The organism is Stenotrophomonas sp. STEN087 (genome assembly GCF_056759115.1).
Genome location: NZ_JBRRCR010000003.1, coordinates 56,972 through 106,255, shown reverse-complemented (window position 1 = coordinate 106,255; position 49,284 = coordinate 56,972). Strand labels below are relative to the sequence as shown.

49 protein-coding genes and 1 pseudogene (1 of these 50 running past the window's edge) are annotated in these 49,284 nt (G+C 68.5%); 28 read left to right on the top strand and 22 right to left on the bottom strand.

The window, feature by feature from the left end:
* Positions 1–271: 271 nt before the first annotated feature.
* Positions 272–931 (bottom strand): HTH-type transcriptional repressor FabR, encoded by a 660-nt coding sequence (gene fabR, locus ACVOK1_RS01850; RefSeq protein WP_108769077.1) that lies wholly within the window; start codon positions 929–931, stop codon positions 272–274.
* Positions 932–1,023: 92 nt separating this feature from the next.
* Between fabR and ACVOK1_RS01845 the strand changes: the two genes are divergently transcribed.
* Together ACVOK1_RS01845 and ACVOK1_RS01840 are read left to right on the top strand one after the other, a co-directional pair.
* Positions 1,024–2,094, top strand: coding sequence for a ferredoxin reductase (locus ACVOK1_RS01845; RefSeq protein WP_254051314.1), 1,071 nt, complete (start codon positions 1,024–1,026; stop codon positions 2,092–2,094).
* A 12-nt stretch (positions 2,095–2,106) separates the two neighbouring features.
* A complete protein-coding gene (locus ACVOK1_RS01840) occupies positions 2,107–3,255 on the top strand; it encodes a fatty acid desaturase family protein (RefSeq protein ID WP_108769075.1) in 1,149 nt (382 codons plus the stop codon).
* A 5-nt stretch (positions 3,256–3,260) separates the two neighbouring features.
* On the opposite strand, the gene ACVOK1_RS01835 is transcribed toward ACVOK1_RS01840, so the two are convergent.
* The 6 genes from ACVOK1_RS01835 to ACVOK1_RS01810 all read right to left on the bottom strand — a co-directional run bounded on the left by ACVOK1_RS01835 (position 3,261) and on the right by ACVOK1_RS01810 (position 7,998).
* Positions 3,261–3,614, bottom strand: coding sequence for a tetratricopeptide repeat protein (locus tag ACVOK1_RS01835; RefSeq protein ID WP_108769074.1), 354 nt, complete (start codon positions 3,612–3,614; stop codon positions 3,261–3,263).
* Positions 3,611–4,189 (bottom strand): flavin reductase family protein, encoded by a 579-nt coding sequence (locus ACVOK1_RS01830; protein WP_481560902.1) that lies wholly within the window; start codon positions 4,187–4,189, stop codon positions 3,611–3,613. The genes ACVOK1_RS01835 and ACVOK1_RS01830 overlap by 4 nt, the downstream gene beginning before the upstream one ends.
* Entirely contained in the window at positions 4,189–4,815 is a 627-nt protein-coding gene (locus tag ACVOK1_RS01825) for a superoxide dismutase (RefSeq protein WP_481560901.1), read from the bottom strand. Before ACVOK1_RS01825 ends, ACVOK1_RS01830 begins: the two co-directional genes overlap by 1 nt.
* Before the next feature lie 59 nt (positions 4,816–4,874).
* Positions 4,875–5,045, bottom strand: a complete 171-nt coding sequence (locus ACVOK1_RS01820) for a hypothetical protein (protein WP_481560900.1) — start codon at positions 5,043–5,045, stop codon at positions 4,875–4,877.
* 331 nt (positions 5,046–5,376) lie between these two features.
* On the bottom strand, positions 5,377–6,900 hold the full coding sequence (locus ACVOK1_RS01815; RefSeq protein ID WP_481560903.1) for a thioredoxin family protein: 1,524 nt from the start codon (positions 6,898–6,900) through the stop codon (positions 5,377–5,379).
* A gap of 132 nt (positions 6,901–7,032) precedes the next feature.
* A complete protein-coding gene (locus ACVOK1_RS01810) occupies positions 7,033–7,998 on the bottom strand; it encodes a LysR family transcriptional regulator (protein ID WP_234456082.1) in 966 nt (321 codons plus the stop codon).
* A gap of 37 nt (positions 7,999–8,035) precedes the next feature.
* Here ACVOK1_RS01810 and ACVOK1_RS01805 point away from each other — a divergent pair, with 37 nt between their 5' ends.
* A complete protein-coding gene (locus ACVOK1_RS01805; protein ID WP_481560899.1) occupies positions 8,036–8,797 on the top strand; it encodes an SDR family NAD(P)-dependent oxidoreductase in 762 nt (253 codons plus the stop codon).
* A gap of 19 nt (positions 8,798–8,816) precedes the next feature.
* On the opposite strand, the gene ACVOK1_RS01800 is transcribed toward ACVOK1_RS01805, so the two are convergent.
* A complete protein-coding gene (locus ACVOK1_RS01800) occupies positions 8,817–9,266 on the bottom strand; it encodes a GNAT family N-acetyltransferase (RefSeq protein ID WP_481560898.1) in 450 nt (149 codons plus the stop codon).
* Positions 9,267–9,321: 55 nt separating this feature from the next.
* Here ACVOK1_RS01800 and ACVOK1_RS01795 point away from each other — a divergent pair, with 55 nt between their 5' ends.
* The 11 genes from ACVOK1_RS01795 to ACVOK1_RS01745 all read left to right on the top strand — a co-directional run bounded on the left by ACVOK1_RS01795 (position 9,322) and on the right by ACVOK1_RS01745 (position 21,085).
* Positions 9,322–10,257 carry a TIGR03571 family LLM class oxidoreductase gene (locus tag ACVOK1_RS01795; RefSeq protein WP_481560897.1) on the top strand — a complete coding sequence of 312 codons (936 nt, stop codon included), beginning with the start codon at positions 9,322–9,324 and terminating at the stop codon, positions 10,255–10,257.
* A 108-nt stretch (positions 10,258–10,365) separates the two neighbouring features.
* Positions 10,366–10,677, top strand: a complete 312-nt coding sequence (locus tag ACVOK1_RS01790; protein ID WP_313205324.1) for a DUF3817 domain-containing protein — start codon at positions 10,366–10,368, stop codon at positions 10,675–10,677.
* A 121-nt stretch (positions 10,678–10,798) separates the two neighbouring features.
* Positions 10,799–11,995 carry an MFS transporter gene (locus ACVOK1_RS01785; RefSeq protein ID WP_481560896.1) on the top strand — a complete coding sequence of 399 codons (1,197 nt, stop codon included), beginning with the start codon at positions 10,799–10,801 and terminating at the stop codon, positions 11,993–11,995.
* Positions 11,992–13,185, top strand: a complete 1,194-nt coding sequence (locus ACVOK1_RS01780; RefSeq protein ID WP_481560895.1) for an isochorismate synthase — start codon at positions 11,992–11,994, stop codon at positions 13,183–13,185. The genes ACVOK1_RS01785 and ACVOK1_RS01780 overlap by 4 nt, the downstream gene beginning before the upstream one ends.
* Positions 13,182–14,831 (top strand): (2,3-dihydroxybenzoyl)adenylate synthase, encoded by a 1,650-nt coding sequence (locus ACVOK1_RS01775; RefSeq protein ID WP_481560894.1) that lies wholly within the window; start codon positions 13,182–13,184, stop codon positions 14,829–14,831. Before ACVOK1_RS01780 ends, ACVOK1_RS01775 begins: the two co-directional genes overlap by 4 nt.
* The gene (locus ACVOK1_RS01770) at positions 14,831–15,463 is read left to right on the top strand and encodes an isochorismatase family protein (RefSeq protein ID WP_481560893.1); all 633 of its coding nucleotides are present in this window, start codon (positions 14,831–14,833) and stop codon (positions 15,461–15,463) included. Before ACVOK1_RS01775 ends, ACVOK1_RS01770 begins: the two co-directional genes overlap by 1 nt.
* A complete protein-coding gene (locus ACVOK1_RS01765) occupies positions 15,463–15,720 on the top strand; it encodes a phosphopantetheine-binding protein (RefSeq protein ID WP_108769061.1) in 258 nt (85 codons plus the stop codon). Before ACVOK1_RS01770 ends, ACVOK1_RS01765 begins: the two co-directional genes overlap by 1 nt.
* A complete protein-coding gene (locus ACVOK1_RS01760; protein WP_481560892.1) occupies positions 15,717–19,604 on the top strand; it encodes an amino acid adenylation domain-containing protein in 3,888 nt (1,295 codons plus the stop codon). Before ACVOK1_RS01765 ends, ACVOK1_RS01760 begins: the two co-directional genes overlap by 4 nt.
* Positions 19,595–20,353: a 2,3-dihydro-2,3-dihydroxybenzoate dehydrogenase gene (locus ACVOK1_RS01755; protein ID WP_481560891.1), complete on the top strand. Its 759-nt coding sequence runs from the start codon at positions 19,595–19,597 to the stop codon at positions 20,351–20,353. The genes ACVOK1_RS01760 and ACVOK1_RS01755 overlap by 10 nt, the downstream gene beginning before the upstream one ends.
* Positions 20,354–20,504: 151 nt before the next feature.
* Positions 20,505–20,951 (top strand): REP-associated tyrosine transposase, encoded by a 447-nt coding sequence (locus ACVOK1_RS01750; protein ID WP_481560890.1) that lies wholly within the window; start codon positions 20,505–20,507, stop codon positions 20,949–20,951.
* Positions 20,933–21,085: a hypothetical protein gene (locus ACVOK1_RS01745; protein WP_481560889.1), complete on the top strand. Its 153-nt coding sequence runs from the start codon at positions 20,933–20,935 to the stop codon at positions 21,083–21,085. Before ACVOK1_RS01750 ends, ACVOK1_RS01745 begins: the two co-directional genes overlap by 19 nt.
* Here ACVOK1_RS01745 and ACVOK1_RS01740 read toward each other — a convergent pair.
* From ACVOK1_RS01740 to ACVOK1_RS01715, 6 genes are all read right to left on the bottom strand, one after another.
* Complete coding sequence (locus tag ACVOK1_RS01740; RefSeq protein WP_481560888.1) at positions 21,082–22,533, bottom strand: esterase-like activity of phytase family protein; 1,452 nt, start codon at positions 22,531–22,533, stop codon at positions 21,082–21,084. The genes ACVOK1_RS01745 and ACVOK1_RS01740 overlap by 4 nt on opposite strands.
* A 35-nt stretch (positions 22,534–22,568) precedes the next feature.
* Positions 22,569–24,887, bottom strand: a complete 2,319-nt coding sequence (locus tag ACVOK1_RS01735; protein WP_481560887.1) for a TonB-dependent receptor — start codon at positions 24,885–24,887, stop codon at positions 22,569–22,571.
* A gap of 404 nt (positions 24,888–25,291) precedes the next feature.
* A complete protein-coding gene (locus ACVOK1_RS01730; RefSeq protein WP_164072576.1) occupies positions 25,292–25,672 on the bottom strand; it encodes a DUF2894 domain-containing protein in 381 nt (126 codons plus the stop codon).
* Positions 25,662–26,300, bottom strand: coding sequence for an OmpA family protein (locus ACVOK1_RS01725; protein WP_108769056.1), 639 nt, complete (start codon positions 26,298–26,300; stop codon positions 25,662–25,664). Before ACVOK1_RS01725 ends, ACVOK1_RS01730 begins: the two co-directional genes overlap by 11 nt.
* Positions 26,297–28,528, bottom strand: a complete 2,232-nt coding sequence (locus ACVOK1_RS01720) for a DUF802 domain-containing protein (protein WP_481560886.1) — start codon at positions 28,526–28,528, stop codon at positions 26,297–26,299. Before ACVOK1_RS01720 ends, ACVOK1_RS01725 begins: the two co-directional genes overlap by 4 nt.
* Positions 28,529–28,538: 10 nt before the next feature.
* Positions 28,539–29,192 carry a DUF3348 family protein gene (locus tag ACVOK1_RS01715; protein WP_481560885.1) on the bottom strand — a complete coding sequence of 218 codons (654 nt, stop codon included), beginning with the start codon at positions 29,190–29,192 and terminating at the stop codon, positions 28,539–28,541.
* Positions 29,193–29,362: 170 nt separating this feature from the next.
* Between ACVOK1_RS01715 and ACVOK1_RS01710 the strand changes: the two genes are divergently transcribed.
* Positions 29,363–30,280 carry a M14 family metallopeptidase gene (locus ACVOK1_RS01710; protein ID WP_481560884.1) on the top strand — a complete coding sequence of 306 codons (918 nt, stop codon included), beginning with the start codon at positions 29,363–29,365 and terminating at the stop codon, positions 30,278–30,280.
* 114 nt (positions 30,281–30,394) lie between these two features.
* Here ACVOK1_RS01710 and ACVOK1_RS01705 read toward each other — a convergent pair whose 3' ends face one another.
* On the bottom strand, positions 30,395–31,021 hold the full coding sequence (locus ACVOK1_RS01705; RefSeq protein ID WP_481560883.1) for a hypothetical protein: 627 nt from the start codon (positions 31,019–31,021) through the stop codon (positions 30,395–30,397).
* Between the two features lie 193 nt (positions 31,022–31,214).
* On the opposite strand from ACVOK1_RS01705, the gene ACVOK1_RS01700 reads away from it, so the two are divergent.
* Complete coding sequence (locus ACVOK1_RS01700) at positions 31,215–31,871, top strand: hypothetical protein (protein ID WP_481560882.1); 657 nt, start codon at positions 31,215–31,217, stop codon at positions 31,869–31,871.
* A gap of 42 nt (positions 31,872–31,913) precedes the next feature.
* On the opposite strand, the gene ACVOK1_RS01695 is transcribed toward ACVOK1_RS01700, so the two are convergent.
* Positions 31,914–32,495 (bottom strand): nuclear transport factor 2 family protein, encoded by a 582-nt coding sequence (locus ACVOK1_RS01695; protein WP_481560881.1) that lies wholly within the window; start codon positions 32,493–32,495, stop codon positions 31,914–31,916.
* Positions 32,496–32,704: 209 nt separating this feature from the next.
* Here ACVOK1_RS01695 and ACVOK1_RS01690 point away from each other — a divergent pair, with 209 nt between their 5' ends.
* The gene (locus ACVOK1_RS01690) at positions 32,705–33,238 is read left to right on the top strand and encodes a hypothetical protein (protein WP_481560880.1); all 534 of its coding nucleotides are present in this window, start codon (positions 32,705–32,707) and stop codon (positions 33,236–33,238) included.
* Positions 33,239–33,313: 75 nt separating this feature from the next.
* On the opposite strand, the gene ACVOK1_RS01685 is transcribed toward ACVOK1_RS01690, so the two are convergent.
* From ACVOK1_RS01685 to ACVOK1_RS01665, 5 genes and pseudogenes are all read right to left on the bottom strand, one after another.
* The gene (locus ACVOK1_RS01685) at positions 33,314–33,676 is read right to left on the bottom strand and encodes a hypothetical protein (RefSeq protein ID WP_481560879.1); all 363 of its coding nucleotides are present in this window, start codon (positions 33,674–33,676) and stop codon (positions 33,314–33,316) included.
* Positions 33,677–34,102: 426 nt separating this feature from the next.
* Positions 34,103–34,927 carry a trypsin-like serine protease gene (locus tag ACVOK1_RS01680; RefSeq protein ID WP_481560878.1) on the bottom strand — a complete coding sequence of 275 codons (825 nt, stop codon included), beginning with the start codon at positions 34,925–34,927 and terminating at the stop codon, positions 34,103–34,105.
* A gap of 93 nt (positions 34,928–35,020) precedes the next feature.
* Entirely contained in the window at positions 35,021–35,668 is a 648-nt protein-coding gene (locus ACVOK1_RS01675) for a hypothetical protein (RefSeq protein ID WP_481560877.1), read from the bottom strand.
* A gap of 87 nt (positions 35,669–35,755) precedes the next feature.
* Positions 35,756–36,858, bottom strand: a pseudogene (locus ACVOK1_RS01670) (alkaline phosphatase family protein).
* Between the two features lie 84 nt (positions 36,859–36,942).
* On the bottom strand, positions 36,943–37,560 hold the full coding sequence (locus ACVOK1_RS01665) for a hypothetical protein (protein WP_481560876.1): 618 nt from the start codon (positions 37,558–37,560) through the stop codon (positions 36,943–36,945).
* 184 nt (positions 37,561–37,744) lie between these two features.
* Between ACVOK1_RS01665 and ACVOK1_RS01660 the strand changes: the two genes are divergently transcribed.
* Positions 37,745–38,074, top strand: a complete 330-nt coding sequence (locus tag ACVOK1_RS01660) for a hypothetical protein (protein ID WP_481560875.1) — start codon at positions 37,745–37,747, stop codon at positions 38,072–38,074.
* Here ACVOK1_RS01660 and ACVOK1_RS01655 read toward each other — a convergent pair.
* On the bottom strand, positions 38,068–38,472 hold the full coding sequence (locus tag ACVOK1_RS01655; RefSeq protein WP_406236468.1) for a ribonucleotide reductase subunit alpha: 405 nt from the start codon (positions 38,470–38,472) through the stop codon (positions 38,068–38,070). The two genes, ACVOK1_RS01660 and ACVOK1_RS01655, sit on opposite strands and share 7 nt — an antisense overlap.
* A gap of 194 nt (positions 38,473–38,666) precedes the next feature.
* Between ACVOK1_RS01655 and moaA the strand changes: the two genes are divergently transcribed.
* From moaA to narH, 10 genes are all read left to right on the top strand, one after another.
* Entirely contained in the window at positions 38,667–39,647 is a 981-nt protein-coding gene (gene moaA / locus ACVOK1_RS01650; RefSeq protein ID WP_108769045.1) for a GTP 3',8-cyclase MoaA, read from the top strand.
* 8 nt (positions 39,648–39,655) lie between these two features.
* On the top strand, positions 39,656–40,663 hold the full coding sequence (gene moaCB, locus ACVOK1_RS01645) for a bifunctional molybdenum cofactor biosynthesis protein MoaC/MoaB (protein WP_200753034.1): 1,008 nt from the start codon (positions 39,656–39,658) through the stop codon (positions 40,661–40,663).
* Positions 40,660–41,913, top strand: a complete 1,254-nt coding sequence (locus ACVOK1_RS01640) for a molybdopterin molybdotransferase MoeA (RefSeq protein ID WP_481560874.1) — start codon at positions 40,660–40,662, stop codon at positions 41,911–41,913. Before moaCB ends, ACVOK1_RS01640 begins: the two co-directional genes overlap by 4 nt.
* On the top strand, positions 41,913–42,173 hold the full coding sequence (locus tag ACVOK1_RS01635) for a MoaD/ThiS family protein (RefSeq protein ID WP_108769042.1): 261 nt from the start codon (positions 41,913–41,915) through the stop codon (positions 42,171–42,173). The genes ACVOK1_RS01640 and ACVOK1_RS01635 overlap by 1 nt, the downstream gene beginning before the upstream one ends.
* A 1-nt stretch (position 42,174) precedes the next feature.
* On the top strand, positions 42,175–42,660 hold the full coding sequence (locus ACVOK1_RS01630) for a molybdenum cofactor biosynthesis protein MoaE (protein ID WP_108769041.1): 486 nt from the start codon (positions 42,175–42,177) through the stop codon (positions 42,658–42,660).
* 93 nt (positions 42,661–42,753) lie between these two features.
* On the top strand, positions 42,754–43,302 hold the full coding sequence (gene mobA, locus ACVOK1_RS01625; RefSeq protein WP_164072565.1) for a molybdenum cofactor guanylyltransferase: 549 nt from the start codon (positions 42,754–42,756) through the stop codon (positions 43,300–43,302).
* Positions 43,299–43,667, top strand: a complete 369-nt coding sequence (locus ACVOK1_RS01620; RefSeq protein WP_481560873.1) for a hypothetical protein — start codon at positions 43,299–43,301, stop codon at positions 43,665–43,667. Before mobA ends, ACVOK1_RS01620 begins: the two co-directional genes overlap by 4 nt.
* A gap of 145 nt (positions 43,668–43,812) precedes the next feature.
* Entirely contained in the window at positions 43,813–45,231 is a 1,419-nt protein-coding gene (locus ACVOK1_RS01615; protein WP_333628253.1) for a NarK family nitrate/nitrite MFS transporter, read from the top strand.
* A gap of 87 nt (positions 45,232–45,318) precedes the next feature.
* Positions 45,319–49,125 (top strand): nitrate reductase subunit alpha, encoded by a 3,807-nt coding sequence (locus ACVOK1_RS01610; RefSeq protein WP_481560872.1) that lies wholly within the window; start codon positions 45,319–45,321, stop codon positions 49,123–49,125.
* Positions 49,125–49,284 carry the beginning of a nitrate reductase subunit beta gene (narH, locus tag ACVOK1_RS01605; protein ID WP_333628251.1) on the top strand. Its footprint extends 1,391 nt past the window's final position, so the window shows 160 of its 1,551 coding nt (coding positions 1–160); its start codon is at positions 49,125–49,127; the stop codon falls past the right edge of the window. The genes ACVOK1_RS01610 and narH overlap by 1 nt, the downstream gene beginning before the upstream one ends.

Below are 49,284 nucleotides of genomic sequence, written 5' to 3'. Positions count from 1 at the left end.
GCGCCCCCCCCGCTAAAGCGGCCCCCACCCCGCCTTCGACAGTTTTCCGCTATCTGTCGCAACGGCATGAGGCTGCTGTTGGGGGGTGCCGACCGTTGGTCGGCACGGGGTCGGATCTGGTCGGTGTCGACCTTGGTCGACACAGTAGAGCCACGCCATGCGTGGATGAACTCATTCGCTATCTGACAGAGTTCATCCACGCATGGCGTGGATCTACCGGTCGGCATAGGGTCAGAGCCGTTTCCTGCGGAAACGGATCCGACCCCGGCCCTTACCTGCCGCGGCGGAACGCTGCGGGGGTGCGGGCGCCGACGATGATCATGCGGATCATCGTGGAAATCTGTTCGACCAGCTCCGGGTCTTTCTCCGGCGGCTGGTCCATGGCGGTGGCGCCCATGGCGAACACCAGGCGGGTGATGGCGGTGGCCACCAGTTCGGGCTTGTAGAGCTTGGCGCCGTCCAGTGCGGCCAGGCGCACCAGGTCGTGCTGCAGTTCTTCTTCGAAGTAGTGCAGTTCGCGTTCGACCGCGTGCTTGAAGTCATCCGAGCCCACCGCGCCTTCGCGCAGCAGCACGTGCAGCAGTTTGTCGTCTGCGCGCAGCTGCTCCATGAAGGTTTCCACCGACACGCGCACCACGCTGGTCGCGCTGGAGGTGGCGCGCTGGCGGGCCTCGCCGATGATCGTGCGCAGCGAGCGGCCGGCGACGTCGATCAGGGCCACGGCCAGTTCGTCCATGTCGCGGAACTGCCGGTAGAAACTGTTCGGGGCAATGCCGGCTTCGCGCGCGACTTCGCGCAGGCTCAGCGTGGACAGGCTGCGGTGCGGGCCGATCAGTTTCAGCGCGGCGGCCAGCAGGTCCTCGCGGCTCACCGTACGGCGGGCCGGGCTGTTGGCATCTTCGGGCGGCGTCAGGGCGGTGGCGGCGGCCATGGGACTTCCGGGGGGACGAGGCTGAATCATACCCAATCCGGTTCAATATACACATGTATACACAGGTGTATGTGCGGCCGTATAGTGCGCCCATGAGCGCTGTGATCCGTCCGTCCCTGTTTTCCCCATACCGCTGGCTGTCGCCGACGTTGTTCGATTTCTGGGCGGGCCAGCTGAATCCGTTGTGGACCCTGCGCGAGCCCCTGGCCCGCCTGGTCCGGCGCGAGCCGGCCGGCGAGGGCGCCGCCACCCTGGTCCTGCGCTGCAACCGGCACTGGGCCGGCATGCGCGCCGGCCAGCACATCACCCTGGGTGTGGAGCTTGAAGGGCGCGTATTTCGCCGCAGCTACAGCCCGACCGCGTTGGGCCGCCGCGAGCTGGCCATTACCGTCAAGGCGGTCGACGGCGGCACCATCAGCCAGCACCTGGTCCACCATGCCAGGCCGGGCGATCTGTTCCGGCTGGATGCGGCCTTTGGTGACTTCCACATGCCGGCCGCTGCACCGGTGCTGCTGCTGGCCGCCGGCAGCGGCATCACGCCCATGCGCAGCCTGCTGCGCGAGGCCTGCCAGCGCCCGCTGGCCGCGCCGGTGGACCTGTTCTACTGGGAACGCAACGCCGCCGCCTTCCAGTTCCGCGATGAACTGCTGGCCTTGGCTGCGGCCACCCCGAACCTGCGCGTGCACCTGCTGACCACCCGCGAGGGCGAGGTGCCGGCTGCGCGCATCGATACCCATTCGCTGGCCATGGCCGGCGACGATACCCCGCTGGCGCAGCGCCACGTGCTGGCCTGTGGCCCGGATGGCTTCGTCGCCGCCGCGCGGCAGCGCCTGGTGCACCAGGTCGCCGGCTTCCAGGCCGAGGCCTTCACCCCGCCGGCACCGCTCAGCGATGCCGACAGCGCCGGTGAGATCGCCCTGACCCTGGCGCGCAGCGGCCGCCAGCTGAAGGTCGCGCGCGGCCGCTCGCTGCTGGAAAGCCTGGAAGCCCAGGGCATCAAGCCCAAGCACGGCTGCCGCATGGGTATCTGCAACAGCTGCACCTGCGACCGCGTCAGTGGCACCACCCGCCACCTGCGCACCGGTGAAATGCAGTCCGAAACGGCACAGCCGGTGCGGATCTGCGTGAGCGCACCGACCACCGACCTGACTTTGGATCTCTGAGGACCTGCTGCCATGACCCGCGCTTCCGACCGTGCCCTGAGCCCCGCCGAGATGAACGCCTTCGGTGCCGAGCTCGACGCGATCCGTGACCGTATCCTGGGAAGCCTCGGCGCCTCCGACACCCGCTACATCCGCCGCGTGGCCGCCGCCGTGCGCTGGTCGGGCGTGCTGGGCCGTGGTTTGCTGTTCCTCGGTGCGTTCTCGCCGCTGTTCTGGGCGCCGCTGCTGTGGCCGGCCTGCATCGCCGGCACCCTGCTGTTGGCGCTGGCCAAGATCCTGGAAAACATGGAGCTGGGCCATAACGTGATGCACGGCCAGTACGACTGGACCGGCGACCCCAAGCTCAACGGCAACACCTACGAGTGGGACATCGTTGCCACCGGCGACAACTGGCGCAAGACCCACAATTTCCGCCACCATACCTACACCAACGTGCGTGGCATGGACGATGACATCGGCTACGGCCTGCTGCGCATCTTCCCGGAACAGCGCTGGTCGCCGTTCTACCTGATGCAGCCGATCATCGCGCCGATCTTCGCGCTGCTGTTCCAGTGGGGCGTGGCCGCGCAGGACCTGCGCCTGGGCCGCTGGTTCAAGGGGCGCATCAGCAGCCGTGCGATGTGGCTGCAGACCCGTCCGGTGGCGCGCAAGATGGTCCGCCAGGTGCTGAAGGATTACGTGTTCTTCCCGCTGCTGGCCGGCCCGTTCTTCCTGCCGGTGATGCTGGGCAACCTGGTTGCCAACGGTATGCGCAACGTCTGGACCTACGTGATCATCTTCTGCGGCCACTTCACCGCCGAGTCGGAAACCTTCCCGAAGGAATGCCTGCGCAATGAATCGCGCGGCCACTGGTACCTGCGCCAGCTGCGCGGTTCTTCGAACATCAGCGGCGGCTTCATCATCAACGTGCTGTCGGGCAACCTCAGCCACCAGATCGAGCACCACTTCTACCCGGACCTGCCGGCCAACCGCTATGCGGCCATCGCCAAGGAAGTGAAGGAAATCTGCCGCCGCTACGGCCAGCACTACAACAACGGCTCGCTGCCGCGCCAGTTCGCGCAGGTGGTCTGGCGCATCCTGCGCCATGCCTTCCCGAGCAAGCCGCGCCGCCTGCCGATGCCGGACATCATGCCGGCACCGGCGCCCGCCAACGCGGGCTGAGGGCTTCAGCTGGCTTTGGCCAGCACCGCCGGCGGATCGCCGTCCTGCGGGGCGCGGTCCAGCCGGCGCAGGAACACCTGCATCTCCTTGCGCGCCTGTTGGTCGCCCTTGCTGCCAGCCACGCTGAGCCCACGCTGCCATGCCGCGCGCGCCGCCTGCGGCTGGCCACCGGCCAGCCACGCCTTGCCGAGCAGCTTCCACGCCGCCGAATACTCCGGATCCAGCGCTACGCAGCGTGCCAGGTGGGTGGCGGCGTGCACGGGCTGGCCTGCGTCCAGCCAGCTCTTGCCCAGGCCGAAGCGCAGCAGCGCGCTGTCCTTGCCGCTGGCGAGCATGGCCTCCAATGCTTCGATGTTCATGGCTGTACCTCATGCAGCAGTTCAAGCGGCCCGGGCAGGAAGCGGCCGCGATGGAACATCAAGGGCGCGCCGCCGGTTTCGTGCACCTCGATGATGCGGCCGGCCAGCAGCAGGTGGTCGCCCACCGGCCACTGCGCGTGGCGGCTGCAGGTGAGGTGTGTGACCGCACCGGCGATACGCGGCGGTGTGTCTTCCTCGCCTTCCAGCAACGGCACGCCGTCGAAACGATCACGCACGCTCGGATCGGCGAAGCGTCTGGCCAGGGCTTCCTGCCCGGCACCCAGCACGCTGAGAGTGAAGCGGGTCGCATGCTGGAACACGCGCAGGCTCTTTGCGTGCAGGGCCAGGTTCCAGAGCACCAGCGGCGGCTGCAGGGAGACCGGCACGAACGAGTTGATGGTCAGCCCGTGCGGGTGTCCCTGCGCGTCGCGTGCAGTGACGATGGCCACGCCGGTCGGGTAGTGGCCGAGCAGCCGGCGCAGGGCGCGCGGCGACAGGTCCACCGAGGGTGCCGGCGCCGGGGCAGGGAAGACCCCCGCCCACGGCCCGGCATAGGCGCTGCCGCCGGCGTCCATCAGGCGCGCGCCTGGCGGTAGCGACGGCCGACTTCGGCCCAGTCGATGATGTTGAAGAACGCGCCGATGTAGTCGGGGCGACGGTTCTGGTAGTGCAGGTAGTAAGCGTGTTCCCAGACATCCAGGGCGAGGATCGGCGTATTGCCGGACAGGCCGGCCGCCGCGCCCATCAGCGGGCTGTCCTGGTTGGCGCTGCTTTCGACCTGCAGGCGTCCGTCGCGATCGCTGGTCAGCCACGCCCAGCCACTGCCGAAGCGGGTCTGCGCGGCCTTGCTGAAGGCGTCCTTGAAGGCCGCGAAACCGCCGAGATCGCGGTCGATGGCAGCGGCGAGTCGGGCATCCGGCGTGCCGCCGGTGGCGCTGAGCACGGTCCAGAACAAACTGTGGTTGGCGTGGCCGCCGCCATTGTTGCGCACCGCGCCGCGCACGGACTCGGGCAGCGCGTCGAGGTCGGCGATCAGGGTTTCGACCGGGGTGTCGGCGATGCCGGCCTGTTCCAGTGCGGCGTTGAGGTTGTTGATGTAGGTCTGGTGGTGCTTGCCGTGGTGGATCTCCATGGTGCGCGCATCGAAGTGCGGTTCCAGGGCGTCGTAGGCGTAGGGGAGGGCGGGAAGCGAGTAGGGCATTGCAACAGTCTCCGTGGGGAAGGCCAGGGGGTTGGCCTCGGGAGGACTGTTATCGCACCTCAACTTTGGTTGAGGTCAAGGGGGAATGGAAAGCGGGCGCTGATGGCGCTTTTGGATTTCCGTGATTGCGCGGGTGGGTGGACAGTTTCCTGCGCCGGCGCGGAGGTGGATTCAAAGGCAAATGCAGAAGCAGATTGGTAGCGCCAGCCGCTGGCCGGCATTTCGGACATTCGTGATTTCCGGCCAGCGGGCGGCACTACCCGAATCCCCACCGGCGCGGTGATGCGCTGCCCGCGCTCGCAGGAAACTGTCTGGAGGAGGCGGGAGGGGCTGGCCAGGACCGCAGGCGCCATGGGCCCAAGGCATGCCTTGGGCGGGTTGGGCAGGACGCCCAACCCCGGTCTTGCCGTGTGCGCAGGACAGCGCACACGAGCAAGGCGCCTACGAGCCCCCATGGATGGGTTCACGGCGTGCCCTGGACAGCCCCTCCCGCCTCCGCAAGCCCGTATCAACAAAAGCGCCGCGGCATCGCACCAACCCGCCAGAGCTTTCAAACAAAACTCAGCTCAACCAACCGCGGCACGCGCTGTCGATCTGCTCGCCACACGCCTGCTGCATCCGCTGCTGCAACCGCGCCAGCGTCTCCGCGCCCTGGTGCTTGCCACCCCAGGCCTTCAACTGCACCGCCAGTCGCTCGAAACGCTGTTTCGTGCGCTGGTGGTAGCCCGACGGCTGCGCCTGCAGCTCGGCAATCAAGGCATCGGTGGCCTGCTCGATGCGCGGGGCATCGTCCGGGGCCAGCCGCAGGAGACCTTCCACATACAGCACGCCCCACTGCACGCGCGTGGCCGGGCCCTGTGCGCCGTCGTAAGCGCGCTTCAGCCACTCCAGCGCACCGGCGGTGTCGCCACGCTTCTCGGCCAGTTCGGCCAGTTCGGGCATGTAGTAGTACGGCTGCTCGCTGCGCTTCAGCTCGGCCAGCAGCAGCGACTCGGCGCCGGCGTCATCGCCCACTTCGCGCAGGGCGTAGACCGCGCTGCTGATGGTGGCTTGGCGCGCATGCGCATCCGTGGCCGCGGAGTCGGCGGCGGTCACCCGCTGCTTCACCCGCTGCACCAGCGCAGCAGGCAGTGCACCCTCGGGCTGCTGCTGGCGGGCCAGCGAGACTTCGGTCAGTGCGCGCGACAACGCATCGTCGGCACGGTTGCCGCGCTCGGCGTCGGCGCGGTCCAGGGCCACCAGCAGCTGCTGGCCCAGCGGATTGCTGCTGGCCGGGCCCGCGCTGGCCTGCTTCACCAGGTTGGCACCGGCATAGCCCAGCAGCTCGCGGTTGCGACGCACTTCGGTGGGTTGCGCCAGCACCGCCTGCAGCAGCTCGCGGACTTCGGTCGGCGGCGTGGTCGGCTTCTCCGCGGTGGCCAGGGCCAGCAAGGCGAAGCGACGCTGCAGGGCGGCGTCCGGCGCGGCCTTGGCCAGCTGGCGCAGCACCTCGTCTGCCTTGCGCTGGCCGGCCAGGCGGTTCGCATCGACTTCCCAGCCATAGTCGCCCAGCACTTGCCAGTCTTCGGCGCCCAGCTTGGCCGGGGTTGAGAGGGCAGTGGCCAGGGTCTCGGCCACGGCGCTGCGGCGGCTGGCGGCCACGGTCAGGGTGCGGGTGAGTTCGGCGGCGTCGTTGCCACCGGCCACGCGGGTGATCTCGTTGCGCTGCGGGTCGAGCACGATCAGGGTGGGGTAGCCGCGCACGCCGAAGCGCTCGCCCCAGGCCTGCGCGCCTTCCTCGTCGCCATCCAGGTACACCGGCACGAACTTGCCGGTCAGCGCGATGAAGGCAGGATCCTTGAACAGGCCGGCCTTCAGCTGGTTGCACGGCGGGCACCACACCGCGCCCCAGTACAGCAGCACCGGCTTGCCGGTCTCGGCGGCTTCGTTGAAGGCATCGTCGACATCGCCCTGGCGCCAGGCAATGCCCGCTGCAGGCGCGGCTTCGGCGGCCTTCGCGCTCGCCACCGGCGCCTGTGCGGGAGAACAGGCGCTCAGCGCGGTGGCCAGCAGCAACAGGGGAAGGGCAGCGCGCATCGGCAGCATCTCGAAGGAACGGGGGTGAACGGCCATTGTAGGAAGCTCGCCCGCCCGTGCTGATGCAGTTTGCTTATGACCGGCTTGCAGGACGCTATATGCCGGGGCTGCGGCGCCGGAGCTGCCGGCCAGCGGCCGGCACTACCGCATTTCCGCTGCCAGCAGGCCGGCCAGCCAGGTCATGAATGCCTCGACCCGCCGTGGCAGGTGGCGGCGCTGCGCATAGACCAGGTTCACCGGCATCGGCTCGGCCAGGCAGTCCGGCAGTACTTCCACCAGACGGCCGTCGCGCAGCGCTTCGCGTGCGCCCATCTCCGGCACCTGGATGATGCCCAGTCCGGCCAGCGCGGCGGCGCTGTAGCCATCAGCACTGTTGACCGTCAGCGCGCCGCGCATCGGCCAGGTCTGGTAGCGCTGGCCATCGAAGTACTCGAAGCCCGGCGACCGCTGGCCGAGGGTGCCCACGTAGTGCACCAGCAGATGCTGGTCGAGGTCGGCCAGCTCGCGCGGCGTGCCGTGTGCGGCCAGGTAGGCCGGGCTGGCCACGTTGAGGATGCGCATCTGCCCCAGCGGCCGTGCAATGAGGCTGCTGTCGTCCAGTGTGCCGACCCGCAGCACGCAGTCGAAGCCTTCGCGCACCACGTCCACGCGGCGGTCGGTGGCGCTCAGTTCGACCTCGATGCCCGGGTGCAGGGCGAGGAAGGCGGGCAGCTGCGGAATGACCAGGTTGCGGGCCATGCCGCCGGGCATGTCCACCCGCAGGCGGCCGCTGAGCTCGCTGGTCTCGTGGCGGAACAGGTTCTGCAGCTCATCCATGTCGTCCAGCAGGTCGTGCGCGCGTTGCTGCAGCTGCGCGCCGTCGGCGGTCAGGTGCACGCGGCGGGTGGTCCGGTGCAGCAGCTGGGTGCCCAGTTCGGCCTCCAGTCGGGCAATGGCCTGCGAGACGCTGGCCTTGGGCAGGCCCAGGCTGTCGGCGGCGCGGGTGAACGAGCCCAGTTCGGTGACGCGCAGGAAGACGCGCAGGGTGTCGAGGCGGTCCATGGATTGTTCGTCTGGCTTGAACAGTAAAATCAGGATCGCGCGATTTATGCGCGCAGGCAATCCCAATAGTCTGGCCACACTTCCTCCCAGACAGGTGCCCGCCATGACTACTTCTTCCCGTGTCGTCCTCATCACCGGTGGCAGCCGCGGCCTCGGCCGCAATGCCGCGCTGGCCCTGGCCGCCGACGGTGCCGATATCGTGATCACCTACCGCTCGCAGGCCGACGCCGCCGCCGAGGTCGTGCAGCAGGTGCAGGCGCTGGGCCGCCGTGCGCTGGCCCTGCCGCTGGACGTGGCCGACAGCTCCGCATTCCCGGCCTTCGCCACCCAGCTGCGCGATGCCCTGCAGCAGTGGGGCGTCACTGGCCTGCAGGGCCTGCTCAACAACGCCGGTGAAGCGCTGTACGCGCCCATCGCCGAGACCACCGAGGCGCAGTTCGATCACGCAGTGGCCGTGCACCTGAAGGGGCCGTACTTCCTGACCCAGGCGCTGCTGCCGCTGATCGCCGATGGCGGCCGCATTCTCAACGTGTCCAGCGGCCTGGCCCGCTTCTCGCTGCCGGGCAGCTCGGCCTACGCGATGATGAAGGGCGGCATCGAGGTGTTCACCCGTTACCTGGCCAAGGAACTGGGTGCGCGCGGAATCACCGCCAACACGCTGGCACCGGGTGCGATCGAGACCGATTTCGGTGGCGGCCACGTGCGTGACAACGCGCAGGTGAACGCCATGGTCTCGTCGATCACCGCGCTGGGTCGCCCGGGCCTGCCCGACGATATCGGTCCGGTGGTGGTGGCACTGCTGTCGCCGTCCACCGGCTGGGTCAATGCCCAGCGCGTGGAAGCATCGGGCGGCATGTTCGTCTGACCGTTTGCGCGGCGACGATTCAGGAGGCGGCGAGGCTCAGCGGCTGGTAGACCAGTCCGTTGAACTCGCCGACCCCGCCATCGATGACGAAGCCGTAGCGCTGGTAGGTTGGTACGGCATTCAACGAGGCGCGCACGCTCATCGCTGGCGCGCGCAGCTGTGGCAGCACGGCCTGCAGCAGGGCATGGCCGATGCCCTGGCCCTGGCAGGCGGGATCGACGAACAGCATCGCCAGATGCCGGCCTTCCTTCAGCTCGATCACACCGACGATGTCGCCGTCCTGCTCGGCGATCAGGATGTGGTTGTCACCCTGCAGGCGCTCGGCGAAGGCATCGGCGGCGGCCACCTGGGTGAACGTTGCCACGCCCTGTGCGCTGAGCGACGGTGCCACGGCTTCGTGGAAGGCGGCCATGCAGATCGCGCTGATCGCGGCCAGGTCGTCGGGGCGGGCGGGGCGGATGGGATGCATGCAGTGTTCCTTCCATGATGACGTGCGGGTGCACCGCACACGATAAGCTCGGCGCATGAACCACTTCAATGCGGCCCATGCACGGGTGTACCCGCAACACGGCCTGAGCCTGGGCCTGATGACGCCGGTCGCTGCACACGGCCTTGCCGACGTTGCCGAAGCGCAACGCATCGCGCGCCTGGCCGACGATCTTGGTTTCGCTGCACTGTGGACCCGCGATGTGCCGCTGATGGTGCCGCAGGGGCCCGATGCCACGGCAAGCGCGGTGGATGATCCTTTTCTCTGGCTTGCGCTGCTGGCCGGCGCCACCACGCGTATTGCAGTGGGCACCGCCGCCATTGTGCTGCCGCTGCGGCATCCGCTGCACGTGGCGAAATCCGCGTTGAGCCTGGACCGGATCAGTGGCGGTCGTTTCGTGCTGGGCCTGGGTTCGGGTGATCGGCCGGAAGAATTCGCGGCGTTCGGTGAAGATCTGGAGGGCAGGGCGGCCACGTTCCGCGAGCGCTGGGCGTTGCTGCGTGCGGCGTTGTCGCCGGACGAGGCCGAACGGGCGCGGCTGCGCGACGCCACCGGTGGATTCGATGTGCTGCCGGCAGCGCAGGCGCGTATTCCGATGCTGGTGGTCGGCACGGCGCGGCAGAGCCTGCAGTGGATCGCCCGCGAAGCGGAAGGCTGGGCCACCTACCACCGCGAAGAGGCGGCGCAAGAGGGTCGCATCGGGTTGTGGCAGCAGGCGCAGGGCGCCGGTGAGACCAAGCCGTTCGTGCAGTCGATGCTGCTGGACCTGCAGGCCGATCCGCAGGCACCGGCGGAAGCGCTGCCGCTGGGCCTGAAGGTCGGTCGCGATGGGCTGCAGGCCTATCTGCAGCGCGTGCATGCGCAGGGCGTGGCGCATGTGATGTTCAACCTGGTCGACAACGGGCGGCCGGTGGATGAGGTGTTGGGCGAAATTGCCTCGGTAGGTGTCCACCTTGGTGGACACGTTGTTTGATTTCCGTGTCCGCCGGGCATGGCCCGGCGCTACCGTGGCGCGCGTGCATCTGCGTATCATTCGCGTTTGATCCTGTTGCCGGAGCCGCGCGTGACCCGACGTAACCCCATGCATCCGACCGGGCGGCTGTTCGCCGTGGTCGCCTTCATCGAAGCGCTGACCTGGGCTGGCCTGCTGGTCGGCATGTGGCTGAAGTACGGCCCTTACGCCAATGTTGCCCTGGTCAAAGTGTTCGGCCCGCTGCATGGCGTGGCGTTCATGGTCTATGTCGCGGTCACCCTGTTCGCCGCCATCCGCCTGCGCTGGCCGTGGTGGGCCAGTGCGCTGGCGCTGCTGGCGGCCATCCCGCCGCTGGTGACCCTGCCGCTGGAGTGGTGGTTCCGCCGTCGCGGCCTGCTGGAGCTGCGCAGCCCTCGTTGAGACGCTGCGTTACCCAGCAGTTCGAGCGAATGGGTATCAAATGCAAATACGAGCCGTTATCATTTGATGATGCCTTCACCCCTGCCGGGGTCGGCACCTTCTTTGAAACGGCTGGTGTTCCATGCATGCACGTCCCGTCGTCGCCGGTCTGCCGGCCCTGGTCCTTGCCGCCCTGATCGGCACGATGGCGATGATGTCGTTCGTGGCGGTGATCGGGCCGGTGGTGCGCCTGCTCGGCCTGTCCGAATGGCACGCCGGTCTCTCCGTCACCGCCGCCGGCGTGCTGTGGATGCTGGCCGCGCGCCCCTGGGGCCGGCTGAGTGACCGTATCGGCCGCAAGCGCGTGCTGATGCTGGCCATGGCCGCCTACACCGTGATTTACGTCGCCCTGGCGGTGTTCATCGATGTTGCCCTGCGGGTGGTGCCGCCGGTGCTGGTGTCGGTGCTGGTGCTGGTGGGCGCACGCGGCTTGATCGGCCTGTTCTATGCGGCCGTGCCGCCCACCGCCGCCGCCCTCATCGCCGACCAGGCCCCCGCCGGCCAGCGGGCGCAGTTCATGGCGCGGCTGGGCAGCGCCAATGCGCTGGGCATGGTGCTGGGGCCGGCCGCTGCTGGGTGGCTGGCGTATCGCAATCTTCCGATGGCGCTGTACGTGGCGGCCCTGCTGCCGCTGCTCTCGCTGGCATTGATCGCCTGGCGCCTGCCGGCTACGCCGCCGGTGGCCGCTGCACAGGCGCGTGCCCGCGCACCGATGTCGCGGTTCGATGCCCGCCTGCGCCTGCCGCAGCTGGCGGCCTTCCTCGGCATGGTCTCGGTGACCATCGCCCAGATCACCGTGGGCTTCTTCGCCATTGATCGCTTCGCACTCGATGCCGCGGCCGGCGCACGCATGGCCGGCATCGCCCTCACAGCGGTAGGCGTGGGCCTGATCCTGGCGCAGGTGCTGGTGATGAAGCTGGAGGTGCATCCGCGCCGCTGGATCATGATCGGTGCGCTGATCGCCGGGCTCGGCTTCGCCTCGGTCGCCGCCGTGCAGCAGCCCTGGCAGTTGCCAGCGGCGTATGCGTTTGCGGCGTTCGGCATGGGCTTTGTCTTCCCCTCGTTCCAGGCGTTGGCCGCCGATGCGGTGCAGCCCCACGAACAGGGCGCGGCTGCCGGTACCGTTGCCGCCGCGCAGGGGCTGGGCATGGTGGCCGGCCCGATGCTGGGCACGCTGTTGTACCGCGCGGGCGCCAGCCTGCCGTATCTGCTGGTGGGCGTGCTGCTGTTGCTGCTGTGCGGCTTGGCCATGGTCCACCGCGCAAAGGAGACCGCATGAACGATTCGCTGATGCAGGGGGCGTGGCCGGAGGCTGCGCCGCCGCCTGCCTACCACGCCGACGAAGCCGCGCTGTTCCTGCTGCAGCACGCCGACCAGCAGCTGCATGCACGCGGTTGCCGCGCCAGTCTGCCGACCGGTGCGCTGGCCAGCCTGGCCGAGCGGGTGGATGCCTTCTTCGCGCAGCAGCGCGGCGGCCCGGGCCTGCTGGTGGGGGCGGTGCCGTTCGAGCCGCGTGCGGACGATGCGCTGTACCAGCCCGAGCGCGTGCTGCCCGGGCTGCGACCGCAGCATGTCGCCGCGCCGGCCCTGCGCGGCGCGCTGCAGCCGCAGCCTACGGCGCAGGACTATGCGGCGGCCGTGGCCACGGCCGTGCAGGCGATGCGTGCGGCCGATGCCAACCTGCACAAGGTGGTGCTGGCGCGCAGCCTGTTGGCGCACACCGATCTCCCCGTGGCACCGGACAAGCTGCTGGCACGCCTCGGCGCCGATCCCTTGGTGGCGACCTACGCCGTGCCGCTGCCGGTCGAGCCGGGCCAGGCGCCAGCGTGGCTGGTCGGCGCAACGCCGGAACTGCTGCTGCGCAAGCGCGGCGCGCAGGTGCTGTCGCATCCGTTGGCCGGCTCCGCCCGTCGCAGCAGTGATCCTGCCGAAGACCAGCGCGTCGCGCAGGCACTGCTGGCCTCGCGCAAGGACCATGACGAACACCGCCACGTGGTCGAGGCCATCGTCGATGGCCTGGCGCCGTGGTGCTGCCGCGTCGAAGCGCAGGCACAGCCGGTGCTGCATGCCACGGCCAGCATGTGGCACCTCGGCACGCGCATCCACGCCACGCTGAAGGATCCCGCGACGCCCGCCGCCACGCTGCTGGCCGAACTGCACCCGACGCCTGCGGTCTGCGGGACGCCACGCCAGGCCGCACTGCAGCGCATCCGCGAACTGGAACCGGTGCCGCGCGGCTTCTATGCAGGTGCGGTCGGCTGGCTGGATGCGCAGGGTGATGGCGACTGGTACGTGGCGATCCGCTGCGCACGCCTGCAGGGCACGCAGCTGCGGCTGTTCGCCGGTGCCGGCATCGTTGCCGACTCGCAGCCGGAGGCCGAAGCGGCCGAGACCGGCGCGAAATTCACTGCCTTGTTGAACGCCCTGGGTGTGCATGACCCGGCGCCCCTGATCGAGCCCATGCCATGAACAACGCTGTCTCCCCGCGGCTGCCGCTGCAGCAGGTCTGGCCCGAGGATCGGGTCGCGCGCTACCGCGCCGCCGGCCATTGGCGCGGCGAGACTTTCCCGGCCTTCCTGCGTGAGCGGGCAGAGCAGTATGCCGACGAGATCGCGGTGGTGGCTGGTGACGTGCGCCTGAGCTATGCACAGCTGTGGCACGAGGCCGGCCGAATCGGTGCCGGCCTGCTGGGCCAGGGCCTGCAGCCGGGTGACCGCGTGCTGGTGCAGCTGGGCAACACCGCCGGCTTCATCACCACGGTGTGCGGGCTGTTCCGTGCCGGCTTGGTGCCGGTGTACGTGCTGCCGGCGCATCGCCTTACCGAGCTGGTGCACTTCGCGCGCAAGGCCGAAGCCAGTGCCTACATCACCACCGATGTGCATGAAAACTTCGACCACCGCGGACTGGCGCGTGCGTTGCAGGCGGAAGTGCCGGGCATCGCGCATGTGGTCATCGATGGCGAGGCGGACGGGTTCATCGCGCTGGATGCCCTGCAGGGTGACAGCAGCGCATTGCCGCCGGACCCCGACCCGCAGTCGGTGGCCTTCCTGCAGATTTCCGGTGGCAGCACCGGGCTGTCCAAGCTGATTCCGCGCACCCACGACGACTACATCTATTCGTTCCGCGCCAGCAACGCGATCTGCGGCATCGACCGCGACAGCGTCTACCTGGTCGCGCTGCCGGCGGCGCACAACTTCCCGATGAGCTCGCCGGGCTTCTTTGGCGCACTGTATGCCGGTGCCCGCGTGGTGCTCAGCCCCGGCCCCGGCCCGGATGCCGCGTTCCCGCTGATCGCCCGCGAACGGGTGACCTGCTGCGGCCTGGTGCCGCCGCTGGCCCTGCTGTGGGCGCAGGCCGCAGCAACCAGCAAGCACGATCTGTCCAGCCTGCAGGTGCTGCAGGTGGGCGGTGCCAAGCTGGTGCCGGAAGCGGCGCGGCGGGTGATCGATGGCCTGCGCTGCACCCTGCAGCAGGTGTTCGGCATGGCCGAAGGCCTGGTCAACTACACGCGGCTGGATGACCCCGAAGACCTGGTCGTGGCCTGCCAGGGGCGACCGATCAGCCCGGATGACGAGGTGCGCGTGGTCGATGATCACGACCAGCCCGTGGCCGAAGGCGAGGTGGGGCATCTGCTGACCCGTGGTCCTTACACCATCGGTGCGTACCACAACGATGAGGTGGCCAACGCGCGCGCCTTCACCGACGACGGCTTCTATCGCACCGGTGACCGCGTGCAGCAGCTGCCGGGCGGCTACCTGGTGGTGCAGGGCCGGGCGGGCGACCACATCAACCGTGCCGGCGAGAAGATCTCCGCCGAGGAGATCGAGGACCATCTTCTGGCCCATCCCGCCGTGTTCGACGCCGCGGTGGTGTCCATCCCCGATGACTACCTGGGCGAGCGCAGCTGCGCCTTCGTCATCCAGCAGGGCGAGCCGATCAAGGGGCCTGCATTGAAGAACTGGATGCGCGGCCGCGGCCTGGCCGCGTTCAAGGTGCCCGACCAGGTGGTGTTCGTGGACAGTTTCGACACCACGGCGGTCGGCAAGATCAGCCGCCGTGAACTGCGCGCGCAGCTGCGTGCGCGTCATCTGCAACAGACAGGAGGAACGCGCTGATGGCGCTGCCCCGCATTACCCCATACCCCTTGCCGACTGCCGCCGAACTGCCGGCGCCGCGCGGCCCGTGGCGCCCGCAGCGTGATCGCATCGCCTTGCTGGTGCATGACATGCAGCGCTATTTCCTGGCGGCGTTCGACGCCGGTGCCGAACCGCTGCAACCGGCGGTGGCCAACATCGCGCGCCTGCTGGCGCATTGCCGTGCACACGGCATTCCGGTGTTCTACACCGCCCAGCATGGTGACCAGGACCGGCGCGACCGCGGCCTGCAGGCCGACCTGTGGGGCCCGGGCATGCGCCGCAGCGAGGAGCACGAACCGATCATCGATCCACTTGCCCCGCAGGCGGGTGAGCACGTGCTGGTCAAGCATCGTTACAGCGCCTTCCAGCGCAGCAACCTGGAAACCCTGATGCGCGTGCGCGGCCGCGACCAGCTGCTGGTGACCGGCGTGTATGCGCATATCGGCTGCACGGCCACCGTGGTCGAGGCGTTCCAGCGTGACATCGAGGCCTTCATCGCCGCCGATGCGGTCGCCGATTTCTCGCGCGGCGACCATGACCAGGCGCTGCACTGGATCGCCCGCACCAGCGGCGTACCGATGACCACCGCGCAGCTGCTGGAGGTGCTCTGATGGCCGCGACCAATGATGTGCTCGACCTTGAGCGCATGCGGGCCGACGTGGCGCGCGTGCTCGACTGCGAGCCGGCCGACATCGGCGACGACGACAACCTGATGGACCTCGACCTGGATTCGATGCGGATGCTCGGCCTGGTCCTGGCCTGGGGCAATACCGGGCTGCCGCTGGAGTTCTCGCAGCTGGCCGAGCACAGCACGCTGCGCCAGTGGTGGGCGGTGGTGCAGAAGCTGCAGGCGGCGCAGCAGGCATGAACGCTGCGGGGCTGGCGACGCCGGGGGCGCTGACCGAGGCGCAGTCGGGCCTGTGGTTTGCCCAGCGCCTGGCACCGGACAATCCTTCGTTCAATACGGCCCATGCCGTGTGGATCGAGGGTGCGTTGGACGTCGACGCGTTCGTGGCGGCCGCCAACCAGGCTGCTGCTGAAGCGCAGGCGTTCGCGCTGCGTTTTGCCGAGGCTGAGGACGGTCAGCCGCTGCAGTGGCACGACGCCGCCCATGTACCGTTGTTGTCAGTGCGCGATGTGTCTTCCGAAGCGGACCCCGCTGCGGTGGCGCGTGCCGCGATGCAGGCCGATCGCCTGGCGCCGGTGGATCCCAGCCGAGACCGCATCAGCCAGCAGGTGCTGTTCGATCTGGGCGGGCGGCGCTGGGTCTGGTACCTGCGCGTGCACCACTTGGCCGCCGATGGCTATGGCATGGCGTTGTTCAGTGATCGCGTGTGTGCGCTGTATGCGCGGCGCGAGGGCGAGCCATTGCCGCCGCTGGTTGGGGTGCTGGCCGATGACGCCGCCTATCGTGAAGACCCCCGTCGCGGCCTGGCGGGCCAGTGGTGGCGCGAACAACTGCAGGGCGCGCCTGCCGGTGCGGGGCTGGCCGGGACAGTAGCGGCCAGCGACGATGCGCTGCGTTTCGTGCAGCCGCTCGATGCATCCTTCCGTGACCTGCTGCTGCAGACCGCGGTGCGCTGGCTGCAGCCGTGGCCGGACGTGCTGGCCGCGCTGTCGGCCGAGTACCTGCGGCGGATGAGCGCGACCGAGGAAGTCGTGCTGGGCGTGCCCTACATGGGGCGCCTGGGCAATGCCTCGGCACGGGTGCCGGCCATGGTGATGAACGTGCTGCCGCTGCGGGTCGCGGCGGGCGAGGGCAGCGTCGAAGACGTTGTGCGCGGCATCGGCCGGCAATTGAGCCAGGGCCGCAAGCACGGGCGCTACCGGGGCGAACAGCTGCGTCGTGACCTCGGTCTGGTCGGTGCGCAGCAGCGCCTGCACGGCCCGTTGGTGAATGTGCAGCCGTTCTACAGGCCGCTGGCGCTGCCCGGCGTTGCGGCCACGCTGGAGGTGCTGTGCACCGGCCCGGTGGATGACCTGACCCTGGGCTTCCGCGGCGACGGTCAGACCCTGCTGGATCTGGAGATCGAGGCCAATCCCGCGTTGTACAGCCGCGACGACGTGCAGGCGCACGCCACCCGGCTGCTGCATTTCGTGGAGGCCGCGTTGCAGGCGCCCGCCATCGCCGACGTGCCCTTGGCAACGCCCGAGGAGGCGCAGCGCACGGTGCATGGGTTCAATGCCACCGCCCACACGCTGCCCGAAACCACACTGGTGGAGCTGCTGCAGCAGGGCATGGATCGTGATCCGCAGGCGACGGCGCTGGTCTTCGCTGACACCGCACTCGACCACGGGACGCTGGAAGCGCGCAGCTTCGCGCTGGCGGCCCAGTTGCGCGCGCTGGGCGTCGGCCCGGGCAGCGTGGTCGCGGTAGCGTTGCCGCGCTCTCTGGAGCTGGTGGTCGCGCTGGTGGCCGTGCTGCGTGCCGGCGCCGCTTACCTGCCGCTGGATCTAGCCCACCCCGATGAACGCCTGGCGCGCATCCTCGCCTCGGCGCGACCGGCCTGCGTGCTGGCCGAGGCCAGCGTACAGGCACGGCTGGGCGAGCTGCCGGTGCTGGCGCCCACGCAGTGGACCGCAGTGAGTTTAGCCGCGCCGTGGGCGCAGCCATCGCCGGACGATGCGGCCTATGTCATCTACACCTCCGGTTCGACCGGTGAGCCCAAGGGCGTGGTCATCGAGCACCGCGCCATCGTCAATCGCCTGCTGTGGATGCGCGAGCACTACGGCTTCACCGCCGATGACCGCGTGCTGCAGAAGACCCCGGCCACGTTCGACGTGTCGGTCTGGGAGTTCTTCCTGCCGCTGCTGTGTGGCGCCACCCTGGTGCTGGCCGGCCCGGAGGCGCATCGGGACCCGACCGAGCTGGCGCGGCTGATCCGCAGCCATGACATCACCACGGCGCATTTCGTGCCGTCCATGCTCGACGCCTTCCTTGCCGCGCCGGCATCGCAGGGCCTGCAGCTGCGGCGGGTGTTCACCAGTGGCGAGGCGCTGGACGCCGCGCTGCGTGATCGCTTCCACGGCCGGGTGCAGGCGGAACTGCACAACCTGTACGGCCCGACCGAGGCCGCGGTCGATGTGAGCTGGTGGCCGGCGTCCGCCGAGGATCGCTCGCGGCCGGTGCCGATCGGCTTCCCGGTGTGGAATACCCGCCTGTATGTGCTGGATGCGCGCATGCAGCCGTTGCCGGTCGGCGTGCCGGGTGACCTGTACCTGGGCGGCGTGCAGCTGGCACGTGGCTACCTGGGCCGCGATGACCTGACCGCCGAGCGCTTCCTGGCCGATCCTTTCCTGCCGGGGGAGCGCATCTACCGCACCGGCGACGTCGCGCGCTGGCGCGCCGATGGCGCGGTGGACTACCTCGGCCGCAGCGACCACCAGGTCAAGCTGCGCGGCCTGCGCATCGAGCTGGGCGAGATCGAGGCCGCGCTGCGCGAACTGCCGGGCATGGACCGGGTGGAAGTGCTGCTGCGCCACGACGCGCCGGGCGATGCGCGGCTGGTGGCGTACGTGCCCTCGTCGTGCGCGGATGCCGCGGTGCTGCGCAGCCATCTGGCCACGCGCGTACCGGATTACATGCTGCCCTCGGCCTTCGTCGGCGTGGACCACTGGCCGGTAACGGCCAACGGCAAGCTGGACCGCACGGCGCTGCCGAAGCCGCCACAACAGGAGGTCGCCGGGCTGGCGCCGCGTACGCCGCTGGAGCAGGAACTGGCAGAGCTGTTTGCACGCGCGCTGGGCCGCGAGCTGCCGGTGGCCGTTGACGCGGATTTCTTCAGCCTGGGCGGCGATTCGCTGTCGGCGGTGCACCTGCTGCTGGCCATCGAACAACGCTGGCGCTGCGATCTTGGTCTGGGTGCACTGTTTGCGCAGCCGACCGTCGCCGCGCTGGCCGCACGCATCCCCGAGCCTCCGGCGCTGGCCGACCACGCGCTGGGCCCGGTGATTGCACTGGCCACGGCGGAAAGCGCCGCGCCGCCGCTGTTCGTGGTGCACCCGGCCGGTGGCATTGCCTGGAACTACCGCACGCTGGCACGTGCGCTGCAGCCTGCGCGCACGGTCTACGGCCTGCAGTCGCCGGCGCTGGACCCGCAGCAGGCCATGCCGTCCAGCATCGAGGTGATGGCCAACGACTACGTGCGCCGCATCGCCGAACTGCAACCGCAGGGGCCGGTGCATCTGCTGGGCTGGTCGGTGGGTGGCATCCTGGCCCAGGCGATGGCGGTGCGCCTGCACGAGATCGGTCGCGAAGTGGGTGAGCTGGTGCTGCTGGATGCCTATCCCAGTGAATGCTGGCGGGCCGAGCCGGAACCGGATGCCATCGCGGCGCTGCGCGCGCTGCTGGCCATCGCCGGGCATGACCCCGATGCGCACCCGGAGCTGGACAGCCGCGAGCGCATCCTCGCCTTCCTGCGCCGCGGTGGCAGCGCACTGGGCAGCCTGCCGGACGTGGTGCTGGACGGGGTGGTGCGTGCCGTCACCGGTACCAATCGTCTGATCCGCGAGCACCACCATCGCCCGTACGATGGAACGCTGGTGCATGTGCGCGCGGGCCGCGACCACCAAGCGCAGCCACAGCTGCAGTCGGCGCTGTGGATGGCGCATGCGCGCAAGGTGCAGGCGCTGGAACTGCCGTTCCTGCACGCCGAGCTGACCGGCCGCGATGCGGTGGCACAACTGGCGCCGTGGTTGTCGACACGGCTGCGGCAGTGGGATGAAGAACAGGAGATCGCAGCATGCAGTTGACCGGTTTTGAAGGGCGCGTGGCGCTGGTGACCGGCGCCGCCGGTGGCATCGGTGCGGCGCTGGTGCGGCTGCTGGCCGATGCCGGCTGCACGGTGGTGGCGACGGATCGCGAACGTCCTGCGCTGGACGACCCACGGGTTCGCGCGCTCACGCTGGACGTGACCGACAGCGCGGCGGTGGACGCGGTGGTGGCGGATGTCGAGGCGACGGTTGGCCCGATTGCGCTGGCCGCCAGCGTGGCCGGCGTGCTGCACGTGGGTGAGGTGGCCGGCACCAGCGATGAGGACTGGCGACGCGTGTTCGCGGTCAATGCCGATGGTGTGTTCCATGTCGGCCGTGCGCTGGCGCGGGTGATGTCACCGCGGCGCCAGGGGGCGATCGTCACCGTCAGTTCGAATGCGGCCGGCGTGCCTCGCCATGGCATGGCCGCCTACGCAGCATCGAAAGCCGCAGCCACCATGTTCACCCGTTGCCTGGGGCTGGAGCTGGCGCCGCTGGGCATCCGCTGCAACATCGTCGCCCCGGGTTCCACCCTGACCCCGATGCAGACCGGCATGTGGGAGGACGCGCACGGTGCCGAGCGCGTGATTGCAGGCAACCTGGACACCTACAAGGCAGGCATCCCGCTGCGCAAGCTGGCCACGCCGGAGGACATCGCCCACTCGGTGATGTTCCTGCTCTCCGACCAGGCCGGCCACGTGGCGATGAGCGACCTCTACGTCGACGGCGGCGCCACCCTGCGCGGCTGACCGAACGCGGTAGTGCCGGCCGCTGGCCGGCATTCGCATCCTGGTAGTGCCGGCCGCTGGCCGGCAACCCGGATGAATTCCAGATTTTTCCGAACCCCCGTCACGGCAGGCCCTGACGTTCATCCCTCAACTGCCGGGCCCACCATGAGCCATGAGCAGCCATCGCCTCCGCTTCGGTCGTCGCTCGATCATCGGCCAGGCCTATGTTCTGACAACGACCACCCATCAGCGCCGTCACATTCTTGCCAGCGCCGCTGCAGCATCCTGCGTCATCGAGCAGTTCCGATACATCGAAGAAAAGGGGCTGGTGCAGTCCTTCGCCTGGGTGGTCATGCCGGATCACGTGCACTGGATGTTCCAGCTGCAGGCGTCGGAGCTTGCTGACATCGCCCGTCGGCTGAAATCATCCAGTGCGCTGGCGTTGAATCGACTCGCCGACTGCCGCAGTACGGTATGGCAGTCAGGCTATTTCGATCACGCGTTGCGGGCCGAGGAGTCGCTGGTGCGGCAGGCGCTGTACATCCTGGGGAACCCGATCCGGGCTGGTCTTGCCAGGCAGATCGGCGAGTATCCGCATGCGTGGTCGGTGTGGACGTGATGCCGGCCAGCGGCCGGCACTACCATGCGGTGATGGCCGGGCGGATGGTGATGCCGGCCAGCGGCCGGCACTACCATGCGGTGACGGTCGGGCAGATGGTGCTGCCGGCCAGCGGCCGGTACTACCGGCTTTAAGGCAGGGTCAGGCGGTAGACCAGCACGCGGTTGTCGTTGTCGTAGGCGCTGTCACAGGTTTCGCCCTGCATGCGGCAGCGGCGGGCGATGAAGTCGTTGTCGTTGCCGATCAGCAGCAGCACATCCTTCGGGTGCTGCGGGTCGAGCGCGGGCAGGATGTCCATCGCCTCCCACTTTTCCGACATCAGTCCGGCATGCGGGCCGCGCGCGGTCTCCAGGTCCAGGCCTACGCGGGCCAGCTGGGGGCGATCCAGCAGGTTCAGCAGTTCATCGCTGCGTGCCGGGGTGATGCCTTCCTTCAACACCGTGCTGGCAGGGTCGGCCAGCACCGACGCCGTGCCGGTCTCATACGCGGTGCTGGCCAGATTGCTCGCCTCGGCCACATTCACCAGCAGCACGGACTTGTAGACGATCGGGTCATCGCCGTCCTTGCCGAGACCGTTGCCATCGCGGGCCAGCAGCAGAAAGCGATTGGCATCCAGCGCGCGCAGCTCGCTCTGCGCAGCGGTGCGGTCCAGCTTGCCCTTGCCGTCGTGCGCGTAGGCGGGCAGGGCCATCACGTATTGGCCCATCGGCTGCTGCGGCGTCGGCGAGGTCGTCACGTCATAGACCAGCACGCGGGTGTTGGACCGCCCGGCGGCATTGCCCTTTGCACTGTCCTGCAGGGTGGCGCTCTGCAGGGCCACGAACAGGCGGGTGCCGTCCGGCGACAGGCCCATGCCTTCCACGCCCTGGTTGTTGCGGCGGCCGGTCTGCGGCGGTGCCAGCGAACCGAACGCAGGCTTGCCATCAGTGCGAGGCTGGATCGCCACGGGAGGGACGATCACGCCCTGCAGCTGCCCCTGGGCATCGAAGTAGTAGACGTTGGCGGTGTACTCATCGCCCACGTAGAAATGGCCATCGGCAGTAAACTGCAACGATTCGGCGTCCAGCGAGACCTTGCCCGCGCCCACGCCATCGGCCGGGGAGGGCAGCACCACCTCGCGCTGGGTGATGGTGTGCTGACCCGGGTCCGCACCGGTGAAGGGTTGTCCGTTGAAGTCCTTCAGCACCACGCCCTTGTCCGGCACGAGGGTGACCGTGCCGGGCCCGCCGGCACGCAGGTCGATGCGCAGGCGCATGCGCTCGACGCGGCCGGCATAGTCATAGAACAGGCCAGCCTCGGGATCATTGCGGCCGCGGTCGGGCAGGGTCCACAGCACGCCCTCGTAGCCGCTGGCGGTGCGCTTCCAGGTGCCTGGCTGCACCGCCAGTGAGGAGAACGAGCCCAGCGTATCGCCGAGGAAATCCACCGTGCCCGCCGGCAACCGCCCGGCCGCGACCAGCCCCTTGTCCACGTAGGTACGGCCGCCCAGCTGAAGCGTGCGCGGCGGCACGCCACTGGCTTCATGCGGGGCGGTGTATCCACTGGCGGAGAGGGTGGCCAGCAACAGGGCGGTAGCAAACATCGGTGGATTCCTCGGGATCGTTCGGGGCGCTTGGCTTAGAAGCGCACGTCGATGGTGCCGAACACCTGGCGCGGCGCCGACGCATGGAACACGTACAGCTTGCCGGTCGGATCGCTGGCGGCGAACACGCTCGAATCCAGGTTGCTGGCGTAGCGCTTGTCGGTCAGGTTGGTCACGTTCACCGACAGGCGCACGCCCTTGGCGAAGCCGACCTGGCCGAAGTCGTAGCCGCCGGCCATGTCGAAGACGGTGAAGCCGCCGAAGCCCTGGTCGTTGGTGTAGTTGTAGAAACGCTCGCCGGTGTACTTGCCGCGCAGGCTGGCGAACCAGCCGTTGTCACGCCAGGTGATCTCGGTGGCCAGCAGCTGCTTGGGTGTATCGGTCTGGATCTTGCCCTTGATCTGCTGCTCGACGCCGGCCTGCACGTAGTTGGAGGCGTAGGTCGAACGGTTCAGCGAGGCCGAGGTGTACCAGCTGAAGTGCTCGTTCGGGGCCCACAGCACGGTCAGTTCGGCGCCACGGCTGTCGACACCGCCGACGTTGTAGAAGCGGTTGCCGCAGGTCGGGCCCACCGGCTGGCGCGAGTCGCAGGGGTTGTACTGCAGCAGTCGGTTGTCGAAGCGCACGCTGTAGGCGGCGAGCGAGGTCTGCAGGGTGTCGGTGACGAAGCGGTAGCCGGCTTCGATCGAACGCGATTCCTCCGGCTTCAGGTTGCCCTGCGCATTCCAGGTGGCCTGGCTCACAGCCTGCGGGCCCAGCTTGAAACCGCCCTGGAACATGGCGATGTTCTCGGCGTAGCTGGCGAACACTTCGTGGTGGTCGGTGATGCGGAAGTTGGCGCCGACGCTGGGCAGGAAGTTCTTGCTGGCCTTCAGTGTGCCGGTCGCGAACTGGTTGTTGGAACTGGCTGAGATCGGCGTCTTCGCATCGCCTGGCAGGGCCTCTGCATCGGAGGTGGCGCGCGGGCTCTTGGCGCCGAACTCCAGGGTCAGGCGATCGTCGAGCAGGCGCCAGGTGTCTTTCAGGTAGAACTGGTGGGTCTTCCAGCGGGTGCGCTGGGCGAACACACCGGTGTCGGCCTGGCTGGTGTTCATGCCGCTCATGTCACGCGGGCCGTCCACCGCGGTCTGGTAGCGTTCGGCGCTGCTGGTGTTGCGCTCGTACCAGACGCCGCCTTCGATGCGGTGCGCGCCCAGGTCCCAATCGAACGACAGCGTGCCGCCGTCGCGGTCGATGGTGTAGATGGTGTTGCGGAAGATGATTGGGATTTCCTGTGCGGTGCCTTTGTGCGAGTACGCGCCGCTGTTCCAGTTGTGGCCTTCGCCGCGGTCGTCGTGGTGGTAGGCGACCGCGCGCAGGCTGAAGCCATCGGCGATGAAGAAGTCGCCGGTCAGGTAGTACAGGTTGTCATCGCGCAGGATCTGGCCGGCGGTGAAGGCGCCGTCGGCGTCCTTGTCAGGGCCGCTGCTGTCGCACTTGCTGGCGTTGAAGCTGGCGGTGTTGCAGTAGGCCTTGGCCACGGCCTTGTTCCAGTCCGGCGCGTAGCCGCCCCAGTCCCAGCCCAGGCCGCGCGCCATTTCGTCCTTGGACAGGTAGAAGTAGTCGGCCTGGCTGGTGCGAGAGGTGTTGACGAAGCCGGTGATCTGGCCGCCGTCGAAGTTCCACATGCCCTTGGCGTTGAACTGCTTCGTGGTCGATTCGTTGTAGGCGGTCTGGTCGTTCCACAGGTCCGACACGGCATTCATGCCCGACACGTAGCCGGAGAATCCGTTGTACTCGCCGCTGTCCACGCGCACGAAGGTGCGGCGGTTGGCATCGCTGCCGAAGGTCTGAACGACGCGGCCACCCAGCTCCTTGGCCGGGCGGTCGGAGGTGTAGGAGATGGTGCCGCCCAGGTTGCTGGTGGACGGTGTGCCGAGGCTGCCGATGCCCACGGCCAGTTCGGCGCCGGCCATGTTCTCGCTGATCAGCGCACGGTTGATGGTCAGGCCGTTGTAGTTGTTGTAGGCGCCATCGCCGAGCGGCACGCCATCCAGGGTGTAGCCCAGGCGGGTGGAATTGAAGCCGCGCAGGCTCAGGGTCATCGACTGTTCGTTGGTGCCCAGCGCATCGGCCGACTGCGCGTTGACGCCCGGCAGCAGGTTGAGTGTCTTCTGCAGGCTGGTGCCCGGCGGCAGGATGTCGAGGTTCTCGCGGGTGATGCGCTGCACCTGGCGCGCTTCACCGCTGCCGATCACCGAGACGGCGTCGAGGTCGGTTGCGGAGGCGGTGCTGGAGGTCGGGGCAGCGTCCTGCGCCCAGGCCGCGGGAGCAAGCGCGATGGACAGCGCGGCGGCCAACATAGTCTTCGTCATGTTACAGACACTCAGGCAGGCACGAGCCACCGCATGTGTGCGGAGCTCATGGAGTTCGGGAGGGGAGACAACGGATGCGACCGCTGGCGCTGCAGGCGCCGCGTGGTCAACGTGAAAATGGTGCGCTACATAGATGACTGTCTGGTGACATTGTCATCTGCGGTACAGCGCATTGCGGCGGTAGTGCCGGGGGCCGGGGGCGGCCCACCCCCGGGCGGCGGGGGGGGGGAGCGCCGCCCCCCCCCCCGGCCCCCCCCGCCCGCGCGCCCCCCGCCCCCCCGCCCGCGCCGCGGCGGCCCCGCCCCCGCCCCCCGCGGGGCGCGCCCGCCGCGCCCCCCCGCCCCCCCCGGGGGGGGGCCCCCGCCCCCCCCCCCCCCCGCCCCGCCACTACCGAGGCAACGAGCTCAGCCCGCAGTACGGGGCTTGCGCGTGCGCTTGGGCTTGGCGGTGTCCGCGGCGCTGGCTGCACCATCCTGCAACGCCTGCAACCAGGACAGTGTGTCGATGTAATCGATGAAGTGCCGCAGGTAGCCGGGGCTGGTGGCCTGCATCGTGTCCAGCATGCGCTGCACCAGCACCGCGGAATTCAACGGGCCGCCATCGGCCGGGGCCTCGGCGCGCAACGAGCGGCGCACCTGCACTTCACTGCGCAGCGCGCTCCACTCGCGGCGCACCTGGTCCAGCATCGGCAGCTGCGGGTAATGCGGCAGGCTGCGCGAGCCCGCATCCAGGTCGCGCACCAGTGCGCGCAGGCCGTCCCGTGGCGGCTGCGGCTTACTTGCCATCAGCGGCCTTCGGCTTGGGAATCGGTGCGATCTCCACGCGGCGGTTGCGCGCACGGCCGGCTTCGTCGGCGTTGGAACTGACCGGCTGCTCGCTGCCGAACGCGGCGGCAAACACCGCATCGGCCGGAACACCATCGGCAATCAGCGTGCGGGTCACCGTCAGCGAACGCTGTGCGGACAGCTCCCAGTTGTCGGCGAAGCGGCGGTTGCCATCGCGGATCGGCGCGTCATCGGTGAAGCCGCTGACCATCAGGATCTCTTCACGCGAGCCCAGGTACGCCGCCAGCGGTGCGGCCAAACTGCGCAGCAGCTCCTGGCCTTCCGGCTGCAGCTGGTCCGAGTTGAGCGCGAACAGCACGCTGCCGCTGATGCCGATCCGGCCATCGACCAGGGTCACGCGGCCAGCAGCCAGGGGGCCGGCCAGCGCCTGCTCCAGGGTCTGCAGTCGCTTGGCTTCGGCCTGGCGCTGCTTCACTTCCTGGTCCAGCCGCTGCGAAAGTTCCAGCTGCACCGCGACCACGCCGACCAGGATCAGCACGAAGGCGCCCAGCAGCACCGACATCAGGTCGCCGAATGCGGCCCAGATCGGGGCGTGTGAGCCGCCGTCGACCTCCAGTTCGTCGCTCATGCGCTGCCGGCCTTGCCACGGCGCGTGGCCAGCTGCTTCAGTTCCTCCATCACCTGCTTCTGCGACAACAGGCTGAGGTCGACCACCTCGCGTGCCTGCGCCACGTAGTAGGCCAGCTGCTCGTCGCTGCGGGCCAGCGAGGCGTCCAGGGCGCCGCCAATCTGTTCCAGGCGCCCGGATAGTTCGGTCGATGCGGCGCCGAACTGTTCGACGGCGGCGCCGAAGGTGCCGGCCAGTTGGCCGACCTCCGCCGCGCTGCCGCTGAGGTGCTCGGCGATGCCGTCGAGCTTGCCGGTCTCGGCGGCGATGTGGTCGGTGAAGCGGCTGCCGACCCGTTCCAGCAGCTCGGCCGATCCGCCCACCAGTGCGTCCACGGCGCTGCGCTGTTCGTGCGAGGCGTGGTTGATCGCCTCCAGCAGCGTCTGCACGGTAGCCAGCAGGTGGCCGCGTTCTTCCAGCATCTTGTTGTCGCGCACCAGGCTCTCGGACAGGGTGCTGCGCAGTTCGTTGATGACCTCGGCCGCAGCCTTGGGGGCGTCGGCGGCGGTCTGCAGCAGGGTGGAGACTTCGGCCAGGGTAGCGCTGGCCTGCGCGCGGCCGTTCTCGCCGATCTGCTGCGCGGTGCTGGCCAGGGTCTCGCAGACCTGCTGCTGGCGCTCGGCCAGGCCCTGCGCGATGGCATCGAGTGCCGTGCTCCACTGCTGCAGGCGCTGCGCGTCACCGGCCTGCAGTTGGGTCTGCAGGCTGGCATGTGCCTGCTGCAGCTCGGTGGCCACCGCATCCCAGCGCGCCTGGCGCTGCTGTTCGCGTGCGTCCAGGCCCGCCTGCAGCTCGGCATGTGCGTTGGCGGCGGCGGCCTGTGCGGCCTGCCAGTCCTGCGAACGCTGCGCCTCGTGATCCTGCAGCAGCGACTGGCCCGCGGCATGGCGCTCGTCCAATGCCTGCAGCAGGGCTTGCGCCTGCGTGTCCAGCTGTGCGCCGACCGCCTGCAGTGCCTGCTGCTGGCGCTCCACCAGCGCGGCGTTCACTGCCCGCTGCTGTTCCGCGGCAGCACGCCACGCTTCGGTGTTGCCGGCGGCGTCGGCCTGCAGGCGCTCGCCGATGCGTGCGAGCACGGTCTCGGCCTGCGCGCCCTGGCCGTCACTGAAGGCCTGCAGGTGCTGGCGCAGATCGGCCACCAGTGCCTGCTGGGCCTGGGTCTGCTCGGCGATGATCCTGGCCCAGCTCGCTTCGGTGGCCACGCGGCTGCGCTCGAAGCCTTCGCTGAGGCCGGCCAGCTGCTGCTGCACAGCGCTTTCGACGCGCGCATGCAGGGCCTGGCCATGGTTGGCCAGTCCTGCCAGCGTGGTTTCAGCCATCGGCTGCAGCGCGCCGGCAATGGCGGCGGCACTGGCCTCGGCGCCTTCGCGCAGCGACTGCTGCAGCGAAACCGCCAGTCGTTCCTGCAGTGCCTGGCTGTGGGTGAGGAAGTCGGACTGGCCGGTCAGCAGGCGCTCGTTGGCGGCCGTGCTGTGCTTTTCAAAGGCGCTGGTCATCGCCTGCAGCCGGTCTACCAGGGCGGGCAGGGCGGCCGACTGCGCCTGCAGCAGGCGCAGCGACTCGGCGCGCTGCCAGGCCTGCGAATACGGGTGCAGCTCGCCGGCGATGGCGCGGTCCAGCTGCTGCACGACCTGCAGGCGGTCGCGGCGCAGCAGCGCGGACAGCAGGCCGAGCATCGCCGAGCTGGCGACACCGGCAATCGAGGTGCCGAAGGCCACGGCCAGGCCCTGCACCGGCGAGGCCAGCGAGCCGCGGATGGCGGCCATGTCGGTGGCGCTCTGCAGCGCAAGGCCGGTGCCGCGCAGCGTATCCATCATGCCCAGCAGGGTGCCGAGCATGCCCAGCAGCACCAGCAGGCCCACCAGGTACGGGGTCAGCACCGGGCCGGGCAGGGCGATGCGTTCACCTTCCACGCGCAGGCGCACGGCGTTGCGCAGGCCCACCGGCACGCGCTCCAGCCACGGCGCCAGGGCGTCCTTGGCCGCGCCCAGGTCGTTCAGTGCGGTACGCAGCCCGTTGCTGGCCTGGCGATAGCGGTACAGCTCCACGCCGCCGGCGATGTAGCAGGCCGCGATGATCGCCGCCACCGCCGCGCCCAGCGGGTGCACCGCCACGTAGCCGATGCCGATCCAGCACACGGCCAGCAGGCCGACAAGGAAAACAACGACATGGAATGCAGTTCTGGACATGGTGTTCCGGTCAGTGGGAGCGCAGGGCTGCAAGCAGCCCGTGGATCGGGTGGAAGCGCAGTTCAAGCTCGGCCAACAGCAGGCTGCGCATGTCAGTGCGGAAGGACGCGCGCCAGCCGGGCTGGCCGTGCACGCGTTCGAAACGGGCGGCCAGCACCGTCGGCGCGGTGGCCAGCAGGCTGTGCTCGCGCGGGGTCAGGGTCTGTTCCATCACCGCGTCGACCTCGGCCAGCCGCGCCAGCTCCGGCGAGACCTGCACCAGCTGGTCGCGCAGGCGCCCGCGCAGGCGTCCGGTGGCGGTCTGGATGGCCTGCTGCAGCACGCGGTAACGCTGGCGCAGCGAGGCGAAGTTGGCCTGCGCGGCAGCCTCGGCCAGGTCCAGCAGACGCTCGGCCTCGGCATCCTCGCGGATCGAGGCCAGCAGGCTGGACTCGGCCTGGGCGCAGTCGGCCAGCAGGTCCTCCACCGCTTCGGCGGCCTCACCCGGTTCGGGCGGGCGGCCGTCCAGCGCCCCGGACAGGGCCACGGCACGGCTCCAGTCCACCCACTGGCCGAGGCGATCGGTCAGGGCGGGACTGCTGGCCGGCATCGCACCGTCGCTGAGACGGGCAAGCAGGCGGAGGAACTCCGGTCCACCCAGGACCGGCTGCGCGGCGTTCGCCATCAAGTAGCCAGGGGCCAAAAACCGTTGATTTTACAACCAGATGACCGCCTCTGGATGAAGGGGGCGGGCGGCCCGTGGCGGGCATGGCAGGGGAGGGTGTCGGCCGGGGCGGGCAGACGGCTTAGAATGGTCGGCTGCACTAACGCAACTGGACCTTCTGGAGCTCCTGCATGACCCTCGCGCCGTTCTATCCCATCGGTACCCCCGGCCAGCCCTGGGGCGATGCTGAACGCGCACAGTGGCGGGCCGCCCAGCAGCGCCAGCGCAGCTACCACGATGATGTGGTGGCCGCCCTGGAGCGCCTGGACGACGGTTTCGACGTGGTCCAGTACGGCCAGCTCGACTATGCGCCGGACCACTACCCGCTGTTTGCCGTGGTCAACCACGACTGGAACCCGGCGCTGCCGACCGCCCTGGTCACCGGCGGCGTGCATGGGTATGAGACCAGCGGTGTGCATGGCGCCCTGCAGTTCCTCGAAGAACGGGCCGAGCGCTACCTGGGCCGGATGAACCTGATTGTGGCGCCGTGCGTCAGCCCCTGGGGCTACGAGCGCATCCAGCGCTGGAACCCGGATGCGATCGACCCGAACCGCAGCTTCCGTGACGGCGGCCTGATCGAGGAGGCCGCCTCGCTGATGCGCTGGGTGGCCGAGCGCAAGGCCGACATCCGCGTGCACCTGGACCTGCACGAGACCACCGACAGCGACCTGCACGAGTTCGACCCGGCGCGCTGCGCCCGTGACGGCAAGCCGTTCGCGCGTGACACCATCCCCGATGGCTTCTACGTGATCGGCAACAGCGAAGACCCGCAGCACGGCTTCCAGAAGGCGCTGATCGAGGCCGTTGCGCCGATCACCCACATCGCCCCGGCCGACGCCGAGGGCAACCTGGTCGGCATGCCGCTGCAGTCGCCGGGCGTGGTCTGGGGCGAGTCGCGTTCGATCGGTGCGTGCGCCGGTTTCACCGACGCGCGCTATGCAACCACCACCGAGGTCTACCCGGACAGCCCGCGTACCAACCCGCAGGAATGCAACGACGCCCAGGTGGCGGCGGTGTGCGCCGGCCTGGATTACGCGCTGGCGCCGTAACGCTGAGATTGCTCGACCGCTGTTGGAAAAGCAGTCGAGCAAGCTCGACTCTACCAAGACAGAACCCAGGTAGCGCCGGGCCGTGCCCGGCGACTGACCTGCAGAAGCGCCGGATCACCCCTTCTGGCGCTGCTTCTGGATGGCCTTGTCCAGTGCGTCAAGGTCATCGGTGGACGACTGCAGCCACTGTGGATACTCGGCGGTTTCAACGAAACCTTCGCCACGCAGGACATCGTCCAGGTCCGGATCGTCATTGCCGCCGTGCTGCAGGAAGCCCGCCATCAGGCCCGCCAGGCGGTGCGCGGCCTGGAAGGCAGCCTGCAGCGAACCGGCCGGCTCCACGATGGTGCCGAGGAAGGCCGCGTAGGCGGCGTGGTCGACCTCGAAGTCGTCACGGTTCTTGAAGGCCTCGGCACCCAGCTGTGCCTCGCCAGAATTGTGACGGGCGAAGCCCCAGGTCCAGATGTCGAGAAAATGCAGCGCTTCCAGCTTCTGGCGTTCCTCCGCACTCAGATCGGTCGCGTCGGACAGGGCGTATTCCATGGTGGCGGCCGAGAAGGCTTCGGTGCCGGAGTTTGCGTGGAAATCGCTGAGGCTGCGCAGCGCATCGGGATGATGCGGGTCCAGCTGCAGCGCTCGGTAGATCACGCGCGCGCCTTCGATGTGGCGGCCCTCGGCGATGAAGATGTTGAGGGCGTGGTTGGCCAGCTGGGCGGCGTTGAGTTCAGCGAAGGTCGTCATCGGGGCAGGGATTGGAAACGGCTGTCCGATGGTAGGAGCAGTGTTCCGCCGCAACAAGGGCCATGCCCGTCCGCCCAGTAGATCCACGCCATGCGTGGATGCCGACGAATCCCGTGACCGCAGAACACTTCACAACCTACAAGCACCGCAACCGCGACCATGGGCCACCCCACGTCCATGAGTTCCACCGAGGATGCTGCAGAACCTGCTCCATTTCGCACCGCTGCTGACCGCGGTGATGACCTGCGTGACCGCCCTGATCTGGGTGGTCTACCTCAACTTTTTCCTGCGCAGCTACCGCCGCCAGCAGCGGCCCTCGATCCTCATCACGTCTGGCGCCGGCCGGCACCTGGATGCGCACTGTTTCGTGACCAACCTCGGCCTGGAGCCGGTGTACCTGCTGGACGTGGTGATCGACCTGATCGAACCCGATGGCAAGGTCGTACGCGCGGTCATCCCCGAGCGCACCGAGCACTGGAGCAAGGCCGCGCCCAGCGAAGACGACGACATCCGCCGTGCCACCAACGTCGGGCCGCTCAGCAGCGGCGGCGAGCGCGACCTGGGCCGGTTCCGCACCCTCATCGACCGGGCCGGCACCGAGAATCCGGATATCAAGACCGGCAACGCCTTCACCAGCCTGGAGATCACCGTGGTCATTGTCACTGCGAGCCAGGCCGAGCTGTGCGGTGCGTCGCGCTGCTATAGCATTGAATACGGGGACGACGGCGCGCCGAGGTTGAAGGCGCGGACCATCAAGGCCGCGCAGCTGCAGGGGTATTTCGCACGCAGGAACCTGACGCGGCTGTTGACTACGCAGCTCGAAGTCGGCGGAAAGCGCGTCTCGCCTTGATCCGGTAGATGCCAACCTTGGTTGGCATGGGCGATGCGCGCCTCACTCGGCGGCCGGGCTGCGCTCGTCACGCACCGAATAGATCACCGAGAAGATCTTCCAGCCCTGTTCGGTGCGGATCAGCTGCCACATCTCCTTGCCCCAGTTCTGCTTCACGCCATCGGAGAGGAACGTGTAGTCGAAGGTCAACGAGGCGGCGTCGCCATCGGTTTCGATCTTCGGGTTGGAGAAAACCTCTTCCTTCGGCGTGGACGAGGCCACCGCGTTGTCGATGAGCGAGATGAAATTGTTCGAGGGAATCTGCCGCGCCTTGATCGCGTCGGGCTTGGTCCTGCGGATGTCCTGCAGGCGCACGTCCTCGGAAACGAACTGCCAGCCGATGTCCTCGGGTTTGTCCGAGAAGAACAGGCTCATGTAGGTGGGCTTGTCCTTGTTGACCAGCGCGGTGCGGAAGGTTTCCAGCACCTGTTCGATGGCCTTGACGTCCTCCGCGTGCGCGGTTGACTGCGCACCGGCATGGCCGGCGGCCAGCAGGCCTGCACAGAGAAGCAGGGTGGCCGTGCGCGGGAAGCGCCCGGCGGGGAAGCACGCGCGCATCAGCGGGCGGGTGGTGCGGTCATCCATGGCATCCGATCCTCACGTGCCTCGTGGCACCGGCGCCAATCTAGCATGCGGGTGAAGGCGCGCTGCGGTCGGTTCACCGCAGGCAGCATGTCGTGCGCGTGGTCCTGAGTGGATACCGTTGCATACTGTGGGCGGGCAGCCGAGACATCGGCAACGAAGCCTGGCACACAGCATGCGGCTTTCAGAGTATCCACGGAAAGGGGCAGCAGATGAAGCACACGATCCTGGCAACCTGGCGCACGTCGCCGCTGCGTTTCTGCAGCGCCGCTTTCGTGGCGCTGGCGGTGTTGCCCGTCACTGCCACCGCCGTCGAGCCGCGCGCCATGCGGGAAACGCAGCAGGCGTACTGGGCATTGACCGAGCGTCTGGCGCTGGCACTCCCCGGCGGCAAGGCAGGCGTGTCGGCGATCCTGGCGTCGGCGTCCGCAGGGTCGGGCAATCGCTACAGGATCGATCCGATGCTGGGTGCCCGCGACGTGCAGATCTCCACGTCAGCGGACGGCCGGGTAGCCTCCATCGCGTTCGCGCTCGATGGCCCCTGCATTCCTTTTTCTGCCGTGCGCACGCGCTACCCGCAGATCCTGGTGCTGGGCGTCCCGCATGGTGCGAGTGACCAGGAATGGCATCTGCTGGGCACCCAGGTGGGTGACGCCATCATTGAGTACGGTTTCCCCGCGTCGGGCCTGGGCTGCATGAAGCGCACCCGGATCATGCCTGCCCGCGCAGTGAGGATTGGCCCGTGACGCTTCCCGGGGGCACACCGCTGCCCGACGCCTGAGCATCGGGCAACGGTGAACCCGCCGCGCTGAGCGCGGCTGTCACTCGGCCGGGCGTGCGCGCGCCGTGGCGTGTGCGGTCAGTGCCACGCCGGCCATCATCAGGCCTTCCATTACCCGGTCGCCCAGGTACTCGCTCTCGGGTCCGTTCTGGCGCACGCGCTCGGAGGCGAGCACCAGCTCCTGCACGATGCGCAGGCCAGCCAGTGCGCAGTCCGTATCGGCAAGGGCGATGCGGCGGCCCAGGCGCAGCTGCGGTTCGGGCCAGGGGTGGCCGTCGGCGGCCGCGCCAGCGCCGATGCGGTGCAGGGTGTCGATGAAGCCGGGGATGCGGAGTTCGTCGGCGTCCTCGGTGTTGGCCGGGGCGGGGCGATCGAGCGGGCAGGGGAACGTGGGTGTGGTCATGTGGGTGACTCCATGCAGGACAGGCGGAAGCCGCCACGCAGAGAGGTGGCGGGCGGTACGTGGTTCGAATCCCGGGACGCTGTAGGCATAGGCCGGTGGGCGCGAAGCCCCCACGCACCGCCCGCCATGGCCGGCAGACGGATTGCCAGCCGGCGCCACGCGAAGTGACGCCGACTGGCAAGCGCAAACATCACCTACTTAGTCACGGGGATTCGAAACCCGGCCACCCTTTTTCGGTGGCAGGTCATTCGTACCCGCGCTATCTCAAGGTGCCAATCAGACAAGTTGCAGATCGACTGCAAACCCCGTCGCTTCCGGCATTCTGGCAGCGCTGCTAAGCCGCCCAAACCCTTGCTGCCGTTGGCACCGCAGACCCCTGTGCAATTTGCGACATGCGTCGGCATTGCACGCCGCCGGCATGCGTCCTCAGCGAGGCGATCGCGACAACTCGCCGTCGATCACGCTGTCGATCCAACCGGCATAGCGCGAGATGCGCACGTTGTGCACCACCTGCCCGTAGTACCCCGCTTCCAGCGCATGCTCGGGCACGGCCGTGATCCACGAGGCCAGACCGATCAGCTGCCAGCCATCGCGGTCGCGGATCATCAGTGGGCCGCCGCTGTCGCCGCCGCCGATCACGCCTTCCAGCGGCAGACCGGTGCCCGGGCCATCGAAGCGATACCAGAGATAGCGGTCGTTGCCGCCGGTCACCGTGTTCTCCGCGCGGCGCAGCTCGCCCCGGTGAGGCGCACGTGGCACCAGCCCGGTCAGACCGGTACCGGTCGCGCCCTTGCCGACCAGGGTGGCGATCCTGCCGGCTTCGTCCTGCCCTCGGTAAAGGCGAACCGGCGCAACGTCGCTGACCGGCGTGGCCAACTGGATCAACGCAATGTCATCGGAGGCGGCGAGGAAGGCGTGGATCGGGCCCGGGTTGCCGGAGGCCAGAGCCGCCTGGCCCAATGCATCGGGCATGCGCCGGTAGCCCGGATGCTCGACCACGCGTTCGACGCGGTAGGCCTGGCCGTTGATCTGCACCTCGGCATCCATGCCCTCCATCGGCGCGGCGTGTGCGGCGGTCACCACCCAGCGCGGCGCGATGAGCACGCCGTGGCCTTCGCCGGGCATGTCGGCCAGGGCCGGGAAGGCGGAGGCCGCAACGCGGTAGGCGCTGTCATCCACATCGCTGCGGATGACGATGGCGCCAGCGGTGAAGGGCAGGGTGGCGATAGCGAGCAGAAGCCAGCGGTGCATGGGTCGGTGCAGTCCTGTGCGGGTCAATCCGCACCGTAGCCCGGTTCCGGCCCCGGGAACACCTGTGTGCGACGAAGGGGCGATCCGGTGTGATCAACCGGGAGGAATGAGGGGTGACGACCGCCACTCCGGCAGACCGACCGCGCGGCGGGTGCGCGCCACGATGGCGGCGATCTCTGCCTCCAAGCCCCCGCCGGGTTGCAGCCGTGACGTGAGCTCGGCACAGTTTCGCTTCAGCACATCGACCCATGGCGCTGTGTGGCTTTCCTCAGCGACCAGGGCCAAGTGCCGGCGAGCCTCGTCGTACGCGCCCGCGAGCCCGGCGGCTATCCCTGCATGCATGTGCTCCCGGATGCCCGGTTTGGGGTGACGGCTCATCAACGCACCTACCTGTCCCGGGGTGGGGAAGCGGTCACGCAGGGCCAGCACCTCGGCGGCCGCCTGCTCGGCCAGTGCCTGTGCGGCCACGGTAAATTCGGCGGTATCGGTGAAGGGCTGGAACGGGGCGATGCGGTAGCCCGCATCGAAGGACAGGAAATCCTTCTCTTCCCAGAGCCAGCACGCGCCGACATTGAGATAGCTGCCGCTGCTCCATCCCGAGGGCTGGAACTCGATCACCCCGACCCACCAGCCGTGGTCGTCAAGCCAGGTGCGTGAGCGACCCTTCTGCACGCAGCCCAAGGGGCGCAATGTGGATCTTGCCGCCGCAGTCAGCAGGCGGGTGTGTTCCGGTGTCGGCATCCCCAGCGTCCTTGCGAGTGGCGTGCCGACGAGTATCGCAGAGCACATCGGGCGTGTGGCCCCGGTACGTGCCGGGGCCTCGATGCATCAGCGCAACACCGCGTCAAACGTATCCGGGTTGCCGTCATTGGCGGCCGTCGGCACATTCAGCAGGCGGGCCAGCAGCGGGTAGACATCCACGTTGTCGAAGCCCTCAACAGTCCTGCCGGCCTCGAAGGAAGGGCCGGTGGCCACGAACACCGCGCGCATCGACGGCAGGGTGTTGTCGTAGCCGTGGGTGCCGCGGTAGGCATGGGCGTGGCGGGCCAGCATGTCGGGCGTCAGTGCATCCCAGCCTTCGTCCATCTCGCAGATGATCGGCGGCGTGCGCGGGTGCTGGCCATACTGCCAGCGCGGCGGCAGGTCGGCGCGGTTCCAGCACTGGTAATGGTCGTGCCGGCCGATCAGGGCCTGCTCGGCCTCGCGTTCGCGACCGGGCCTGGCCTGGAAGCCGACGGGCTGGCCCACGCTGGTGGCCACGGCAACGGTCGGATCGACCATGCGTTCGGTATCGAGCACGTGGCCTTCCGGCAGCTCGGCCATGCCGTGGTCGGACACCAGCACGATGTGGCCAGGCGCGGCGCCTGCGGACCGGTCTGCGACAGCCAGCCCAGCACGGTCTGCACACGGTCTTCCAGTGCGATGTTGCGATCGTAGACCTGCCACTGGCTGGGCCGCACGCCTTGGATGGCGGCCTCGCTGCCGGGCCACGACCAGGTGGCGGTGCGTACCCCGACCTTCTCGGCGCTGACCCAGATCGGCTCGCCGCCCCACCAGCGCGCGTCGGTGACGGCGGCCGGGTTGCTGATCTCGAACCCGCCCAGCTGCGGGTCCTGCATGCTGTTGTGGATGATGCCGTGGTGGCCGGGACGCAGGCCGGTGACCAGGGTGTAGTGGTTGGGGAAGGTCAACGACGGGTAGGACGGCGTCATCCACCGCGCGCGCACGCCGCCATCGATCATCCGCTGGATGTTGGGGGTCAGGCCGCGGTCGAGGGCGTCTGCACGCAGGCCATCGATGGAGACCAGCAGCAGGCGCGGCGCGGGCTGGATCGCGGCCGGGGGTGTTGCGGCGGCCTGGCGGGGCGACGGCGTGCTGCACGCCATCAGGGAGAGGGCGACGATCGAGCCGCAGAAAAGACGGATGTTCATGGCCCATCCTAGCCTTGCGCGATGACAGGTCTAGGACGGATGTGGCGATGGGGGCGGGGCAGTGCAGTCGAGCATGGCTCGACGCTACAACCGGGCGAGGGCCTGCCAGTCGCGTTCCGGCTGCATGCCGAGGCTTTCGATGAAGGGCGCCAGGCCCGCGTAGAACGCCTGCGGCACGGGATTCTTCGCGCCGTCCCATTCCAGCTGGTTGCACTGGAAGCAGACCTCCAGCGTGTGGGTGCGCGTGTTCCCTTTGTAGAACTCGAAGCGATGATGGGGCTCGAAGATGCAGGCGGCGACCCACTGGCTGACATAGGGATCGATGCCCTCCAGCGTGGCCAGGAACGGCTGTTTGTCAGCGCCGGTCAGCACCGCTTCCCCGTACCTGCGCTCTGCGGGCGGCGTGGCACTGTTGCTGCTGTTGTTGGTGTCATGCCGGGAGGAGTGTTCAACGACCACGATGCGGTCGGCGTCGCGGGCCGCGCGGGCAAGATCATCCAGCATCGGTTGGCCCTCGGCGTTGGGTGGCTTGTCTTCGATGGCCAGCGGGTCTTCGCTGGCGGCGGCCGGTGGCGGTGTCGTCGCCTGTGGGGTGCACCCGCAGACCAAGCCCAGCAGGACCGTAATCATCATTCGCCCCAGCTTGCCGACGAGGAAGGGGTAGAGGCGGGTAGCAGGCAATCCGTTGCGGGTGCTGGGCATGGTGGGGGGTCTGGTGGTGGGCGTGGCCCTGGGTGAGGGTGACTCTACCGGAGGGTGGGCGCGGGCGGATGGGTCTGGTCGACCGAGGTCAAGCGCTACCAGAGCAGGCCTGCCTGGGCGGTTGACGTTATGGACGGGCGGGCGCAGGCTGGCCGGGCATGCTTCCTGGACCGAAGGGAGACTTATGACTGCAAGCGCGTCCCTCCACCCCACGCCGGAAACCCAGGGCCACTCGCGCCTGTGGAGCGTGTTCTGGCTGCAGGGGGTGATTCCCAGCAACATCCTGTGGGCCGTTGCCCTCTGGGCCCTGGCCAACCAGCGCACCACGCTGCTGCTGGCGGTGTTTGCGGTGCTGCTGCTCTATACCGGCTGGATCATCCCGGCGGTGTGGCGGGCTGCGCCGAGCGCGCGCACCCCCAACCTGGGCGTGGCCGCACGCGGGCTGACCGTGTCCTGGGGGCTGAACACCTTGCTGGTGACCTTCTTCCTGACCCTGCAGCTGGTGGCTCAATAGAACTGAATGGGTTCGCCGCTGCGGTCAAAGGCGGCGAAGCGGCCGATCTGGCCGTCATGGATGGCATTGACCATCAACTGCAGCGGACGGGCGGCTTCATCGCTGTTGGGCGCAAACCCGGCACGGCCATCCATCGCGGCCACGAACACCAGGTCCCAGTCGATGCCGGTGGTGGTCGACTCGGCGGCCAGAGCCTGGAAGCTGGGTACCTCCGCGGGCAGCTTGTCCACGCACAGCACCGGTGACAGGGTGCCGCCTTCGCGGCGGTCATGCCGCTCGCGCTGGTCGGTGGTGGGCGCCTCGGGCAAGTCGGCACGCACGAACACGAACAGCAGGCGCTGCGGCTCGGCCTGTTCGCCTGCGGCGTGCAGAAGCTGCTGGAAATCGTTCATCATCATGAGGGTTGTCACACATCCGCTGCACGGGAAGCCGCATGCTGCCACAACGCGTGCGCCGCCGGGCCGGCGGCAATTGATTTAAGTCATGCCCAAGGCACGAGCGGCCGCGTAATCTGGCAACTGTTCCGGCAGGCGAGGAAATCCGGGCCATTCCGGGCACGGGCAAGACGGTGGAGCAACAAGGTGGACCAGCCATGAGCCAACTCACCGACGGATTCGGACGCAGCTTTCCGTACCTGCGCCTGTCGCTGACCGAAGCGTGCAACTTCCGTTGCAGTTATTGCCTGCCCGATGGCTACCAGGGTGAGGGCCGGCCGCGCTTCCTGCAGGTGGACGAGATTGCGCGCCTCGTGCGCGCGTTTGCGGCGCTGGGCATGAGCAAGATCCGCCTGACCGGCGGCGAGCCGAGCCTGCGCAAGGACCTGGAACAGATCATCGGCACCGTGGCTGCGGTGCCGGGCATCCGCAAAGTGGCCATCACCACCAACGGCACCCTGCTGCCGCGGCGCCTGCCGGGCTGGCACCGCGCTGGCCTGACCGCGCTGAACGTGAGCATGGACAGCCTGCAGCGCGAACGCTTCCACACCATCACCGGGCATGACCGCCTGCCTGAGATCGAACAGGGCCTGGCCCTGGCACAGGCCCTGGGCCTGCCGTCGATCAAGCTCAACGCAGTACTGCTGCGCGGGCTCAATGACGATGAACTGCCGCAGTGGATGGACTACCTGCGTGACCGCCCCTTCAGCGTGCGCTTCATCGAACTGATGCGCACCGGCGACAACGAAGCCTATTTCCAGCGCCACCACCTGCGCGCCGATGTGGTGATCGAACAGTTGCTGGCCGCTGGCTGGCAGGAGCGCCCGCGGGCGGCCGATGCCGGCCCGGCGCGCGAGTTCGGCCACCCGCAGCACCGCGGCACCGTGGGCATCATCGCGCCGTATTCGCGCGATTTCTGCAAGGGCTGCAACCGCCTGCGGGTGACCGCCAAGGGCGACCTGCGGCTGTGCCTGTTCGGCGATTTCGGCGTGCCGCTGCGGCCGTTGCTGCAGAGCGACGATGACCATGACGCGCTGCTGGCACGCATCACCACCCAGCTCGGCCTGAAAGCGGCCGGGCACGGATTGCACCAGGGCCAGACCGGGCTGACCCCGCACCTGGCCTCGATTGGAGGATGAGCACCACCATGACTGGGGAATTGAACGCGGCCTTCCATATGGCCGATGTCCGCGACAAGCGCATCACCCGTCGCCGCGCGGTGGCAGTGGGCGAACTGCATGCGGGGCCGGTGGCCTACCCGCTGATCGTCGAGCGCCGCCTGCCCAAGGGCGATGCGCTGGTGATGGCCGAGATTGCCGGCCTGCAGGGGGCGAAGATGGCGTCGATGCTGATGCCGCTGTGCCACCCGCTGCCGCTGGAACTGGTGCAGGTGTTCTGCGCACCGGTGCCGGAACGGCAGTCGATCCGGGTCTGGTGCGAGTGCGCCAGCGAGGCACGCACCGGCGTGGAGATGGAGGCGCTGGCCGGTGTCAATGCGGCCCTGCTGACCCTGTACGACCTGAGCAAGCCGGTGGAGCCGGCGCTGCGCATCGAAGGCATCCGCCTGTTGTTCAAGGAGGGCGGCAAGCGCGGCGTATGGCTGCACCCCGATGGCATGGACGAGGCCGAGCAGGCGCGTTTCAAGCCGCGTGCACCCAGGGGCCTGGAAGGCGCCCGTTGCGCGGTGATTACCCTGAGTGACCGCGCCAGCGATGGCACCTATGCCGATGCATCCGGCCCGAAGCTGGTGTCCGGCCTGCAGGCGCTGGGCGGTGAGGTGGTGGCGGCCGAGGTGCTGGCCGATGGCATCGAACCGCTGGCCGGCCGTCTGCGCGCGCTGGCCGAGAGTGGCGTGCGCCTGTGCCTGTGCACCGGCGGAACCGGCCTGGGGCCGCGTGACCTCACCCCCGAGGCGCTGCGTTCGCTGGATGCACGTCCGGTGCACGGCCTGGCGCAGATGGTGCGCGCGCTGAGTGCACAGCACACGCCGATGGCCTGGCTGAGCCGGGCCGAAGTGGTGCAGCTGGGCGGCATGCTGGTGTTTGCCCTGCCAGGCAGCCCGCGCGCTGCCGCGCAGTGCCTGGACATCCTGGCGCCGGTCCTTGGCCACGCGCTGGCGATGGTGGACGGCGGCGGCCACGGGAGCGCGGCATGATCCCGTACAGCGAAGCATTGCAGCACCTGCTGGACGCGGCGTCGCCGTTGCCGGCCGAGCGCCTGCGCCTGCGCGATGCGGGCGGGCGCACCCTGGCCAGCAATATCATCAGCGCACAGTCGCTGCCGCCGTTCGACAACTCGGCCATGGATGGTTTTGCGCTGCGTGCCGAGGGCAACACTTTCGACGCCGGCAGCGAATTTGCCGTGCAGGGCTGGCAGGCGGCCGGCGATGCCGGTGCCGAAGCAGGCGAGGGCGCCTGGGAAATCATGACCGGCGCACGCATGCCGGCCGGCCTGGATACGGTGGTGCCGGTGGAGCAGGTGGAGATCCTGCAGAGCCATGAAGGCCGCCCGACCCGCATCGCCCTGCGCGCCGAGGTCAAGCCGGGCCAGCACGTGCGCCTGCGCGGCCAGGATGTAAACGAAGGTGAGTGCGTGCTGCGTGCCGGCGACGTGCTGGATATCAACGCCCGCACCCTGCTGCACGCCATCGGCGTGGGCGAGGTGGCCGTGGTCGCACGCCCGAAGGCGGCGGTGATCGCCACCGGCAAGGAACTGGTGACCGACGCGGCGCAGGCACTGGAATCGGGCCAGATCCGTGACAGCAACCGCCCCTACCTGGTGGGGCGCCTGCAGGCGGCCGGCGCCGAGGTGGTCTGGCAGGGCACGGTCGGCGACGACGTGGCCGCCTTCAATGCCGTGCTGGACCAGGCGCTGGACGCCGGTGCGCAGCTGCTGATCAGCACCGGTGCGGTGTCGGCCGGGCGCTACGATTTCGTGCCCGACGCGCTGCGTGACCGCGGCGCCCGCATCATCTTCCACAAGGTGGCGATCCGCCCGGGCAAGCCACTGCTGTTTGCGGTACTGCCGGGCGGCGCGCTGTATTTCGGCCTGCCGGGCAACCCGGTGTCGGCGGCGGTGGGCCAGCGCTTCTTCGTTGAGCCGGTGCTGCGGCGGCTGCTGGGGCTGGCCGCGGAAACGCCGCTGCAGCTGCCGTTGCAGGCCGACGTGCGCAAGCCCGAGGGCCTGCGCTTCCACGCCCGTGCGCGGGTGGAAGTGGACGCGCAGGGACGCCTGAGCGCGCGCGTGCTGTCCGGCCAGGAGTCGTTCCGTTTGATGTCCATGCTGCGGGCCAACGCCTGGGTGGTGCTGGAGGCCGAGGGCAACCTGGCCGCAGCCGGTACGTATGTGCGGGTGCAGGGCTGGGGTCACCACGAGCCGGTGCAGCTGGTAAGCGAGGAATCATGATGAAACAGGTGAACCTGCAGTTGTTTGGTGCGTTTTCCGACCTGGATGCGAGCCGCGAGATCACGGTGGACGTCGCCGGGGCCACGATTGCCGACCTGCGCCAGGCGCTGCGCGAGCTGCTGCCAGTGCGCTGGCCGGGCTTCCGTGCCGGCCTGCTGGACTACTCGGCGTTCGCCGACCAGCAACAGGTGCTGCGCGACCACGATGCGCTGCCGGCCGATGGCCGGGTGGCGATCCTGCCGCCGGTCAGTGGGGGTTGAGATGAGCCATCCCACGATCGCGAAGGTGGTGGACCGCGCACAGGCGGCGATCGACCCGTCCGAGGGCATCGCCGCGGTGTCCGACCCCGGCTTCGGGGGTATCGACGTATTCATCGGCAAGGTGCGTGACCTCAACCAGGGTCGCCCGGTGCTGGGCATCAGCTATGACCTGTTCGAGCCGCTGGTGCTGAACGAGGTGCAGCGGCTGGCCGCCGAGGTGCAGGCCGCCTACGGGCCGAAGCTGAAGCTGTATGTGGCCCACGCCAAGGGCCGCCTGGCGGTGGGCGAGGTGGCGGTTGTGGTGGCTGCAGGCAGCCCGCACCGCGATGAAGCCTTCCGTGCCTGCCGGCAGCTGATCGAAGCGGTCAAGCACCAGTGCCCGATCTGGAAGCAGGAGCATTACCAGGACGGCGACAGCGAATGGACCGAAGGCTGCAGCCTCTGCCATGCCGACGACGCGCCGGTGCATGACCATGCCCACGAATGAATCCACGCCACTGGCAGCCACGCATGGCGTGGCTCTACTGACGGTGGGGCCCAGTAGATCCACGCCATGCGTGGATGAGGGCGTGGCGCTGCCATGAGCGCGCCGATGGCCGGCATCGTGCTGGCGGGCGGGCTGTCCAGCCGCATGGGCCGCGACAAGGCGATGCTGCCCTGGCAGGGGCGGACCCTGCTGGAACACATGCGCGGCCTGCTGATGCTGGCAGGTGCGGAGCGGGTCTGGGTGAGCGGTCGCTATCCGGCCTTTGATGGCATTCCCGACCGGGTGGCCCGCTGCGGCCCGCTGGGCGGCCTGTACAGCGTGGCCCTGCAGATGCCCGATGGGCCGGCTTGGGTGGTGCCGGTGGATACGCCCCGGCTGACCCCCCGACTGCTTCAGCAATTGCGTGATGCGCAGTCTGGCCGCTGCACGATCTATGACGGTCATCCGCTTCCGATGCTGTTTAATGTGGACAATGAAAGCCGTACAGTCCTTGAAAGCATGATCCACGATCCCCTTGGCCCGCGTTCGCTGCAGGCCCTGCAACACCGTCTCGGCGCACACGCGGTGCGCCTGTCCCCCGCCGACGAAAGCGCCCTGGTCAACTGCAATACCCCCGCCCAGTGGGAGGATGTCGCCTCATGAAGGTGCAGCTGCAGGAACAAGCGATGCGTCTGCGCCTGGATGAGGCTGAACTGGCGCAGCTGCTGGCCGGTGAATCGGTCGAGAACCTGACCCGGTTCGGCGGCAACGGCGGCTGGGGCACGGCGGTGTCGCTGCACGGCGGCGACCAGGCGGTGCTGCTCGACGGTGGCACCTACTGCCGGCTGGTGCTGCCGCGTGAGGCGGTGGACGGCCTGGCCGGGCGCCTGCCGTGCCGTGATGGGCTCGGCTTTGCGCTGTACCTGGATGACGGCACCACGCTGCAGCTGCAGTTCGATGTGGACGTGCGTGACAGCGTGCGCCAGCGCGGCGTGAGCCGCCGCGGCAGTACCGAGTCACCGGTTTGACATTTGTCAGGGGCAGGGTGGAAACCCGCCCCTGATTGATCCAGATCAACCCCGTCATCGCGCAGTGCGGGCCTAATGAGGCCCATGACGACGGGTTACAACTTGAAAGCAGTACCCACGTCATTCCACAGCCCTGGAGCCATGTATGACCGTCGGTAGCGATCCTGTTGTCCGAAGCACTGCGAGGCCCGGCCGCGTCATCAGCGACTGGGCGCCGGAAGACGCTGGCTACTGGGAGCGCACCGGCAAACGGGTTGCCACCCGCAACCTGGTCATCTCCATTCCGTCGCTGCTGCTGGCCTTCGCGGTCTGGGTGCTGTTCTCGGCAGTGACCATCAGCCTGCCGAAGATCGGCTTCAGCTTCAGCACCGACCAGCTGTTCTGGCTGGTGGCCCTGCCCAGCCTGTCCGGCGCCACGCTGCGCATCTTCTATTCCTTCGTCATCCCGATCTTCGGTGGCCGCCGCTGGACGGCGCTGTCCACCGCCTCGCTGCTGGCACCGACGATCTGGCTGGGCTTCGCCGTGCAGAACCCGGCCACCCCGTACTGGGTGTTCGTGGTGATCGCGATCCTGTGTGGCTTCGGCGGGGCGAATTTCTCTTCGTCGATGTCCAACATCTCGTTCTTCTACCCCAAGCAGAAGCAGGGCCTGGCGCTGGGCCTGAACGCGGGCCTGGGCAATGTGGGCGTGTCGGTCGCCCAGGCGGTCATTCCGCTGGTGATCACCGCGGGCGTGTTTGGTGCGCTGGGTGGCGCGCCGCAGCCGGCGGTGGAGGGCGGGGCACCGCTGTACCTGCAGAACGCCGGCTTCATCTGGGTGCCGGCCATCGTGGTCTGCGCGGTGGCGGCATGGTTCGGCATGAATGACCTGACCAGCGCCCGTTCTTCGTTCGCCGAGCAGGCGGTGATCTTCCGCCGCAAGCACAACTGGCTGATGTGCTGGCTGTACATCGGCACCTTTGGTTCCTACATCGGCTTCTCGGCCGGCTTCCCGATGCTGGTCAAGAGCCAGTTCCCGGACGTGAACCCGCTGGCCTACGCCTTCATCGGCCCCCTGCTGGGCGCGCTGATGCGCTCGGTGGGCGGCAGCATGGCCGACCGCTGGGGCGGCGCGCGCCTGACCTTCTGGGTGTTCGCGCTGATGATCGCCGCGGTGTTCGGCGTGCTGCACTTCCTGCCCAGCGACGGCCAGGGCGGCAGCTTCTACGGGTTCCTGCTCAGCTTCATGGCGCTGTTCGTGCTCAGCGGCATCGGCAACGGCACCACCTTCCGCATGATTCCGGTGATCTTCCGCACCCTGCATGAGCGCTGGTCGGCCAACGACAGCGCCGAGGGCAAGGCCGCTGCCGGGCACCAGGCCAGCATCGAATCGGCCGCCGTGGTCGGTTTCTCCGGCGCGATCGGTGCCTACGGCGGTTTCTTCATCCCCAAGAGCTACGGCTCGTCCATCACCTTGACCGGCAGCCCCGACATGGCGCTGTACGGATTCATCGCTTTCTACTTCACCTGCCTGGCCGTGACCTGGTGGTGGTACTACCGGCGCGGTGCTGAAACCCCCTGCTAGGGGCAGCCCAGCTGACAACCCGAGCAATGCACCGAAGCCAATGAACACCCCAGCCACGATGCCGATGTCCGCAAAGGGAGATCCACGATGAGTTATTTCCTTGATCGCTTGCAGTTCTTCAAGCGTGAACCCCAGACCTTTGCCGATGGCCATGGTTTTGCCAAGAGCGAGGGCCGCGACTGGGAAAACAGTTACCGCCAGCGCTGGCAGTACGACAAGATCGTCCGCTCCACACACGGGGTGAACTGCACCGGTTCGTGCAGCTGGAAGATCTACGTCAAGAACGGCCTGGTCACCTGGGAAACCCAGCAGACCGACTACCCGCGCACGCGCCCGGACCTGCCCAACCATGAACCGCGTGGCTGCCCGCGTGGCGCCAGCTATTCCTGGTACCTGTACAGCGCCAACCGCCTGAAGTACCCGCTGATCCGCGGCACCCTGCTGCGCCTGTGGCGTGAAGCCCGCAGGAACATGGCGCCGGTGGATGCCTGGGCCAGCATCGTCGAGGACAAGGACAAAGCGCGCTCGTACAAGACCCGCCGTGGCATGGGCGGCTTCGTGCGCCTGCAGTGGGAAGAGGCCAACGAGATCATCGCCGCCTCCAACCTGTACACGGTGAAGCAGTACGGGCCGGATCGCGTGGTCGGCTTCTCGCCGATCCCGGCGATGTCGATGGTGTCCTATGCCGCGGGCGCGCGTTACCTGTCGCTGCTGGGCGGCGCCTGCCTGTCCTTCTACGACTGGTACTGCGACCTGCCGCCGGCCTCGCCGCAGATCTGGGGTGAACAGACCGACGTGCCCGAATCGGCCGACTGGTACAACAGCCGCTACATCATCGCCTGGGGCTCGAACGTGCCGCAGACGCGCACGCCCGATGCGCACTTCTTCACCGAGGCGCGCTACAACGGCACCAAGACGGTGGCGATCTGCCCGGACTATTCCGAGCTGGCCAAGCTGACCGACCACTGGCTGCACCCCAAGCAGGGTACCGACGCGGCACTGGCCTTTGCCTTCGGCCATGTGATCCTGCGCGAGTTCCATGTCGATTCGCCTTCGCAGTATTTCCAGGACTACTGCCGCCAGTATTCGGACATGCCGATGCTGGTGCGCCTGGAGCGCCGCGAGGATGGCCGCCTGGTGCCGGGGCGCTTCCTGCGCGCCAGCGAGCTGGGTGGGCTGGGCGAGGCCAACAACCCCGACTGGAAGACCCTGGCCTACGACGAGAGCAGCGGCCAGATCGTGGTGCCCAACGGCTCCATCGGCTTCCGCTGGGGCGAAAAGGGCAAGTGGAACATCGAGGAAAAGGAGAGCAACGGCGCCGATACCCGCCTGCGGCTGAGCCTGGCCGACGGCCATGAGGGCATTGAAGCGGTCAGCTTCCCGTACTTCGGCGGCATCGAGACCGACGGCTGGACCGCGGCCCCGGCCGAGGACGTGCTCGACCGCAACATGCCGGTGCGTCGTCTGGCCCTGGCCGACGGCGGCGACACCCTGGTGGCCACGGTCTACGACCTGCTGCTGGCCCAGTATGGCGTCGACCGTGGCTTCGGCGGCGGCAACGTGGCCACCAGCTTCGACGACATGGTGCCAGGCACGCCGGCCTGGCAGGAACGCATCACCGGCGTGTCGCGCGCCGAAGTGATCGAGATCGCCCGTGAGTTCGCCCGCACCGCCGACAAGACCCACGGCCGTTCGATGATCATCGTCGGCGCGGGCATGAACCACTGGTTCCACAACGACATGAACTACCGCGGCCTGATCAACATGCTGATCATGTGCGGCTGCGTGGGCCAGACCGGTGGCGGCTGGGCGCACTACGTGGGCCAGGAAAAGCTGCGCCCGCAGACCGGCTGGCAGCCGCTGGCCTTCGGCCTGGACTGGAGCCGCCCGCCGCGGCATATGAACGGCACTTCGTTCTTCTACTTCAACACCGGGCAGTGGCGCTACGAGAAGCTGCAGGTGGATGAGCTGCTGTCACCGCTGGCCGATGCCAGCAAGTACAGCGGCAGCTTGGCCGACCTGAACCTGCGCGCGGTGCGCATGGGCTGGCTGCCCAGCACCCCGCAGCTGGACCGCAACCCGCTGCAGCTGGTGCGCGAGGCCGAAGCGGCCGGCGTGGCCCCGGCCGACTACGCGCTGGGCAAGTTCAAGGACGGCTCGCTGGACTTCGCCTTCGCCGACCCGGATGCACAGCAGAACCACCCGCGCATGATGTTCATCTGGCGCTCGAACCTGCTGGGTTCCTCGGGCAAGGGCCATGAATACATGCTGCGCCACCTGCTCGGCACGCGCCATGGCCTGCAGGGCAAGGACCTGGGCGAAATGGGCGCGATCAAGCCGCAGGAAGTGAAGTGGCATGACGAAGCTCCGGAGGGCAAGCTGGACCTGCTGGTCACGCTCGATTTCCGCATGTGCACCACCGCGCTGTATTCGGACATCGTGCTGCCCACGGCCACCTGGTACGAGAAGGACGACCTCAACACCTCGGACATGCATCCCTTCATCCACCCGCTGTCCAAGGCGGTGGACCCGGCCTGGGAATCGCGCAGCGACTGGGACATCTTCAAGGGCGTGGCACGCACCCTCAGCGACATGGCACCGGGCGTGCTGGGCGTTGAAAAGGACCTGGTGCTGGTGCCGACCCTGCATGACACGCCCAATGAGCTGGGCATGCCGTTCGGCGTGGCCGACTGGAAGAAGGGCGAGTGCGAGGCCATCCCGGGCCAGACCATGCCGTCGATGACGGTGGTCGAGCGCGATTACCCCAACCTGTATCGCAAGTTCACCTCGCTGGGCCCGCTGCTGGACAAGCTCGGCAACGGTGGCAAGGGCATGAACTGGGATACGAAGCACGAGATCGATTTCCTCGGCAAGCTCAACCATACCGTGCACGCCGAGGGCGTCAGCCAGGGACGACCGGCCATCGAGACCGCCATCGACGCGGCCGAAGTGATCCTGCACCTTGCCCCGGAGACCAACGGCCACGTGGCAGTGAAGGCCTGGGAATCGCTGGGCACGTTCACCGGCCGCGAGCACACCCACCTGGCGGTGGGCAAGGAACACGAGGCGATCCGCTTCCGTGACATCCAGGCGCAGCCGCGCAAGATCATCTCCTCGCCGATCTGGTCGGGCCTGGAGGACGACAACGTCAGCTACAACGCGGGCTACACCAACGTGCACGAGCTGATTCCGTGGCGCACCGTGACCGGGCGCCAGCAGTTCTACCAGGATCATGAGTGGATGATCGACTTCGGCGAGGCCTTCATGAGCTACCGGCCGCCGGTCAACACGCGCACGGTGGAGCCGCTGCTGAACCAGCGCCCGAACGGCAACAAGGAGATCGTGCTGAACTGGATCACCCCGCACCAGAAGTGGGGCATCCACAGCACCTACAGCGACAACCTGATCATGCAGACGCTGTCGCGTGGCGGCCCCATCGTGTGGCTGAGCGAGGACGATGCGCGCAGTGCCGGCATCGTCGACAACGACTGGATCGAGCTGTTCAACGTCAACGGTGCGATCGCCGCGAGAGCGGTGGTCAGCCAGCGGGTGATGCCCGGCATGGCGATGATGTACCACGCCCAGGAACGCATCATCAACGTGCCGGGCTCGCAGATCACCGGCACCCGTGGCGGCATCCACAATTCGGTCACCCGCATCGTGCTCAAGCCCACCCACATGATCGGTGGCTACGCGCAGCTGGCGTACGGTTTCAACTACTACGGCACCTGCGGCACCAACCGCGATGAGTTCGTGATCGTCCGCAAGATGGACAAGATCGATTGGCTGGACGATGAACAGGGAAGTTCGAGTGTCGCGGGCGCAGGACGCGCAGGAGCGACCGATGAACAGCCCGCTGGTGCTTCGGTATCGGCCAGCAAGGAGGTGGTGTGATGAAGGTCCGTGCACAGATCGCGATGGTACTGAACCTGGACAAGTGCATCGGCTGCCATACCTGCTCGATCACCTGCAAGAACGTCTGGACCTCGCGCGAGGGCGTCGAGTACGCCTGGTTCAACAACGTGGAAACCAAGCCAGGCATCGGCTACCCCA

Bases quoted from the DNA above. Each gene is read 5' to 3' on its own strand.
- fabR (WP_108769077.1), bottom strand. From the start codon at position 931: ATGGCCGCCGCCACCGCCCTGACGCCGCCCGAAGATGCCAACAGCCCG.
- ACVOK1_RS01845 (WP_254051314.1), top strand. From the start codon at position 1,024: ATGAGCGCTGTGATCCGTCCGTCCCTGTTTTCCCCATACCGCTGGCTG.
- ACVOK1_RS01840 (WP_108769075.1), top strand. From the start codon at position 2,107: ATGACCCGCGCTTCCGACCGTGCCCTGAGCCCCGCCGAGATGAACGCC.
- ACVOK1_RS01835 (WP_108769074.1), bottom strand. From the start codon at position 3,614: ATGAACATCGAAGCATTGGAGGCCATGCTCGCCAGCGGCAAGGACAGC.
- ACVOK1_RS01830 (WP_481560902.1), bottom strand. From the start codon at position 4,189: ATGGACGCCGGCGGCAGCGCCTATGCCGGGCCGTGGGCGGGGGTCTTC.
- ACVOK1_RS01825 (WP_481560901.1), bottom strand. From the start codon at position 4,815: ATGCCCTACTCGCTTCCCGCCCTCCCCTACGCCTACGACGCCCTGGAA.
- ACVOK1_RS01820 (WP_481560900.1), bottom strand. From the start codon at position 5,045: ATGTCCGAAATGCCGGCCAGCGGCTGGCGCTACCAATCTGCTTCTGCA.
- ACVOK1_RS01815 (WP_481560903.1), bottom strand. From the start codon at position 6,900: ATGCTGCCGATGCGCGCTGCCCTTCCCCTGTTGCTGCTGGCCACCGCG.
- ACVOK1_RS01805 (WP_481560899.1), top strand. From the start codon at position 8,036: ATGACTACTTCTTCCCGTGTCGTCCTCATCACCGGTGGCAGCCGCGGC.
- ACVOK1_RS01800 (WP_481560898.1), bottom strand. From the start codon at position 9,266: ATGCATCCCATCCGCCCCGCCCGCCCCGACGACCTGGCCGCGATCAGC.
- ACVOK1_RS01795 (WP_481560897.1), top strand. From the start codon at position 9,322: ATGAACCACTTCAATGCGGCCCATGCACGGGTGTACCCGCAACACGGC.
- ACVOK1_RS01790 (WP_313205324.1), top strand. From the start codon at position 10,366: ATGCATCCGACCGGGCGGCTGTTCGCCGTGGTCGCCTTCATCGAAGCG.
- ACVOK1_RS01785 (WP_481560896.1), top strand. From the start codon at position 10,799: ATGCATGCACGTCCCGTCGTCGCCGGTCTGCCGGCCCTGGTCCTTGCC.
- ACVOK1_RS01780 (WP_481560895.1), top strand. From the start codon at position 11,992: ATGAACGATTCGCTGATGCAGGGGGCGTGGCCGGAGGCTGCGCCGCCG.
- ACVOK1_RS01775 (WP_481560894.1), top strand. From the start codon at position 13,182: ATGAACAACGCTGTCTCCCCGCGGCTGCCGCTGCAGCAGGTCTGGCCC.
- ACVOK1_RS01770 (WP_481560893.1), top strand. From the start codon at position 14,831: ATGGCGCTGCCCCGCATTACCCCATACCCCTTGCCGACTGCCGCCGAA.
- ACVOK1_RS01765 (WP_108769061.1), top strand. From the start codon at position 15,463: ATGGCCGCGACCAATGATGTGCTCGACCTTGAGCGCATGCGGGCCGAC.
- ACVOK1_RS01760 (WP_481560892.1), top strand. From the start codon at position 15,717: ATGAACGCTGCGGGGCTGGCGACGCCGGGGGCGCTGACCGAGGCGCAG.
- ACVOK1_RS01755 (WP_481560891.1), top strand. From the start codon at position 19,595: ATGCAGTTGACCGGTTTTGAAGGGCGCGTGGCGCTGGTGACCGGCGCC.
- ACVOK1_RS01750 (WP_481560890.1), top strand. From the start codon at position 20,505: ATGAGCAGCCATCGCCTCCGCTTCGGTCGTCGCTCGATCATCGGCCAG.
- ACVOK1_RS01740 (WP_481560888.1), bottom strand. From the start codon at position 22,533: ATGTTTGCTACCGCCCTGTTGCTGGCCACCCTCTCCGCCAGTGGATAC.
- ACVOK1_RS01735 (WP_481560887.1), bottom strand. From the start codon at position 24,887: ATGACGAAGACTATGTTGGCCGCCGCGCTGTCCATCGCGCTTGCTCCC.
- ACVOK1_RS01730 (WP_164072576.1), bottom strand. From the start codon at position 25,672: ATGGCAAGTAAGCCGCAGCCGCCACGGGACGGCCTGCGCGCACTGGTG.
- ACVOK1_RS01725 (WP_108769056.1), bottom strand. From the start codon at position 26,300: ATGAGCGACGAACTGGAGGTCGACGGCGGCTCACACGCCCCGATCTGG.
- ACVOK1_RS01720 (WP_481560886.1), bottom strand. From the start codon at position 28,528: ATGTCCAGAACTGCATTCCATGTCGTTGTTTTCCTTGTCGGCCTGCTG.
- ACVOK1_RS01715 (WP_481560885.1), bottom strand. From the start codon at position 29,192: ATGGCGAACGCCGCGCAGCCGGTCCTGGGTGGACCGGAGTTCCTCCGC.
- ACVOK1_RS01710 (WP_481560884.1), top strand. From the start codon at position 29,363: ATGACCCTCGCGCCGTTCTATCCCATCGGTACCCCCGGCCAGCCCTGG.
- ACVOK1_RS01705 (WP_481560883.1), bottom strand. From the start codon at position 31,021: ATGACGACCTTCGCTGAACTCAACGCCGCCCAGCTGGCCAACCACGCC.
- ACVOK1_RS01700 (WP_481560882.1), top strand. From the start codon at position 31,215: ATGCTGCAGAACCTGCTCCATTTCGCACCGCTGCTGACCGCGGTGATG.
- ACVOK1_RS01695 (WP_481560881.1), bottom strand. From the start codon at position 32,495: ATGGATGACCGCACCACCCGCCCGCTGATGCGCGCGTGCTTCCCCGCC.
- ACVOK1_RS01690 (WP_481560880.1), top strand. From the start codon at position 32,705: ATGAAGCACACGATCCTGGCAACCTGGCGCACGTCGCCGCTGCGTTTC.
- ACVOK1_RS01685 (WP_481560879.1), bottom strand. From the start codon at position 33,676: ATGACCACACCCACGTTCCCCTGCCCGCTCGATCGCCCCGCCCCGGCC.
- ACVOK1_RS01680 (WP_481560878.1), bottom strand. From the start codon at position 34,927: ATGCACCGCTGGCTTCTGCTCGCTATCGCCACCCTGCCCTTCACCGCT.
- ACVOK1_RS01675 (WP_481560877.1), bottom strand. From the start codon at position 35,668: ATGCCGACACCGGAACACACCCGCCTGCTGACTGCGGCGGCAAGATCC.
- ACVOK1_RS01665 (WP_481560876.1), bottom strand. From the start codon at position 37,560: ATGCCCAGCACCCGCAACGGATTGCCTGCTACCCGCCTCTACCCCTTC.
- ACVOK1_RS01660 (WP_481560875.1), top strand. From the start codon at position 37,745: ATGACTGCAAGCGCGTCCCTCCACCCCACGCCGGAAACCCAGGGCCAC.
- ACVOK1_RS01655 (WP_406236468.1), bottom strand. From the start codon at position 38,472: ATGATGATGAACGATTTCCAGCAGCTTCTGCACGCCGCAGGCGAACAG.
- moaA (WP_108769045.1), top strand. From the start codon at position 38,667: ATGAGCCAACTCACCGACGGATTCGGACGCAGCTTTCCGTACCTGCGC.
- moaCB (WP_200753034.1), top strand. From the start codon at position 39,656: ATGACTGGGGAATTGAACGCGGCCTTCCATATGGCCGATGTCCGCGAC.
- ACVOK1_RS01640 (WP_481560874.1), top strand. From the start codon at position 40,660: ATGATCCCGTACAGCGAAGCATTGCAGCACCTGCTGGACGCGGCGTCG.
- ACVOK1_RS01635 (WP_108769042.1), top strand. From the start codon at position 41,913: ATGAAACAGGTGAACCTGCAGTTGTTTGGTGCGTTTTCCGACCTGGAT.
- ACVOK1_RS01630 (WP_108769041.1), top strand. From the start codon at position 42,175: ATGAGCCATCCCACGATCGCGAAGGTGGTGGACCGCGCACAGGCGGCG.
- mobA (WP_164072565.1), top strand. From the start codon at position 42,754: ATGAGCGCGCCGATGGCCGGCATCGTGCTGGCGGGCGGGCTGTCCAGC.
- ACVOK1_RS01620 (WP_481560873.1), top strand. From the start codon at position 43,299: ATGAAGGTGCAGCTGCAGGAACAAGCGATGCGTCTGCGCCTGGATGAG.
- ACVOK1_RS01615 (WP_333628253.1), top strand. From the start codon at position 43,813: ATGACCGTCGGTAGCGATCCTGTTGTCCGAAGCACTGCGAGGCCCGGC.
- ACVOK1_RS01610 (WP_481560872.1), top strand. From the start codon at position 45,319: ATGAGTTATTTCCTTGATCGCTTGCAGTTCTTCAAGCGTGAACCCCAG.